Below are 53,230 nucleotides of genomic sequence, written 5' to 3'. Positions count from 1 at the left end.
ATCGAAATGCCTCCCGGCGCAGGTCATCGTCCTCACCACAGGAGATGACGATGAGCAGGCAGCGCAATCTCGAGACCCTTCCCTTCACCGCCGCCAGCCAATGGCTGGCGGGTCTCGCGACATCGCTGCTGGCGCGCTCGCTCAACATGCCGGAACCGCTGCTGTACGTCACGGGCAGCCTCGTCTTTGCACAGGTGTACGCGATCGAGACGAGAGCAGCGCGCTCGCTGCGCCCGGCGCGCCTGCGCCGTCAGCTCCTGGCCTGGTTCCGTTGAACCGCCCCCAACCGAAGGAGACCCGACATGATCACCTCGTCCGCCCTGCTCCGCCGCGCTCTGCTCGCCGATGCCGCCTTCAGCGGCGTTGCCGGGCTCGCGCTCACCTTCGGCGCCTCGCCGCTGGCGGCGCTGCTGCAACTGCCCGACGCGCTGCTGCGCGAGACCGGCCTGTTCCTGGTCGTCTACGCGAGCTTCGTCGGCTGGCTGGGCTGGCGGCCGGTGGCGCCGAGGCCGCTGATCGTCCTGGTCATCGGCGGCAATGCGGCGTGGACGGTCGGCAGCATCGCACTGCTGTTTTCGGGCCTGGTCGCACCGAACGTGCTCGGCGAGATCTTCGTCGCAGTGCAGGCGGTGGGCACCGGCCTATTCGCCGAATTGCAGTATATGGGCTTGCGCCGGAGCGCCGCCGCGGTCACGGCCTGACCGGTGGTGAGCGCCGGGCTTCATGATCGAGCGGCCCGGCGCTCACGGCCAAACCGATATTTGGACATGCGCGGCGAACGCCTCTTCTGCATAATTGGAGATCGACGGGAGATCGTAGCGATGCAGCCTCAGGTGATCGGAACGGAGGGCTACGCCACCGAGGCCGAGGATCTCTTCGTGCGCTACGAGAGCATCCCGTCGGAACAGGTCCATGCCACCGTGCTTCATCTGCTGCCCAACGCGCCCGCGCGCGTGCTCGACATCGGCGCGGGCACGGGCCGCGACGCCGCCTGGTTCGCGGGTCTTGGACATCAGGTGGTGGCCGTCGAGCCGACCGAAGCACTGCGCGTCGGCGCCATGCAACTGCATGCCTCGCCTGCGATCACCTGGATCGACGACAGCCTTCCGGAGCTCGCCGCACTGGCCGCTCGTGGCGAGCAGTTCGACCTGGTCATGCTGACCGCCGTCCTGATGCATCTCGATGAGGCACAGCGGCGACGCGCGCTTCCCAACGTCGCGGTGCGGATTGCTCCCGGCGGACTGCTGATCATGACGTTGCGGCATGGTCCGGTGCCGCCGGGCCGCCGGATGTTCGAGATCGCGGCCGAGACGATCGTTGAGCCCGCGCGGCAGCTCGGGCTGACGCTCAAGCTCAACCGGCATGGCGAGTCGCTCGGCGCGGAGAACCGGGCGGCCGGCGTCACCTGGACGACGCTGGCCTTCGGGAAGCCGTCCTGAGAGATCCGGACACGAGCCGATCGGATCAGGCCGCCTTGGCGCGGCTGGTCTGCGTCTTCGCCGGGGTGGATTTGGTCCTGCCACGATTGCCGGCAGCCGGCCGCCGGGTCTTGGCTTTGCCGCGAGCCGCCTCGCCCGATTGGGCTCTGGCCTTGGGCCGCTGCTTGGCCTTGTCCTTGACGAGCTTCTCGGCCTTTTTCTTCGCCTTCTTCTCGGCCTTGCGCACGTCCTTCGCCTTCACCTGCGCCCGCTCGGCGCGCGCCTCGGCCTTCTTCTTGGCCCGCTTCTTCTCGCAGGCGTCGCATTTGCAGCCGATCGGCTTCAGATAGGCTTTGAAGTAGTCCGTGCCGTAGTCGTAGTTGATCTCCTCGCCGGGCTCGATGTTCTTGATGGCCCGGATGAAGATCTTCTTCTTGCGCGGCTTGACGTCGGACTCGGCGTTCGGCTTGCAGGAATGATTGATGTAGCGGGCGACGTTCTCTCGGATCGAGCCGTCGATGGTCCAGCGCTTGTCGAGCTCGAACAGATATTTGTTCTCGATCGCGTCCTCGTCCGCCTTCTTCGAATCCAAAAGCGGACCGAAATAGCGGATGATCTTGGTACCCTTCTTGATCGGCTGGGTGGCGAACAGACCAAGCCCCGTCTTGGAGCGGCCGATGCGATAGGGTTTGGATTGCGGAATGACAGGCATGAGTGATGAGAAGACATGGACCTCGCGAGGCCGCCGTTCTAGGATAAATTCGCGACGATGTCAGGTGTTTCCCGCCGCCGTTTCGCGCCGTCCCCAGTTTGCAGCGTCCTGCGCAGGGACGAATTCCGGTCATCAGGGGCCCTCGCATGTCCGAATTCCTCCCACATCGCGTCGTGGCGCGACGAATCGGTGTCGCATTGATGCTCTGCACGGCGTGGATCGGACAGGCGGCTGCAGAGACCATCGCCAGCGCCTATACATCGGCCGCCGCCAAGGACTGCCGCACCATCGGCGGCAAGCAGGAGGATGACAGCTCGACTGAGACCTGCCCTGGCAAGGACGGCCTGATTCTGCTCGTCAACGAAGGCGATCTTCGCCAGACCGTGTCTGTGGGGCGCAACGTCCGCGCGGCCGCCAAGGAGCCGGCTGCTCAGACCTGGTTCGGACCGTTCAACTCCGCCGGCAACGCTGTCGAATGGAGGCTGGCTGACGGCAAGCCGTTCGCGATCATCCAGCGCTGGCAGATCGCCGACAACGACGATCAAGGCAGCAAGGGGCCGAAGGACAAGCCGATGCTGGTGGTGACCCGGCTGCCGCCCGGACCGGTGTGCCACGTCGCCTATGTCGACGCTGCCGCCAACTCCAATGCCAACGAACTGACGCGGCAGGCGGCTGACCAGACGGCGCGAGGCTTTGCCTGCGGCAAGGACAGGGTGAAGATCGTCGGCACGCGCGGCCGGGCCGTCGATCTGGCGTTGCCGCCCAATTAGCGCGCCGACTTCCGTCCGGACTTTGCGGTCTTGCGCACGGCGGATGTGCGCCTGCTCGCCGTCTTCGATGCGCCCTTCCCGGTCTTCGATTTCGCCGCCCGCTTGCGGCCACTGGTCTTGGTCTTTGCCGCCTTCCTGGCCGCGACGCGCATATTGTCGACCAGGTTGGGATAGCGCCGCCCGGCCCGACGGGCGCGGGCCTTGGCCGCCGCCTTTTCGGCCGGGGTGAGACGGACGGAGGCCTTGCCGGCGCGCTTGCGCGGATTGGCCTTGCTCCAGGGAGCGCGTGGGGTTCGTGCCATGCGTTGCCAACGCACGATCCCCTACCCGGTTTCCGGTGTGTCGAACTACGCGCCCGGCGGCAGCTTCGGCACGGTGGCCCGGAGCATCGCCTCCAGCAGCGATTCGGCCGTGGTGCCCGGCGGCGAACGGCGCAGAATGTCGGCAAGGCGGCCGTCGAGCAGCAGCATCGTGTAGCCATGCACCAGCGACCAGGCGCGGGCGATCGCCGCCGACTGATCGAGCGACAATTCCTCGTCACCGACCGGGCCTTCGCTGCGCGCGGCGACCGATCCCGCGAGTCCGGCAAACGAGGCTTCCGCGGCCTCGTGCAGCGAAGGGCGCGAATAATCCAGACGCTCGGTGCGGAACATCAGTCCGTACATGCCGGGATTGGCCTGCGCGTAGGCGACATAGGCGCGGGCCCGCGCCATCGCCCGCTCGATCGGCGTGCCGGGCTGCTCGCCGGCCGCTTTCATCGCCGCATTGAACCGCGTGAAGCCGATCGCCGCGAGCTCGCTGACCAGCCCGGTGAGATCGCCGAAATGATGCGTCGGCGCCGCATGCGACACGCCGGCCTCGCGCGCCACCGCGCGCAAGGTGAGTCCGGCCAGCCCGTCGCGCTCCAGCACGCGCTCGGCCGCTTCGAGCAGCGCATCGCGCAGCGCGCCGTGATGATAGGGCGCCGCCGGCTCGCCCGCGCTCACCGCGCGGCGCGACCGCGTCCGGGCCACCGCCGTAGCCGTCCGGTGCCTGCTCAGTCTTGCCTGTTCGATCTTCGTCATGCCTCTCCTTATACAAGCAATTTTGACAGCGTAAAGATTAGCCTTGACCTGCAGGCGCTCGGCCGGTAGCTTTATCTTTACATCGTAAAGATAAAGCCGGATCCAAGGGGAAGGAAGCGCCATGAATGGACAGTCGATGAACGGACCGTTGCACGACACAGCCCGCCAGCGCCTCACGCCGCGCGACAACATCGCGCCGATCCCGTTCGAATGCGACGCGCCGTTCCTGAAAGTCACCGGCGAACTGCCACGTGAGCTGAACGGCACGCTCTATCGCAACGGCCCCAATCCGCAATTCGACTCGCCGGGTTCGCACTGGTTCGTCGGCGACGGCATGCTGCACGCGTTCCATCTGGAGAACGGCCGCGCGTCCTATCGCAACCGCTGGATCCGCACCCCGAAATTCGAGGCCGAGCGCCGCGCGGGGCGTGCGCTGTTCGGCGGCTTCGGCCGCAGGCTGCCGGACGCGCCAGCCGAAGTCACCGATGGCGGCGTTGCCAACACCAACATCATCGCCCATGCCGGCCGCCTGCTCGCGCTCGAGGAGGCGCATCTGCCGACCGAGATCGAGCCGGGCACGCTCGCCACCCGCGGCTATCACGATTTCGGCGGCCGCCTGCGCGGCGCCTTCACCGCGCATCCGAAGACCGATCCGGTCACCGGCGAGTTGCTGTTCTTCGGCTACAACGCCGCCGGTCCGCTGACGCCGGCGCTGTCCTACGGCACGGTCGATGCGGCCGGCAAGCTGACGCGTCTCAATCGTTTCGAGGCGCCCTATGCCAGCATGGTGCACGACTTCATCGTCACGGCCAATCACGTGCTGTTTCCAATCCTGCCGCTCACCGGCAGCATCGAGCGCGCAATGTCCGGCAAGCCGCCTTATGCCTGGGAGCCCGACAAGGGCGCCTATGTCGGTGTGATGAAGCGCAGCGGCGACATCAAGGACATCGTCTGGTTTCGCGGTGACGCCTGCTACGTCTTCCACATCATGAATGCCTGGGAGGACGGCAGCCGGATCATTGCCGACGTCATGCAGTTCGAGGAAGCGCCGCTGTTTCCGCATCCCGACGGACGTCCGACCGATCCGGCCAAGTCGGTCGCGCGGCTGTGCCGCTGGAGCTTCGATCTCGCCGGCAACACCGACCGTTTCACCCAGAGCTATCTCGACGACCTCACCGGTGAATTCCCCCGCATCGACGACCGCCGCGCCGGGCTCAAGAGCGGCCATGGCTGGTACGCCTGCGCCAATCCGGACGGCCCGCTGTTCGGGGCGCTGTCCGGCCTCGCCCATGTCGACGGCGCCGGCACGCGCCAGGCGACGCATCTGCTGCCCGCCGGCGACACCCTGTCCGAGCCGGTATTCGTGCCGCGCAGCCGCGATGCCGCCGAGGGCGACGGCTGGCTGCTGACCGTGGTCTGGCGTGCCGGCTCCAACACCAGCGACCTCGCCGTGTTCAACGCCACCGACATCGGCGGCGGTCCGGTGGCCCTGGTTCATCTCGGCCACCGCGTGCCCGATGGCTTCCACGGCAATTGGGTCGGCGCTGAAAATACAAGCCATTGATAAACCTGAGCTAACCTGCGGTCTCACGAAATTTTGACACTGTCAAGATTTGCTTGACCCGGCAACGTCCAGGCCCTAGTAATCTTGGCAATGTAAAGATTGGCCTGCAAACCCCATGACGATCTTCTTTATCCTCGCGCCCTACGGCGTCTACGCGGCGCTGATGACGGTGGTCTCGGCCACGCTCAGCCTGGCCGTGGCCACGGCGATGTGCCTGGTCGTTGTCGCGGTCGACGTCGTCAAGGGACGCTCGATCAAGATTCTCGGCCTGGGCTCGGCGATCGTGTTCGCAAGCGTAGCCGCCTACCTCGGCCTCATCGATCCGACCCTCAGCGCATCCGCGGTGCGTCTTGCGGTCGACTGCGGCATTTTCGCGCTGTCGCTCGGCTCGATGCTGCTGCGCGCACCGTTCACGCTGCAATATGCGCTCGAGGCCGTACCGCCGGAAACCGCGGCGATTCCGGGCTTCCTGCGCGCCAATTACGTCATCACCGGCGCCTGGACCGTATCGGCGCTGCTGATGATCGTCGGCAACCTGATGACGCTCTACGTGCCGGGCCTGCCCTATTGGACCGGCCTCGCCATCGCCTTTGCCGCCCGCAATAGTGCACTTTATTTCACGCGCTGGTATCCTGACTACCGCCGAACAAAGGACGTGGCAGCGCAGACTGCCGCCGCAATGTCCGGCCAAGATTCGTGACCGGGGTCTGCTGCAGGAGACGTGCGTGAAAATCGTGTTTGCCAAGCTGATTGCCGACTTCCTGTCGGCCGCGGTGTTCTTCATCCTGTACATCGCAACCGATGATGTCGTGCTGGCCACCGCCGCCGCGGTCGCCGTCGCCGTGGTGCAGGTGGTCTGGGCGCGCATCAGGGGCGTGAACCTCAGCTTCATGGCCTATGCCAGCGTCGGCCTCGTCATCGTGCTCGGCGGCGTGACGCTGCTGACCAATGACCCCCGCTTCATGTTCGCCAAGCCCGCGATCGGCCATTTCGCCATCGGGCTGATCATGCTCAAGCGCGGCTGGATGCTGCGCTACGTGCCGCCGATCGTGTCGGAGACCATTCCGGAATACGTCACCATCGCCGGCTATGCCTGGGCGGCGCTGATGTTCGCGCTCGGTCTCGGCACGATCGCGGTCGCCATGACCGGCGACATCAAGCTGTGGGTGCTCTACATCACCGTGGTCGCGGGCGGCGCCAAGGTCGCGGCCTTCGCGCTGCAGTTCATGGCCTTCCGCTTCGTGGTCGCCAACCGCCTCAGGGCGGCGCGGGCCTGATCGCTGCATCCGATCGCCGCAATGGGCTTACGCGCAAAGATGCGCTATAGGGGCGGCCGAACGCATCCTCGAGATCGTTGCCTCGAGGTCCGCAAAATCGCAATGCCAGGAGAACGATCGATGGCTGTGGACGGCAACTGGAATCTGACCTTGAACACGCCCATGGGCGAGCGCAGCGCGACCCTGAGCCTGAAGAGCTCGGGCGCGACGCTGACGGGGACCCAGGCCGCGGAAGGCGATTCCGCCGAGATCTTCGACGGCACCGTCAACGGCGACGACGTCGCCTGGAAGGTCTCCATCACCAGCCCGATGCCGCTGACGCTGGATTTCAAGGGCAAGGTCGCCGGCGACACCATCTCCGGCGAGATGGGCATCGGCTTCATGGGCAGCTTCCCGTTCACCGGCGCGCGGGGCTGAGCGCTATTCTTTTGCGTGGGCGCGTCGCATCGACACTCTCCGCTGTCGTCCCCGCGAAAGCGGGGACCCATACCCGCAGGGAGTGGTTCGAGGCACGCTGGCAATTGGCTTTTCGCCCGTCACGACAGTCGCGGCGCATGGGTCTCGGGTCGGCGCCACGATCGCGCTGTTGCGCGCTCATGGCTTGCCCGGGACGACACCGATTTTCAATCGCAGCAGTCCCGCTTCACATCTCAAACAGCCCGGACAAGCGGACGCAGCCCCGCGGCTGATAACGCCCGAGGGATGGCATCGGCATGTCCCTCTCCAAATGCAGAGGGCGCAGGGAAGGCCAGGCGTCGGCTGACGCCTGCGGCCCGCCTGCGAAAGAAATGCAGGCGGCAGGTACCACAGGTGCAGCCGGAAACGCCCGGCCTTCCCTGCGCGATGGCTTCACGCTTATACGCAGTCTCCCTGGTGCGCCGGCTTGTTGGCCACCATGATCCGCGCGATGCGCTCAGCACCGCACGAACGTGACACCAGCTTCGGGGTGTCAGGACGCTGCGACTTCGCGTCCGCGCCAAGCCGTTCGTCCGCGTATCCGAAGACACGCTGCGGCTCCATCGCGGCCATCGCCTCCCCGCCTCGCGTGTCGTGACGATCGCGCGCAACGCCCCTCCGCAGTGAGGCGGGATGGCGAGAGGAAACCACGATTTCCGAAAAATGGCAAGTGATTTATTTTTTTCGGAAACAAACCGACGGCCTCGCCTCCCCGCCGGAATGACGCGACACGCTCTCCTCCGTCATTCCGGGGCGTGCGAAGCACGAGCCCGGAATCCATCGCGCTGCAATGCGCCCGGCGAAATGGGTTAATGGGTTACGGGCTCGCCGCACTGGGTGATGTCCGTATTTATCCCCTGATGTCCTAGTTTGATTTTGGGAGTGTCCTAAGTTGCCTTATGGTTGCGCCCAAGACGAACCGCAATCGGAGCGCCGAATGTCAGCTTGGAACGACTTTTCCGACCGCGAAAAACTGGCGTGGCTAAGGTCGAGGCTAGCCAAGCTTGAACAGTCTTTGGGTGCCCTTACCCACCACGTTGAGGAGATTGGCAACGCGGTGAAAGAGCTTGAAGCCAAGCAGCAGGGTACGAAGTAGGCCACCTCAGTTGGCGGCCTACTTCATTGTGTCTTGGGCTTCAATAGCTCCAGAATGCCTTCGTATCGCACAAGCATTTCTTTAAGCGTCTTGAGGCCATCGGCATCAACAGTTGCAGCAATCTCTAGCCGCCCATCCTTCAAGAGGACGCTGATGTCTGCATTACTATTCACAGCGTCCGTGACCACAGGCGGTGTTGGCGTGATCGGTTTGGGTGGTGGGGCGGCCACAACACTCACTTCATTCATTGGAATACCCGTCAAACTGCCGTGGACGCGAAGATGGTTACCATCTTCGGAAATCCACATAACCCGAGCCGGGGGATCTAACTGATCGACGCCACCTGATGTCCATTGAACGATATCGCCCAATTTCACCTTCGGAGCTGGCGGGTCATCCACCTTAATGCCCAGATCAAGTTCAGGAATCTTATCATCACCCTTGAGGTTCGCAAAGGCGATATTTTCCTTGTAAATTCCCAATAATGCCCGCGCTGATTGCTCGCTCAGACCGCGGTCCACCTTGAGATGACTTCGCGCCAAAGTATCCGCTGGTGGCTGAGCCCCCCAAGCATTCCATAGCGAGCGCATCATAGGCGGCTTGCGCGCGAAGCCTTGAAGCAACTTATTGCGCGGCTCGTCCCGCTCGTCACGGAAGTAGGCTAGCGCATCCTTGGAGAGTTGAATTTTTCCCGGCTGCGGTGCCAAAAGCAATCCATAAGCTTTCAGCGCCGCGACCGTTTGATGGCCGCCGCTGCTTTTTTCGCTGTATCCCCAAACCGAGAACGCACCAGCGATGGACATTTCGCCGCCGCGCTGGTCGGCGCCGTAAAGCTCGCTCGCCCGACCTATTGCCTTCTCCAAGTTGATAAAGGGGAAGCGCTGCCCCGATTCCACGTCAGCCATAGTGCCCTCCTGTCGGAGAGACATATATCCGACCCTTGCGTTCCGTGCCAGACTGAAATTCAAAACTTAAGGGGAAAAATTTCACACACCCTTGACGGAAGATTTCAGGACATGCAGTATGCGCGGGCTGGAATGGAGACTGACATGTTCAGGAGGGTTTGAGCCCCCGATGCGCTAGCCGAGCTAGGGGGCGGGAGAAAAGGAAGGGCCGCTGCGCTACCCCTGAGAAAGGAACGCAAGCGGCCCTGCAATCGGCTCTAGTTTTCAGGGCTCGTCTAACGGCAGGACAGCCGCCCCTACAAGCGTGGAAATGCCGGTCCGAATCCGGCGCCCTGAGTCACCGAATAAGTGGGACCGCTTTGGTTGCAGCCTCAGCGATCCCTAGCCACCCACCCGAGATTGCGCCCCGGGCCGATGACCAAATCAGAATATACGCTTTGCAGAGCGTGTTTTCCAAAGTCGCCCCAGGCCCAAACGAGGATTGCGCCCTCATGAACGTTCTTTCCCGCGAACAGCAGATCACCATCATTGCCTGCCTCACCGAAGGCCAGAGCATCCGCGCCACTGAACGCCTGACTGGCATTCACCGCGACACCATCATGCGCCTTGGCGAGCGCGTCGGGCGCGGCTGCGCCGAACTGCACGACCGCATCATGGTCGGCATCCGCACCGGCCGGTTGGAACTGGACGAAATTTGGGGCTACGTCGGCAAGAAGCAAAAGCGCGTTGAGCGCCACGAGCTGACCCACAAGGGCGACCAGTACACCTTCGTTGCCCTGGCCTCCTCCGCTAAGGCGATCATCGCCTATCGCACTGGCAAGCGCGACAGCGAGAATACGGACCTATTCGTGCAGGACCTTCGCCAGCGGGTCATCGGGGTTCCCGAGATCAGCACGGACGGCTTCCACCCATACAAAAATGCGATCCGGGACGCCTTCAAAGGCCGAGCCTCGCATGGCGTCATCTTAAAGACCTACAGCGTAGTGAACCTGGCTGTAAAAGAAGCTGCGCGGCGCTACAGCCCTGCCGAGGTAGTAGCGGTAAGCCGCAAGGTAGAGAGTGGCTTTCCGGGTCAATATCTCGACCAGCTACGTTGAGCGCCAGAACCTCACCTTGCGGATGACACAGCGTCGGTTTGCCCGGCTCACGAATGGCTTCTCAAAGAAGCTGGCGAACCACGAAGCTGCCGTGAGCCTGTACGTGGCCCATTACAATCTCTGCCGGGTCCATGAAGCGCTGCGGACCACCCCAGGGATTGCGCTCGGGATCACAGATCGCGTCTGGACGATCGGCGATCTTATCGACGCCGTGTTGCCCTTGGAACCGAACCGTCCGGTGCGGGTGAAACGGAACTTCCGAGTAATTGATGGAGAGAAAGCCTAGACAACAGAACTTATTCCGCTGACAATTCATAGGCTTGGCAAAAATGTCACACGCATTCTCACGATCGGTTAACCCACTGAAATTGCTATTGATTTTTTGGAACAATAGAACTATCTTGTCGTTAGCAGAATTATTCTGAGCGTTTGGAGGTTCCCTATGACCAATCTTGCTGACCTAAAAGTCCACTTTGGCAAGATCGAAGGTCGCCATGTCGCGGCGACTGGACGCTCGCCGTATTTCTACGTAGAGGCGGAGACTCACCAAGAGGCTCTCGAACTGGCGACGCGCGCATTGTCTTTCTACCAGCGTGTAGCAGCGAAGCACGGCGGTCAGATTCCGTCGGCCGCATTTACCGGCTCAATCAACGCGAAAGAATTGGTGGCGGCCTAATGCCCCGCCACTATGTAGATATTTCCGGCATTTCTGACGAAGAACTGGAAATGCTAGGGTATTATCTCGTTGAAGCTGAGGAAGAGTTCGCCCTTTACGACAAGAAGGGCGAACACTTTATTGTGCACAAGCGCGGACAGCGCCGCTTTATCTATGTTGACGATATCAACGATGCGATCATCTTGCGTGGCAAAGCTACAAGACCTGCGCCGCCACGGAATTAATTCAGACGCTAAGACAGGTGTCCTAAGTTCCATCGTCAAGTGTCCTATTTAGGACAGCACCCCGCACTGCGCGCGTCGCCCCGGAGTGACGGCGGTGTGAGGCGGCCGGTGTGCCCCTGCCCTCGCTAGAACCAGATCTGCATCGCCACCTCATGCCCATCGCGCGGCGGCTCGCCCTCCGGCAGGCAGCCGGCACAATCGCGGGCGGCGAGCGCGACCGCGCAGGCGTCGAGCACGTCGTCGGGCTTGGCGCCGGTGCCGCGGCGGGCACGGGTCAGCCAGTCGTCGATCGCTTCGAAGCCCGCGGCAACTAACAAGTCGCGCCGCACCCCCGCGCCCTGCTCCGTCTTCTTTGACGGCAGCGGCGCGCCGTGGAGGCGCAGGAACACCAGCTCCGGATGGACCTCGCGGATGTCGAGCCCGCGATGCGCGCGCACAAACATATCCACCTCCATGATCTTGCGGCCGAGATGCCAGAGCTGGCGGGAGGCGCGTGGCTGTCCGCGCCGGGACGCCTCTGCATTGGCGTGGTCCGGGTCGGTGAATTCCTCCCATAGCCAGCGCCGCGCGCCGGTGAAAACGCGGGAACGGTGCGGCGCGAGAGCTTCACGCGCAAGCCTGTCGCACGCGCGCCCGCCGTCATCGGTCATGCCGATCGGAATGTCGATGGCGGCGCGGACGAACGGGTCCGCCAGAGCCGTCGAGATCTCCGCCGGAAAGCTGATTGCGCGCTCGTCACCGTCGATCGCGACCGCTACCCATCCCCGTCGGAAGCCATCGAGCCCAATGAACATCGCCCCAGCCGCAGCGGATGCGCCCGTCAGGCCGGGCGCCGCGGCACGATCGCGATCGGATTGAAGGTATAGACCGCCTCATTGTGCTGATTGTAGGCCGTCCATCTGATCCGCACGATGCCTTGGGGCTTGCTCTGCGAGGGCACGAGATCGACGACCTCGCCCTCGAGATGAAGCGTGTCGCCCGGCCGCACCGGCTTCAGCCAGCGCAGCTCGTCGACGCCGGCGCCGAACAGCGGATGCGGGCCAAACGGACGCGCTTCCGCCGCCAACCGCATCGCGATCGCGGCGGTGTGCCATCCGGAGGCGGCCAACCCCTTCAGGATCGTCTTCTCCGCCGCCTCCTCGTCGAGGTGAAACGGCTGCGGATCGAACTCGGCGGCGAAGCGCTTGATGTCCTCGCGCGACACCGTCGCCTCGCCGCTCTTGAACCTCATCCCGACCTGGAGGTCATCGAACCATTCGACCATCACATCCTCGAATCGCGCGGGGCGGCTGCGATGATGACCTCAGCCGAGGTTCAGCTCCTTGAAGAAGTCGTTGCCCTTGTCGTCGATGATGATGAAGGCCGGGAAGTCCACCACCTCGATGCGCCAGATCGCTTCCATGCCGAGTTCGGGGTATTCGACGACCTCGACCTTCTTGATGCAGTGCTCGGCGAGGTTCGCCGCCGCGCCGCCGATCGAGCCGAGGTAGAAGCCGCCATGCTTCTTGCAGGCCTCGCGCACGGCCGGCGCACGGTTGCCCTTGGCGACCATCACCATCGAGCCGCCGGCGGCCTGGAACTGATCGACGAAGGAATCCATGCGGCCCGCGGTGGTCGGGCCGAACGCGCCGGAGGCGTAGCCGTCCGGGGTCTTGGCGGGGCCGGCGTAGTAGACCGGATGGTTCTTGAAGTAGTCCGGCAGCGGCTCGCCGCGGTCGAGACGCTCGCGCAGCTTGGCATGCGCGGCATCGCGCGCGACGATCATGGTGCCGGTCAGCGACAGCCGGGTCTTGATCGGGTTTTTCGACAGAGTGGCAAGGATGTCCTTCATCGGCTGGTTCAAGTCGATTTTCACGACCTCGCCGCCAAGCGCCTGCTCGACCTCCGGCAGATACTGCGCCGGATGATGCTCGAGCTCCTCGAGATAGACGCCGTCCTTGGTGATCTTGCCGAGCACCTGGCGGTCGGCCGAGCACGACACGCCGAGACCGATCGGCAACGACGCGCCGTGGCGCGGCATGCGGATGACGCGGACGTCATGGCAAAAGTACTTGCCGCCGAACTGCGCGCCGACGCCGAGCGACTGCGTCATCTTGTGGATTTCCTGCTCCATCTCGAGATCGCGGAAGGCATTGCCATCCGGGGAGCCCTGGGTCGGCAGCGCGTCGAGATAACGCGCAGACGCCAGCTTCACCGTCTTCATGCACAGCTCGGCCGAGGTGCCGCCGATCACGATGGCGAGGTGATAAGGCGGGCACGCCGCGGTGCCCAGCGTCAGGATCTTTTCCTTGAGGAACGCCAGCAGCCGGTCCTTGGTGAGCACCGAGGGCGTCGCCTGGAACAGAAAACTCTTGTTGGCCGAGCCGCCGCCCTTGGCCATGAACATGAACTTGTAGGCGTCCTCGCCCTCGGCATAGATCTCGGTCTGCGCCGGCATGTTGTTGGCGGTGTTCTTCTCCTCGTACATCGACAGCGGAGCGACTTGTGAGTAGCGCAGGTTCCGGCGCAGATAGGCGTCGCGCGCGCCTTGCGACAGCGCCGCCTCGTCGTCGCCATCGGTGATGACGTTGCAGCCCTTCTTGCCCATGATGATCGCGGTGCCGGTATCCTGGCACATCGGCAGCACGCCGCCGGCGGAGATGTTGGCGTTCTTCAGGAAGTCGAGCGCGACGAACTTGTCGTTCGGGCTGGCCTCCGGATCCTCCAGGATGCTGCGCAGCTGCTTCAGATGGCCGGGGCGCAGAAAGTGGTTGATCTCGCCGAACGCGGCTTCCGACAAGGTCCGCAGCGCCTCCCGCGACACCACCAGCATGTCGCGGCCCAAGACCTTCTCGACCCGCACGCCGTCGGTGGTGATCTTCTTGTAGGGCGTGGTGTCCGGCCCGAGCGGAAACAGCGGCGTGTGCTTGTAGGGCGGGACGGGCTTGGACTGGTCGGGGAAGGCGGTCGGCGCGTTCATGGCGAGCTCGTGGGGTTCTAAAGATGGCCGCCCAAAGCGGTCTTGACAGGTCTGATACGCTACCCGTCGGAAGCCTTGCAAGACATGTCTCGGCACAGCGGCAGAGGGGTACGATCATGGCAAGTTTTGTCCTGATTCCAGGAGGTTGGCACGGCGGCTGGATGTACGCTGCGCTCTCGGCCAGGCTCCAGCAGGCCGGCCATGACGCCTATGCGGTGACCTTGAGTGGATTGGAGCAGACACCGGCCCGCGCCGCCCATGCCGTCAATCTCGACACCCATATCGCTGACGTCATTGATCTGCTGACGATCGAGGACCTGTCCGAGGTCATCCTGTGCGCGCACAGCTATGGCGGCATGGTCGCGACCGGCGTCGCCGACCGCGTGCCGGAAAGGCTCGCCGCACTGATCTATCTCGATGCCTTCGCACCCGAGAACGGCCAGTCATGGTGGGATCTCGCCGGTGATGCGTATCGCCAGTTCGTGATCGAACGTGCCGGGCATGACGGGCTGACGGCGCTGCCGCGCGAAGGCTCCGATCCGCGCCGCCGGCCGCATCCGCTCGGGACCTTCATCCAGGCCCTGAAGCTCCACAGTCCGGCGCCGGCGGCTCTGCAGCGCACCTTCGTCTACGCCAGCGGATGGAGCGCGACGCCGTTCACCGCGCAATATGAGCGGCTGCGCAACGATCCCGCGTGGCGCGTGCACGCATTTGCGTGCGGGCACGATGTCGTGCAGCACGCACCCGACGAGACGTTCGACCTGCTGATCGAGACGGCCCGCGAGGTCGCCGCAACATGACGCCGCGACCGGCGCAATGTCGTACGGCGAGATTGATTGCGATCCGTCGCCGAATTATGTAACCTTAGATTGTTGACCTATTCATTTTCCTCCTGGAGGCGTCATGAAACGAGGTCTCTTCGTTGCCATCACAATTGCTCTTGCCCTGATCACCATGGCCCCCGGCAGCGCCGGCGCGGTCGGTCCCGGTCGTGCGTGCGGCGGATTTGCCGGCATCCCTTGCAATGCCGGTCTTTATTGCGAATTCCCGGCCGGCCAGTGTGGCCGGTTCGACATGATGGGTGTCTGCCGCCGAAAGCCGACGTTCTGCAATCGCATCTACATGCCGGTGTGCGGCTGCAACTTCCAGACCTACGGCAACGACTGCGAGCGCCGCGCCGCCGGCGTATCGCTGTCGCATCCGGGCCGCTGCTGGTTCTGACGAAGCGATCGCGCCACTGCCGCCGGCAGGTGACCGCGGCCCGTCAACACGCGGTCACGTCGGCCGACGATCTTGTGCGGCCGCGGCGCATCGCGCTTGCATGACCTCCGCGCGCAGGCTTCAATGGCGCGGGGGTATTTGGAATGCAGTCATCGCTTTGCTCATTTGGCCGCTTGGCCGGTTTTGTTTTTCTCGTTGTGTTGAGCAGCGCGCTGCTGCCGCAGGCCGCGCGGGCGGATCGCTGCGACGACCTCGCCAAGGAATTGAAGAACGGCATCGACGGCATCAAGATCGGCCAGACCGCGGCCGGCACCGTCTATCTCGCCCATCCCAAGGCGCGCGAGATCACGCTCGGCTGCTCATCGAAGAACGTCAGCAATCAATTGTTCGGAAAATCCGAGCGCAAGCCGACGCCGGCCTTCATCGAGCTGATGGCGAGCGCGGCGGCGATCGTGTTCACCTTGCCGAAGGACGACATGCAGCGCGGCGTCACACGCTGTTACCGCCGGCTCGGGATCTTCCGCGGCGACGACGTCGCCAGCCGCTACCGCCGGCTCGACATGCGCTGCGCCCGAACCAAGACCGAGTCCTCGATCACGATCAGCCGCAGCAAGGACCAATAGGCCGGGGGTGACGCAACAGCCTTGCGGTTTCTGCGCCGGCGGCAGCGACCCGTTCACTATTCGCCGCGCCACCGACAGTTGCAGACAATTCGAACGATCTGATTGACGAAGTTTTCGTGAGCGATGGCCACGCTTGTCGCAACACCAAGCGAGGAGCTGGACAATGTCCGTTTCGAGCGTTTCGTCGTCATCGCCGCCGCCCTCACCGCCGCCGATCTCGACCGAGACGACCAAGCCGCAGACCCAAGACACGCAGGCGCGGAACCAGACGCAGCAGAGCCAGGCCGTCAATCCCGCCAAGACCGGCGACGAGGCGGCCGCGGAGAAGCAGGCCTCGCGTCCGCCGCTGCCGCCCGGCCAGGGCACCCGCGTCGACATTCTCGCCTGACGATCCCACACCCCCAGGCCAACTTCGTATAGCGGCGGCGCCTCAGGCGCCTGCCGCTATACGTGTGATGGCATCGCCGATACGACTCCACCCCTGTCCCATGATGTCGAACTGAAACTTGTTGCCCGGGAAGACGAAGCCGTCATGGACCATCCGCAGATGCGTGCCGCCCTCGGCCGGCGTCAACGTCCAGGTCACGACGCTGTCGAGCCGTAAGCCGTGGGCCGGATTGGAGTCCGAACCGCCCTTCCAGGAATAGCTCAGCAGATGCGGCGGCTCACAGGCGAGCACCTCGCAATGAACGACGCCATCCCAGTCGCCCACCGGCTCGGTGCGGAAGGTGAAGCGATGACCGGTGGCCGCGACGAAGTCGTTCGGCATCAACCATTTCGCGATCAGGTCGCTCGTGGTCAGCGTGCGCCAGATCTTGTCGGGCGAATGGGGCAGATGCTTCTCCACCACGATCGCATGCGCCTCACCCATCACTCGGTCTCCTTCAACAGTGCCTCGAGGCCGGCAATGCGCTCATGCCAGAATGCGCGGTAATGACCGAGCCAGTCGACCAGCGGCGCCAGCCCTTTTGGCGCGACGCTGTAATAGTTGTGGCGGCCGTCGCGCCGTTCGCTGACCAGCCCGGCGTCGCGCAGCGCCTTGAGATGCTGTGAGATCGCCGGCTGCGATACCCGCGAGCCCTGCACCAGGCCGGTGGCCGCCACCTCCCCCTCGCGCGCGATGCGCTCGAACACGGCCCGCCGCGTCGGGTCGGCAAGCGTCTTCATGACGGATGTCAACTGGGCTTCGACGGTCATAAGGAATGTATAAGCCAATACTTATACATTGTCAACGGGTGGCGCCGCGGAGCCTCGCCTCACGCATCCAGCGCCTTGTAGTGGCGGAAGATGCCGTCCTCGTTGAAGGCGATGCGGCGCTCGCTGCCGAGATAGGCTGATATGTTGGGCCTGCTGGCGACGCGGTCATGCAGCGCGATGAGGCTCGGGATGTTGCGCTCGAACGCCATCATGCGCTTCGGGAACGCGTAGCGCAGGCCGGCGACGATCTGGAACAGCGACAGGTCCACATAAGTGAGCCGGCGCCCGGTGACGTAGGCGCCACCGCTTTTCGATAGGAGCTGCTCGAAATAGCCGAGGAATTTCGGCACCCGCTCGCTCCAGAACTCGGCGGTGCGCTTCCTGGCCGGCGCGCGCTGGTCCTCGTAGTACAGCGTCGGCCCCAGCGGATGATGCGTGTCATGGATCTCGACCACGAAGTCGGTCACGGTGAGCTGCAGCTGATGCACCCAGAGCTGGCCGGCTTCGGCCTTCGGCGCGAGCCCATGACGGCTGCCGAGGAACAGCAGGATGTTGGCGGTCTGGCCGATGACGCGGCGGCCCGCTCTCAGGAAGGGCGGAGCGAAGGGCGGCGTGTCGCTGACCGCCTCCATCATCGCCGTCATCGTAGCGATGCCGTCCTCGCGCGCGACGTCGCGATAGGCGGCGCCCGCCTCCTCCAGCGCGAGACGCACATATTCGCCGCGGCCCTGGATCATGGGCCAGTAGTAGAGCTCGTAACGCATCGGCCATCCTCGCAGTGATGCGCCCACACGTTCGGCTCGGACGACGTAACGGACGCGGTGTTCGTTCGCCGCGAAGCAGTATAGCAGCCTGCCACCGCCGGTGCTCGTCCGATCGACCGGGAACAGCCGCCATCGGGCTCGCGCGGGGGGGAATTGTTGACAAGCAAAAGCGCCGCGGATTGCTCCGCGGCGCCTGATGAGGATCTCAAGTCAGGCTCAGCTGACCTGCTGGATTCCCGACAGCTGCCAATCGGCGCCGGCGTGGCGTAGGAAGGTCCAGATCTCCGTGACCTCCTGCGGCTGGTCGGAGCCCTCGACCACGCGACCCGAGGCGCGCTCGATGGTCTTGTCGGCCAAGGTGAAGCGCATCGCGACCGTGGCATAGTCGGCGCCATTCTCGCGCCAGGCTTCGGCGAGGTCACCCTGCAGCAGCTTCACGGCGCTGACCTTGTTGACCACCCCGCGGGCCTGGTTCTGCTCGAGATCGCGCTCGAAATACGAGGCCATCTCGGGCGTCGACAGCAGCCGCAGGCGGCCGACATCCTCGTTCGACCAGGCGGACTGGATCTCGCCGAGCAGCCGCTCGAACGCCTCGTAGTCGGCCGGCAGGATCTGCAGCGGCGGCGTGTTGCTGCCACCGCCGAAGCCGCCGAAACCACCAAGGCCGCTGAGGCCCGACCGCAAGCTCGGCTGGCCGTCGGTGGGCGTCGGCGCCGGGCCGGCGGCATAGGCCGGCTGGTTGCGGCGCTGCCACCAGGCCATCCCCATGCGCACCAGGAACACCACCAGCAGGACCTGGAGGATCAGGCCGATGATCGAAGCGAAGCCGCCGAGCCCGGAGAACAGCCCGCCGCCGAACAGCATGCCGAACAGGCCGGCGCCGAGGAAGCCGGCAGCGAGGCCGCCCAGCAGGCCGCCCGCGCGGCCGCCGAACAGCCCGCCACGCGCGGGCGCAGCCGTGTTGAAGCCGCCGGGCTGGCCCGGCTGGGTGATGGTGCGGTTGAACTGCGACGCCGATCCCGGCGCGGTCGCGGTCGGAGGCGGCGCGGAGAAGGTGCGCGTGCCGCGGGAGCCCGAGCTGGAGCCGCCGCCGATCCGGGCGTCGGCCGCCGAGACGGCGAGCACCGTCGGCAGCGCCAGTGAAAGGGCCACGGCCATCGCCTTGAGGAGGCCGCTTTTGCGCTGCATGAAGCTCATCTGTGTTTCCCATAACTCCCCGGAATGGGGATGCCTGTAAGATGGGCACAACCCGCGAAAAGGGAAGGCGGCACGAGGCCGCGCGGCTGCGGCGCGGGGTCGCGGGATGAACGCGCCCGGCCGGCTTGCCAAGGAATTTGCCAAGGAACTCCGGTAACCTATTGCGGCGCCATGGTTTCCTTGACCGCCGCCACGAGCTGGCTGAGCGTGAAGGGCTTTGGCAGGAACGCGAACTGCTGGTTCTCCGGCAGGCTCTTCTCGAACGCATCCTCGGCATAGCCCGAGACGAAGATGATCTTGATCTCCGGATTGCGCTCGCGCATCGCTTTGAGCAGCGTCGGCCCGTCCATCTCCGGCATCACGACGTCGGACACCACGAGATCGAGCACGCCGTCGCACTCGTCCAGCGCCTCCATCGCCTCGACGCCGTTCGACGCCTCGATGACGCTGTAGCCGCGCGAGCGCAGGCCGCGCGCGTTCAGCGCCCGCAGGCCCTCCTCGTCCTCGACCAGCAGGATGGTGCCCTGCCCGGTCAGGTCCGCGCGCGGCTTCGACGCTTCCGCGACGGCCGGCTCCTTGGCGGCGCCGTTGGCCGCGTGCGGTTCGGCCTGGACCTCCGGCACGACGATGTGCCGCGGCAAGAAGATCTGGAACGAAGTCCCCTTGCCGACCTCGCTGTCGACGTAGATGAAGCCGCCGGTCTGCTTGATGATGCCGTAGACGGTCGACAGTCCGAGACCGGTGCCCTTGCCGACCTCCTTGGTCGAGAAGAACGGCTCGAAGATCTTCTCGCGGATCTCGGCCGGAATGCCGGTTCCGGTGTCACTGATCTCGATGCGGACGTAGTCGGCCACCGGCATGCCCTTGTAGGCGGCCTGCGCGACCTCGTCGGCCGAGACGTTGGCGGTGCGCACCGACAGCTTGCCGCCATCGGGCATCGCATCGCGGGCGTTGACCGCGAGATTCACGACCACCTGCTCGAACTGCGAGACGTCGACCTTGACCGGCCAAAGGTCGCGGCCGTGAACCAGGTCGAGCTTGACCTTCTCGCCGATCAGCCGACGCAACAGCATCGTCAGGTCGGACAGTGCGTCGCCGAGATCAAGCACCTGGGGCCGCAGGGTCTGGCGGCGCGAGAACGCGAGCAGCTGCCGCACCAGCGTCGCGGCGCGGGTCGCGTTCTGCTTGATCTGCATGATGTCCTGGAACGACGGGTCGGTCGGCTTGTGCGCGTTCAGCAGGAAGTCGTTGGCCATCATGATGGCCGAGAGCACGTTGTTGAAGTCGTGGGCGATGCCGCCGGCGAGCTGGCCGACCATCTCCATCTTCTGCGACTGGTTGATCTGGTTCTCCAGCGCGCGGCGCTCGGTGGTCTCGAGCAGATAGACGATCGCGGCCTCGGTCTCGCGCTCGTCCTCGTCGACGGCGGTGACGAAGAACTGGCCGAAGCGCTCCTTTGCGCCCTCCAGCATCACCTCGACCGGCGGAATGTCCGCCTGCCCTTCCGAGGCCTGGTTGATCGCGGCGATCAGCAGGTGCCGGTCGCGCTGGCTGACGGTGCGGAAGATCGATTTCGCCGCGGCCACGTCGCCGCTGACGCTCTGCGCCAGCTTGGCGTAACGCGCATTGGCCCTGACCACGGCGCCGCCGCGGTCGACGGTGGCGATTGCCATCGGCGTATGGTCGAAGAAGCGCATGAAGCGCACCTCGGCGGCGCGCTCCGGATCGGAGCGCTCGTCGCGGGCGCGGCTGATGACCAGGGTGCGCGAGGCGCCCGGCTTGCCGTCGGCGCCGAAGGCGAGCTTGTGGTAGAGCCGCGCCGGCATGGTCTTGCCGCCGCGCATCTTCAGGTCGATGTCGAACACCTCGGTGCGGACCTCGCCGGGCACCGCCACGATCGAGGTCAGCAGCGACGCGCCGTCGCCGGAGACGACGTCGGCGAGCTTCAGGCCGCCCGAGCCGATCTCGGCGAGATCGTAGTCGAGCCAGTTGGCGAGCGTGGCATTGACGTAGACGAGGCTGCCTTCCGGATTGACCGAGAAGAAGCCGCACGGCGCATGGTCGAGATATTCGATCGCATGCTGCAGCTCCTGGAACACGTCCTCCTGGCGCTCGCGATCCCGCGTGATGTCGGCGATCGACCACACCGCGTAGCGGGCATGGCGCTTGGTCTGGCCGAGCGGGCGCACGCGCATCCGCAGCCAGCGCCCCTGCGCGCCTTCGGCCGCGGTGATGCGCACCTCCTCCTGCTGCCGCTTGCCCTCGCGCGCCGCCTTGAGCAGGCGGAACACCGCTTCGGAGACATCGGGATTGCCGATGAAGACACGCTCGACGGGACGCGCCTCCTGCGCGGTCGCCGCTCCCGTCATGTTGAGATAGGCGGCGTTGGCGTAGACGACATGGCCGCGCGGATCGGTCACTGCGAGGCCGTCGAAGGCGTGATCGGCGATCGCGCCCAACACCGGATCGTCGGTCGCCTTGTCGGCGAAGCGGACGATGCCGGCGGCGAACGCGAACAGATTGAACAGGCCGACGGTGGCGAGCAGCGACAGCAGGCCGAGAATATAGGGCTGCGCCTGGGCGCGGCCGATCGTCATCAACGCGATCGCGACCGCGACGAGACCGAACGCCACCAGCAGGATCAGCAGAATGCTGCCGCTGCGGCGCGGCCGCTCCGGCAGGCCCACCTGATCCTGTAACCCATCGTTGTCGGAATCGGCGCTCATGGCTCGGGGACGCGACCTGTCGGCTGGGAGCCCCAGCCCGTTCGCGCGGCTCCCCCTTCCACCTGCCTGAATCGACGGGTCAAGCGCAAGCCCGTCAAGCCGATATTCCATGATTTATCCGTATTTTGCGGTCCGTCCATGGACCGAATCGGTTGTCATCGCGGGCGCCCCGAGAGGTTGCGCCGCAGCCCCATCACGTAGCCGATGATCTCAGCGACGGCATGATAATGTTCCACCGGGATCTCCTCGTCGATCTCGACGGTGGCATAGAGCGCGCGCGCCAGCGGCACGTTCTCGACGATCGGGATGTCGTGCGCCTTGGCGACCTCCCGGATCTTGAAGGCGATGTTGTCGACGCCCTTGGCGACGCAGACCGGCGCCGACATGCCGCGCTCGTAGGACAGCGCGACCGAGTAGTGGGTCGGGTTGGTGATGATCACGGAGGCCTTGGGAACCGCGGCCATCATGCGCTTCTTCATGCGCTGCTGGCGGATCTGCCGGATGCGTCCCTTGACGTGCGGGTCGCCTTCCGACTGCTTGAACTCCTCCTTCATCTCCTGCACCGACATCTTCTGGCGCTCGTACCATTGCCGATACTGGAACAGGTAGTCGCCGATCGCGACCAGGGCGAGCAGCGCGACCACCGAGCCCATCAGATGCGTCGTCAGCGAGATCGTGACGCCGAGCAGCTCGCTGACGTCCATATGCAGCAGCGATTCGAGGCGCAGCCGCTCCGGCCACAGGATCATGACCATGACCGTGCCAAGCAGCACGAGCTTGAAGAGGCCCTTGGCGAAATTGGCCGCAGCCTGCTTGCCGAACAGGCGCTTGGCGCCGGCCAGGGGCGAGATCTTGCTCAGGCTCGGCTTCATCGGCTCGCCGGACCAGACCAGGCGATGCTGCATCATGTTGCCGGCGATCGCCGCCAGCATCACCATCAGGATCGGCACGCCGATCGCCGCGATCACGGCGAACGACAGGCTGCGCGCCAGCGCCAGCAGGCCGGCGCCGTCGGTGTGGATCATCCAGGAATTGGCGATCAGGTTGCGCATCGGCACCAGCACCGCGGTGCCGATCGAGCCCGAGAAGGTCGACATCACCAAGGTCGCGGAGGCGATCACGAACCAGGTGTTGAGCTCCTGGCTCTTGACGACGTCGCCGCGTTCGAGCGCCTGGTCCAGCCGTTTTTGCGTCGGGTCTTCTGTTTTGTCTTCGGAATCGGCCTCATCGGACATCGATCGGCCCCCTCACCGCGGCATCATCTCGTGCATGACGCCTTCGAAATAGCCGAGAAACGTTCCCATCATCGCGGTCAGGACCAGCGCGAAGATCAGGAAGCCGATCAGGATCGAGAGCGGCGCGCCGACGAAATAGACCTGCATCTGCGGCATCAGCCGCGCCAAGACGCCGAGCCCGATGTTGAAGACCAGGCCGAACACCAGGAACGGCGCCGATAATTGCAGACCGATCTTGAACGCCGCGGCAAACGCCTTGGTCGCCAGCGAGGCGACGTCGCCGCTCGGGATCAATTCGCCCGGCGCGAAGATCTTGTAGCTGTCGCTGAGTGCGGCGATCACCAGATGATGGCTGTCGGTCGAGAACAGCAGGGTCACGCCGAGCATGGTGAGGAAGTTGCCGATCAGGACGCCCTGCTGTCCCTGCGTCGGATCCACCGCGGTGACGAAGCCGAGTCCCATCTGCTGCGCGATCACGGAGCCCGCGACCTGCAGCGCCGACAGCGTCACCCGCGCCGTCGCGCCGAGCACGATGCCGATCAGGATCTCGTGCACCATCATCACCAAGAGCGGCGACAACGCCTGCAGGTCGACCTGATAGGCCTGACGATGCAGCGGCAGCACGATCATCGTGAGCAGCAGCGCGGTCGCGAGCTTGATGCGGACGGGGATGTTGACCTCGCCGAGGCCCGGCAACAGCATCACCATGGCGCCGACGCGCGCGAAGGCCAGCATGAACACGGCGGCCAACGCCGGAAGGAAGGATATATCGATGCGCATCGTCCGCCGTCACGGCCCTTTCGACCGCATGCTGGTGCGGCACGACGGTCTTTGAAGAGACAGCCTCCGACGAGGCAACCTGCGAAGAGGCAGCCTGCGAAGAGCTTGCCCGAAAGGCTGCCCGCGCGCGCCTGAAAGCAGCAGCGCCCCCCACACTGCTCCTTACGACCGCTCGCAGCGCCCTCACGCAGGCCTGCCCTGCCGCCCCGGACATTGCCTCATCCGCCGATGATTCGCGACGAGATCCGCATCATGTGCGAATGCAGCGCATCGGCCATGAACGGCAGCGCCAGCAGCAGCGTCACGAAGATCGCGATGATCTTCGGCACGAACACCAGCGTCTGCTCCTGGATCTGCGTCAGCGCCTGGAACAGCGAGACGACCACGCCAACCACGAGGCCGACCACCATCAGCGGCGACGACACCAGCACGATGGTCCAGATCGCATCGCGCGCCACATCGAGCGTTTCAGCTCCCGTCATGTCCTGTCGTTCCTCACTGTCGATCGGCTCCGGTCCGGCACCCGCCTCATCGCGCGCGGTCGCGGCAGACGGCAAATCCCCTGGGCGCATCAGGCACGTGGCGGCCTGAAGCGTTACGAGCTGCGCCTAGATCGTCATCTTCATCACGTCTTCATAGGCCTGGATCACGCGGTCGCGCACCGACACCAGCGTCGACACCGCGACGTCGGTTTCGGCGACCGCCGTGACGACATCCATGACGTTTGCCTTGCCCGCGGCCATCGCGACCGCCTGACTGTCGGACTTGCGTCCGGCCTCCATCACGCTGCCGATCGCGTCCTTCAGCACCGCGCTGAATGACGGACCACCCTTGTCGGCGCCGTTGCCGCTACCGAGCACGTCGCGCACGCGCCCAAGGCTGCCGAAGGCACCGCTCGAGCCGCCGGTGTCGAGCACGCGCGCGGAATTCGCGTAGGCATTCGCTGCGGAGATTGGGGAGGCCATGACTTTCGTTCCTGTCCTAGGTCTTCAGAATGTCGAGCGTGCGCTGGATCATGCGGCGCGTGGCGCCGATGATGTTCAAATTCGCCTCGTAGGACCGCTGCGCATCACGCATGTCGGTCATCTCGATGAGCGGATTGACGTTGGGGTACTTGACATTGCCGGACGCGTCCGCGGCCGGGTTACTGGGGTCGTATTTGACGCGGAACGACGATTGATCGGGCACCACCTTGCCGAGTGCCACCACCTTGGCGTCGAGCGCACGATCGAGTGCCGAGGTGAATGTCGGGACCTTGCGGCGATACGGATCGCCGCCCGCCTTGGCAGCGGTCGAATCGGCATTGGCGATGTTCTCGGAAATGACGCGCATACGTCCCGCCTGCGCACGCAGGCCGGAGGTCGCGATGCTCATCGAGCGGAGGAAATCGCTGGAGTCGTTTGCCATGCTTGTCGGTCTCTGTCCTTAACCCGAGCTCAGCCCTTGCCGATCGCCGTCTTCAACAGATGCAGGCTCTTGCCGTACAACGAGGTCGCCGCGGCGTAGTCCATCTGGTTGGCGGAGACCTTCAGCATCTCCTCTTCGAGGCTCACCGCGTTGCCGGCGGGCCTCGTCTGAAATCCGACCTTGCGGTTCTGGTCGAAGCTCGCGCTCTCGCCCGACGACGGGGCGATGTGCGCGGTGCTGGTCCGGGTCAGCGACAGCGGCGCAAAGCCGCCGACCGCCTGGCCGGTTGAATCGAACTTCGGCTCAACCAGATCCTTCGGCTTGAAGTTTGGCGTATCCGAATTGGACACGTTCTCGGACAGCACGCGCTGGCGCTCCTGATGCCATTGCATCTTGGTCCGCAACGCCGACAACACGGGGAGATCGTTGATGGACATGGCGCTGCTCGGTTGTGTCCGACTACCGGACGGTTTGGGTAGGTAGAAATTGCCGTGCATATGGTTAACAGGGAGTTAAGAAAGGGTGCGATGCCCACCGGGACTATCCCGGTGTCTTGACGAATTCTTAGGAAACTGCCGGGGTCCCAGCCGACCGATGCATCATTCCGGGACGGCGCGGCTCGCCAAGAAGTCGTTTTGGCCCGGCCGATTCATGGGTTATTAAGAGGCGGAGCGGCAGTTCCTGCCGTCATGCGTTAACAGGTTGGTTCCGGTTCTGAAGCTCCGTTCGCTGCCGGCGATGCGTTGGACAGACGAAAGACTTCGAAAGGACGCGGTATTTGCCGGGGACAGAGATGCAGGCACTGACGTTCTTTTTTGCATTCGTGGCGGTGCTGGCGCTGATCGGCCTCGCCGCTTGGCTGGTCCGTCGATTCGCGGGCAATCGTCTCGGGACCAACCCGAATCGCGGCCGCATGCCCCGGCTTGCCGTGATCGATGCCGCCGCCGTCGATGGCCGCCGCCGTCTCGTGCTCGTGCGCCGTGATAATATAGAGCATCTTCTGATGATCGGCGGGCCGACCGACATCGTGGTCGAATCCAATATCGTGCGGGCCATGCCGGCGCGCGAGCAATTGCCGCAGCGGCCGGGCATCAGTGCCGAGCCGCCGGCGGCGCGCATCGCGCCGCTGCCGGATGCGCCGTCCTGGGCCGACAACGAGCCGAAGACCGAGGCCGCCGAGCATGCCGAGTTGCAGATGTCGGAGCCGCCGCAGCGCCCGATGCGGCCGTCGTTCATCGATGAGGTTCGCCGCACGGCGCCGACTGCCGCAGAGCGGCGTGAGCCGGCACCGGCATTTCCGCCGGAACCACCGCTCCCTCCGCGCCGTCCCGATCCCCGCCAGGACCTCCGGGCGGACGTCCGTGGAGAACCGCGCGGCGGAGACGAAGCCCGCCTGGAGCCGCGCCCCGAGCGGGTGGCCCGCGGTGAACCAGTGATGCCGCGCCCGTTGCGCCCCGCCGAGCCGCAGCGTCAGGCCGAGGCGCAGCGCCCTTCCGAGGGGCCCCGGCTGCCACCGGTGCGGAGCGCTGAGCGCGCAGCCGAGCGCGTCGAGCGCGCGGCGGCGCCGCCGCTGCCGCCGGCGGCCCAGATGCCGCCGCCCCCGCCCCCGGCTGCCCCGCCGCCCGCAGCGGCCGATTCGAGCGCCGAAGCCAATCTGGCCGAGATGGCGCAACGGCTCGAGGCCGCGCTGCGGCGTCCATCAGCCGATCCGTCGGCTGCTCCGGCCTCGGGTCCCCCGGCGCTCCGGGCGGCCGCGCGCAACGAGCCGCCTGCGGCGCAAGCCGCGCCGGTCAAGACCAGCTTCGAGAATCTGGAGGACGAGATGGCCTCGCTGCTCGGACGTCCGAAGTCGTCTCAGTGAGATCGCTGCTTCCCCCGCGTAGAGTTGTCTTCACCGCTGTTCTGACTGCCGCCGGTTTACTGGCGGGACGTGCTGCTGCGCAGGACATCAGCATCAATCTCGGCGCCGGCGGTGGCGGCGTCACCGAACGCGCGGTCCAACTGATCGCGCTGCTCACGGTGTTGTCGATCGCGCCGTCGATCCTGATCATGATGACGTCGTTCACGCGCATCGTGGTCGTGCTGTCGCTGCTGCGCACGGCGATGGGCACAGCGACCGCGCCGCCCAACTCGGTCATCATCGCGCTCGCGATGTTCCTCACGGCGTTCGTGATGGGCCCGGTGCTGCAGAAATCCTATGATGACGGCATCCGGCCCCTGGTGGAGAACCAGATCGGCGTCGAGGACGCGCTGCAGCGCGCCTCGGTGCCGCTGCGCGGCTTCATGCAGAAGAACGTGCGCGAAAAGGACCTGAAGCTGTTCATGGACCTCTCCGGCGAGCCGCCGCCGGCGACGCCCGACGACCTGTCGCTGCGCATCCTGGTGCCGGCTTTCATGATCTCCGAGCTCAAGCGCGCCTTCGAGATCGGTTTCCTGCTGTTCCTGCCCTTCCTGATCATCGACCTCGTGGTCGCGTCGGTCTTGATGTCGATGGGCATGATGATGCTGCCGCCGGTCGTGGTGTCGCTGCCGTTCAAGCTGATCTTCTTCGTGCTGGTCGACGGCTGGTCGCTGGTGGCCGGCAGCCTGGTGCAGAGCTACGGCGGGTAGGTTTCACCTCTCGGTGTGAGCGAAAGCCAGTCGGTCGTGACTTTCCATTGACACGTGCCCTCGATCAGTTCGCCCGGATTGGGCTTGCGACGGGGCGCGATGTGGGGGAGCCGCGCAACTCGATGCGAGCTCGCTGTATGATGTGCCAGCCACCGCTCGAACCAAGCGCGGCCATGATCGCCGCCACAATGAGATCCGGCCATGCCGTGCCGGTGCCGAACACACCGGCTGCGGCCGCGAGTACGGCGACGTTGCCGATCGCATCGTTCCGGGAGCAGATCCAGACCGACCTCATATTCGCGTCGCCGATCCGGAAGCGGTAGAGCATGAGGGCCACGCCCGCATTGGCGACAAGGGCGAGCATGCCGACGATCCCCATCGCCTTCGCCTCCGGGAGGGTGCCGGTCATTGCGTGCCAGACAGTGGAGGCAAGGACAAGGACGCCAAGCAGGACGAGCGACCAGCCCTTCAGAAGGGCGGCGCGCGCTCGCCAGCTCAGCGCCAGTCCCGCCACTCCGAGGCTGATCGCATAGTTGGCCGTATCACCGAGGAAGTCGATCGCGTCCGCCTGCAGCGAGGCCGACCCGGCCGCCACGCCTGCTGCGATCTCCGTCAAAAACATGGCTGCGTTGATAGCCAGCGCAATCCAGAGCGCACGACGCCAGCGGGGGCTGTCCAGTTCCCTCGGAGGGGAAGAGGAACAGCAGTCGTCATGACAACCAGGCATATCGTCGCCTCTTACAAGATGATGCGACGTCCTATATGGACCCTGTAGCCACTATAGGGTCAAGCCATGTCACGACTGACCATCGGCGACCTCGCGAAGCGGACCGGCACCAAAGTCGAAACGATCCGCTATTATGAGCGGATCGGTCTGCTACCTCTTCCGGCGAGAACCGAGGGCAATTACCGAGCCTATGACAACGACCAACTGGGGCGACTGAGCTTCATCCGGCGTGCCCGCGACTTGGGCTTCTCCATCGACCAGGTCCGTGACCTGCTGGACCTCGCCGATCAGCGAGACCGCTCGTGCGACGCGGTCGACGTCATCGCCGGCCAACACCTGGCAGAGATCGAACGCAAGATCGCGGACCTCGTGGCGCTGCGCGACGAGCTTGCCGATGTCATCGGGCGCTGCAAGCACGGCACCGTTGCCGACTGCCGCATCATCGAAGCGCTTGCGCCGCATCGCTCTGACTGAACGAACGAGACAATGGCGTCGCAAGGCAGTCTCGACCTTTCGTCTGGACGCGCGTCGGGCGGATTGCGGACAGCATCGCGATGAGCTCGGCTTCGGCCTTGGTCGGCTCATCTGGTGGCTCTCCGGCTCTGCGTGCGGCGTTGAGATCAACGGCCGGCGATCGCCTGCTTGACGCCCTGGATGCGCGGCAAGGCGCCGGTCGCTTCCGACGGGGCCTTCGCGGCATCCTTGCCGCCGTCCGGTCCCTTGCCGGTGGCATCCGGGAAGCGCGCCCGCATGTCGCGGAGGAAGCCGTCGAGCGTGTCGACACTCGCTGCCATCTTCGCGATCTGCGCGAATTCGGCGCTGGAGCCGCTCGCCGGCTTGCTGGCGACGTCGAACGCGATCTTGTCCGCCTCGCCGGTCATCAGCGGCGCATATTTCTCGCGGAAGCGGGCGAGGCCGATGGCGTCGTCGGCGAGCGCATAGCCGACCACGGCGCGCAGGATGTCGCCGCGCTCCGCCGGATTGAGCGGGCGGAAATCGCGCCAGCGATCGCCGTAGTAGAGCTCGATCTGCTCGGACGCCTCGCGCCAGCGCCGCGACGCCCAGTAGATGTCGGAGCGCAGCCGGATCGCCTCGCGGCCGCCGATGTTGCTGATGATGTCCAGCCCGAGGTCGTAACGACCGATGTCACTGTTGGCGCGCGCCTCCAAGAGCAGCCGCTGCTGGCGCAGCTCGCCCGCGAGATCGGCGATGCGGGTGGTGCGCAGCGCCTCGATGGCGCGGTCCGGCTTGCGGTTGGTGAGGTAGACCATGGCGAGACGCGCGGCGACCTGGGCGCGCGCCGCACCTTCGAGGCGGTGGTCGACTTGGTATTGCAAAAGCTCGGCGGCCTGGTCGAGCAGATCGATGCCGACCAGGCGGTCGGCGAGCTTGCGGATCATCTCGTCGCCGCGGCGGCCGATCGGAGTCAGCTCGCGAAACCCGTAGAAGATGCTGAGCGCATCGACCGGCGGAAGCTCGTCGGCCTTGCCGCTCAGGAACAACTGCGAGAACAGGCGGGAGGCTGCATCCTGGGCCTGCCGCGCCAAGTCGGAGTTGGGCATCAGGCGGGTGGCCTGGCGCGCGGCCTCGAGCGAGTCCGCGTAGCGCCCGGCCTCCTCGTAGAGCTGCGCCATCATCTGCAACGTCTGCACCTCGATGGCGTCGCCGCGCCAGATCGCCTGCAAGGTCTCAAGCTCCTTCAACGCGTCGGGCGGCTTGATCTCGCCGCGCTTCTGCAGAAGCTTGATCTCGAGCAGCTTGGCCTCCGCGGCCGCCATGCGGTCGTCGGAATTGACGGCGAAGCGATAGTCGTCGAGCGCGTCCTTCTCCTGCGCCATCGCCTCGGCGAGTCGGCCGCGCAGCACGGCGATGTCGGGCTTCATGTCCGCGGGCACGCCGATCACGTCGAGCTCGGCGCGCCGCTTCGCGGCGCCAGCGAAATCCTTGATCTCGAGCGCCGACTTCATCGCGTCAGCGATCACGACGCGCTGCAGATCGAGCGGCAGCGAGGCGATGGCGAACTCGACGTTCTTCAGCTTCTCGCGCGCGTCCGCGAACTTGCCCTGCCGGGCGAAGGCGAGGCCCTTCCACATCTGGGAGTCGAAATTGTTCCCGATCGACGGCGTGGCGAGATCCTTGAGCCCCTGGTCCGGCCGGCCCATCAGGATGCTCGCCACCGCATGGATCATCAGCATGGCGGTCTCGTCGGTGCGCGGGTCGGCGTCGGAGATCATCAGATTGGTGACACCGCGCGCCTCCGGGTACATCGCTCGCGCCATGTAGAAGCGCGCCAGCGCCAGCCGCGCCTGCGCCCGCCGCTCCGGCTCGGCGTTGGCCGCGGCCTTGATCAGGAGATCCTCGCGCGGCACGAACGGCTGGGTCTGGTTCTGCTGCCATTCGTCGATGTCGAACATCGGCCTGACAGCGGTCGGCGCCCGCTCCGGCGAGAAGCCGATCGACGACAGCGTCAGCCCGCCCGGCCGGCCCAGGATCACCTTGTCGGGCGCGATCTCGACGGCGACGTCATCCGAATTCGGACGAACCGCGATGCCGTGGATGGAATCGAGCAGCGACAGATCGACGAAATCCTGGCGCTTGATGAAGCCGCGGATCGGCGGCGGCGCCGTCACGACCAGCAGCGTGTCGCCGGCATCCGGGTCGGTCACCCGGTGCAGCATGCCGGCTCCGGGATTGGCGAGCGGCACCATCACATTGGCAAGCGCGGGATCGGTGACGTTGCGCATCACCATCAGCGGCTGCTGATTGGCCTGGCCCTTGTCGGCGAAAGACAGCATCCAGCTGCGCCCGCCGTCATCGCTGCCGAGCGAATGCATCTGCGGGCGGTTGAGCCGGATCCGGATGGCCTGCCCGTTATCGAGCGACATCCTGTTGACCTCGCCGATGATGGCGCCGCCCTTGGCGCGGATGGGCTCGACGTCGACGGGCTTGGTCGAATCGAACACCATCCATACCGTATCGCCGCGGCGGAACAGCGCCGCCGGCGTGACCTGGCCGAAGCCGAAGGTGAGCCGCAGGCCCTCACTGTCGCGCAGGGCCTCCAGGGTGGCGGCTCCATTGGCTGCCTTCTCGGCCGGCTTGGTTTCGGCAGGCTTGGTTTCGGCAGACTTGGTCTCGGCAGACTTGGTCTCGACGGGCTTGGCGGCTTCGGCTTTGCCGGCCTCCGGCTTCATCGCCTCGGGCTTCGCGGGTTCGGATTTGGCGGCTTCGGATTTGACGGCTTCAGGCGCAGCAGCTTCAGGCTTGGGGGCCTCGGGCGCGGCTTCGGCCTTCGCGGCGGCGGGCGCGGCAACAGCCGCTGCCGACGGCGCCGGTTGGGCTGCGGGCTCGGTGGCCGGCGCCGCGACCGCAGGCGCCGGCTTGGTCTCCGCCTTCATCTCCTTGGCGATGGTGTCGGAGGTCGGCGGCACGATCTCGGGCTGCGCAGCCTGCTTCGGCTTGTCGCCATTGGGCTTGCTGCCGTTGGGCTTCTCGGCCGCGGCCGCCTTGGCGCCCGGCAGCGTGTCCGAGGAGACTGCGGAGACCTTCTTGTCCGGCTGCTGATAGGCGACGTCGATGTTGTAGTTCTTCTCCTCGCGGAAGGCGCGAACGTCGACCTCGCCGACCAGGCCGAGCTCGACGACGGTCCTGCTGCCGTCGATGCGCTGGTTGATCGCGGCGACGTTCGGCGGCGCGACGAGCTTGGCGTCGGCGAGATCGAAGGACAGCGGCGCGGTGAAGAACAGCGACAGCTTCTGGTCGTTGAGCACCGAGGAGATGCCGACACCGTCGGGGATCTCGAACACGAAGCGCACGAAGGTCGGCTGCACCAGCGCGCGGACGCGGATCGGCGGCCGCTTCTTCGATTCCGCCTCGGCGCGCTGCAGCCGCAGCGCCTTCTCGGCGGCGCGCGCGCGCTCGGCGAGCTCGCGCACGACCTCGGCCGGCAGCGGCGGCGGCGGGCCGGTCCAGCTGTCGGGCAACAGATCGATGAAGACGCGTTCGCCCGCGGTCATGGTGTTGACGCGGACCTTGCGCGACAGCGACAGCCGCAGCGCCGAGCCGTCGGGGTCGCCGCGGGCCGATGAGATATAGTCAGGCGCCGCATCCACCCAGCGGTCGATCGGAACGGTGGCGGCGCGATCGAACCTGATCAGCAGAATCGAGCCGGCGGTGGTGACGTCGGCGCTGACGTCCTCGGCGAATTTCAGCACCAGCCGCGCATAGCCGTCCTGGGCCGACAGGCTCGCCTCGCCGGGCACCGGCGCAGCGCCCGCCGCGACCGTGGACAGCACCAGGCCGATGACGATGGCCGACAGCAGGGCAAGGCCGGCGCGCGCCCGTGCGCGGGCCGTCGACCGCAATCCAATGGGAGTCGTGCGCGCCATGGTCACAAGCTTCCGGTTCGACATCCGCAACTTGACGGATACGCCTGCCCCGCCACGCCGGAAATCTAGGTGCCGGCGTTTAAGGGCGCATTAAACATGCGGCTCAATTGCTCTTCACAGGCACGATCTTGCCCTCGATCTTCGGCAGCTCGGCGCTGGTCTCGGGCCTGTCGGCGCCGGCCCGGCGCGCCAGCTCGACGGTGAGCCGCTCGGCGGCCTCCGGCGTCATCAGACCGAGAATGTCCGACATCTTGCGCGGGGCGATCTGCGAGGCGATCTCGATCAGCACCGACATCTCGAGCCGGTCGAACACCTTGGCGGCATCCTTCGGCTTCATGCCCTCGTACATCGTGACGATGCTCTTGAAGCGGGCGTTGTCGGCCTCGGTCTTGGCGGCCTGCGCGCCGGAGATGCGGCCCTCGATCGCCTTCATCTCCTCGGTCTTGGACTGGATGCGCTGCTCGGCGGCGCGCAGCAGGCTCTCGCGGATGTCGATCTCGCGCGCGCGCGCGTCGAGCTCCTGGCGACGCGACTGCAGCCGCTCGAGGATCGCCTTCTCCGCCGGCGACACCTGCTGCTGGTTCTCCTCGGGCTTGATCACCACGCCCTCGGGCTTGGTGTCGGGAGCGGCGGGCTTGGGCGCCTCCTCCTTCTTCTCCTTCGGCGCGCCGTGCGTGGAGCCGGTGACGATGTCGTTGTCCTCGCGGCCGGGATAGCCCAGGTTCTCCTGGGCCCAGGACCGCTTGGTCGGGTGAGGGTCATAGTCGAAAACGTAGCCGCCATCGATCACGAGGCCGGCCACCTTCAGGACCGCAAGGCAGGCCACCGCGATCAGGACGACGGGAATGACGCGGATGTTACGAAACGCATTCATGCGGCAAGGCCACCAGTCCTTCGACGTTCGGAGAATGCCTGGGCCGCGGCGGCAACCGCCTTGGCACTGGAGACGCGCACCGGCTCGGTCGTGATCGCCGGCACCGGCGCAGGCGCAGGGGCCGGCTCCGGCGCGGCTTCAGGCGAGGTGATGGGTCGCGCGGCGCTGGCGATGCGCGACAGCCGGCGCACCACGCCGTCGCTCTCGGCGAGCTGCTTGCGCAACTGGTCGGACATCTGCGTCGCGGCGGCGAGCTGATTGCCGAGATTGTCGTTGACGTCGCGCACCGCGAGCTTGAGGCCGCCGATCGCCCGCTCGGCGATCTCGGTCGCGGTGATCAGCTCCGCGATCACGGCCTTGAGCGAATGCTCGTCCGCCTTCAGCCGCTTGAGCCTGGAATTCAGCAGCATGCAATAGCCGATGGTCAGCACGAGAAGGACCGCCACCAGGCTTTCGATGATCAATCCGAGGGAGTGGTTCATTGGGCCTCCATCAACTTGTTCTGGCCTTCTGCGCCTTCGAACATCGCAAGCGTCGTATTCGGCTTGCGCAAATTCTTGGTGACACGGATCGCGACGCGGTCGCCGACCCGCCCCATCCGCCCCTCCGTCAGCATGGTGCTGCCGCAGCGGACCGCGACCAGCGCATCGGGACGGATGTCGAGCGGCAGGGTGTCGCCGACCTTCAGCTTCATGAGCTGCTTCAGCGGCACGTCGGCCTCGTAGAGCACGGCGTCGACGGCGATCTCGGCCTTGGCGATCTCGGTGGCGAAGTGGCCTTCCCAGACGGGATCGCGGCCGAACTTCTCACCCATGAACATCTGCAACAGCACCGGCCGGATCGGCTCGATCGTCGCGTAAGGCAGCAGCAGCTCGATGTTGCCGCCGCGGTCTTCCATGTCGATCCGCAGCTTCACCAGGATCGCGGCATTGGCGGGCCGGCTGATCGCGGCGAAACGCGGATTGGTCTCGAGCCGGTCGATGGTGAAGCGCACCGGCGACAGCGGCCGGAACGCCTGCTCGGCATCGCTCAGCACCACCTCGATCAGGCGCTTGACCAGGTTGGTCTCGATCGTCGTGTAGGGGCGACCCTCGACGCGGAGCTGGGTGTTGCCGCGGCGGCCGCCGAGCAGCACGTCGATGATCGAATAGATCAGGGTCGAGTCGACGGTGGCGAGCCCGAAATTCTCCCACTCCTCCGCCTTGAACACGCTGAGCACGGCGGGCAGCGGGATCGAGTTCATGTAGTCGCCGAAGCGCACCGAGGTGATGCGATCGAGCGAGACCTCGACGTTGTCGGAGGTGAAGTTGCGCAAGGACGTCGTCATCAGCCGCACCAGGCGGTCGAAGACGATTTCGAGCATCGGCAGACGCTCGTAGGAGACCATCGCCGAATCGATGATCGCGCGAATGCCGGAATGGTCGTCGAGACTGACCTCGCCGGCGGTGAAGCCGAGGAGATTGTCGATCTCCTCCTGCGACAGCACCCGCTCGCCGCCGTTCTTGGTGGCGCCGAAATCGCGGCTGCCGTCCTCGACCATCGCGGCCCATTGCAGGGCCATCGATTCGGTGAGTTCATTGGCTGCTGCGGCTTCCGCGGCCTCTGTGGGATCCTCCGAGTCGAGCGAGGCTTCCCATTGCGCGGCTATCGCATCCTGGTCGACTTGATCGTTGCCCGCCATGATCGTTGAGCTTCTTTGCCTTACTGGACCACGATTTCCTTGAACAACACCGCGTTGACCTGGTTGGGCGCCAGCGCGACGTTGACCCGCTTGGTGAGCTCCTCCTTGAGCCGGAACAGGCCCGCCGAGCCGTTGAGGTCGCTCGGCCGGAGCTCGCGCAAGTACGTCTGGAAGATGTCGGTGACGCGCGGCAGCGTCGGCTTGATCGACTCGACCTGCTTCTCCTCCTTCACCTCGAGCACGATCTTCACTTTCAGATATTGGACGCGGTCACCGGGATTGCCGACCAGGTTGACGAGAAGGTCCGGCACCTCGACGAAGGCCGGCGGCTTCGGCGGCGGCGCCGCCTCGGCGTGATGCTCGTCGTTCTTGTGGCTGAAGAAGAAGAAATAGGCCGCACCACCGACGCCGAGCAGCGCCAGCGCGCCGACGACCATGATGATCAGCTTGAGCTTGCTCTTCGGCGAGCCTGCTTGCTCCTCGCCTTCGCCTGCTCCGGCGTCGTTCTCGGCCATAGCTTTCGGATCCTTCCGGAAAATCGAGCCGATGCCGCCAGAAAGCTTAATGACGCGAAACCAACGCTCCCAGCGCATCTGCGCTTTGTTGAGTGAACGCTACGGTAACAATGGTTAACGGAAGCTTTCTTTTGCCGAGGCGGTGGGAAAATCTTGCCGGGCAATTATGGTTAGCGAGACGTTATTGCCGGGCGTTTCGGACGCCATCGAAACTCTAATTCATTGATAAGAATACGATTTTCATAGTGGCACGGCTTTCGCTGTACCCCTTGCGAACCCGCCGGCTTGGGAGAGCTGAACGGTTCGTTGAAGACCCGGTCGAGACCGCCTTGGGAGAGGTGCCGCGAACGGGATTCGTTAAGAGGGGAGATCGACCGGTGGAGAACGCGCTTCTCATCGGATTGTCGCGACAGATGGTGCTGGAGCGGCAACTCGACGTCGTTGCCAACAACGTCGCCAACGTCAACACCAACGGCTTCAAGGCCGATCAGCAGCTGTTCGAGGAGTATCTCTCCTCCGGCGCGCATGAAGACAATTTTCCGGGCGCCGCCCGCAGGGTGTCCTATGTCCAGGACCGCGGCACCTATCGCGACTTCTCGCAGGGCTCGATGCAGCGCACCGGCAACGCGCTCGACGTCGCCGTCACGGGCGACGGCTTCCTGACGGTGCAGACCGCGGCCGGCGAGCGCTACACCCGCGACGGCAATCTGCACATGAACAATCTCGGCCAGCTCGTCACCGCCGCCGGTGACCTCGTGCTCGGCACCGGCGGTCCGATCGTGTTTCAGCCGACCGACCACGACATCAACATCTCGCCCGACGGCACCGTGACGGTGGTCGAGGGCGTCAACCGCACCGACTCGATCCGCGGCAAGCTGCGCATTGTCAACTTCGCCGATCCGCAGGCCGCGCAGAAGCAGGGCAACAACCTCTACGCCGCCGCCGGCGGCGCCATCCCGCAGCAGGACACCAAGTCGACCGTGCAGCAGGGCTACATCGAGAAGTCGAACGTCAGCGCGGTCGGCGAGATGAGCAAGATGGTCGAAGTGATGCGCGCCTACACCCAGGTCGCCAACATGCTCCAGGTCCAGAGCGACCTGCGCAAGAACGCGATCGAGAAACTCGCCGACGTTCCGGCCTGACAGATCTTGAAGGAGACGTGACATGCAGGCGCTTCACACCGCTGCGACCGGAATGGCGGCACAGGAACTCAACGTTCAGGTGATCTCCAACAACATCGCCAACCTGCGCACCACCGGCTTCAAGAAGCAGACGGTGGCGTTCCAGGACCTGATCTACGAGCACATGCGCCGCGTCGGCGCGCAGTCGTCGGACCAGGGCACGATCCTGCCCGTCGGCATCGACATCGGCGGCGGCGTCAAGACCGTCGGCACGCCGCGCTCGATGACGCAGGGCACTCTGTCGCAGACCGGCAACGATCTCGACCTCGCGATCTCTGGCGAGGGCTTCTTCAAGGTGCTGATGCCCGACGGCACCTTCCAGTACACCCGCGACGGCACCTTCCAGATGGACAATCAGGGCCGCATCGTTACCGCCCAGGGCAACCCGGTGCAGCCGACCATCACGATCCCGCAGAACGCCTCGGGCATCACCGTCAACGCCCAGGGCCAGGTCTCTGTGACGCTGCCGGGCTCGACCACCTCGAACATCATCGGCCAGCTCCAGGTCACCCGCTTCATCAACAAGGCCGGCCTGCAGCCGGTCGGCAACAACCAGTTCACCGACACCCCCTCCTCCGGGCCGCCGCAGGACGGCGTCGCCAACCAGGACGGTCTCGGCAGCATCACCCAGGGCAGCCTGGAGCAGGCCAATGTCGACGTCGTCAGCGAGATGAGCGAGCTGATCGCCGCGCAGCGCGCCTACGAGATGAACGCCAAGGTCATCTCGGCCGCGGACCAGATGCTGCAGTCGACCACTGCGCTGTTCCGCTGAGGTTCGAAGGGAGATCACCGTCATGACCCGTACCGTCCGTCCCTTCGTTCTTGCGGCCGCCCTGCTCGCCTCGACTGCGCTATCGGCGCTGGCCGGCGAGGCCGACGACCAGATCAAGGCGCCCGTGCTGCGCTCCACCGTGAACGTCACCGGCGACATCGTTCGCGTCGGCGACCTGATCGACAATGCGGGCGTCGCGGCCAACATCGCCGTCTACCGCGCGCCCGACCTCGGCACGACCGGCGTGCTGCCGGCCGCGCAGGTGATCGCGACCCTGCGCACCCACCAGGTGATCGGCGTCGAGGTCCGCGACATCAAGGAGGTCGCGGTCACGCGGCTGGCGCGCGCCGTCGACGCCAAGGAGATCAGCACGACGGTGGCCCAGGCGCTCGATCACCGCAACGGACTTGGCGATGCCGCCAACCTCAGCATCAGCTTCGACCAGCCGGTGCAGGACCTCAAATTCGAGGCCTCGACGTCGGGCACGCTGGCGCCGACCAGCGTCCGGTTCGACCCGCGCAGCGGCCGCTTCGACATCACCTTGGAGCTCGGCCATGCCAACGGCGCGAGCCCGACCAAGCTGCGCTACACCGGCACGGCGATCGAAACCGTCGAGGCCGTGGTGCTGACCCGCAACATCGACCGCAACGAGATGATCCGCTCAGGCGACCTGCAGACCGAGCGGCGGCCGCGCGCCGAGCTCGGCGGCGGCGACCCCGCCACGCGCGAGCTCGCAGTAGGCATGCAGATGCGCCGCCCGGCGCGCGCGGGCCAGGCGCTGAGGACCACTGACCTCGCCAAGCCCGACCTCGTGCAGCGCGACCAGGCGGTCACGCTGATCTTCCAGACCGCCGGCATCTATCTCACCACGCGCGGCAAGGCGCTGGAGTCGGGCACCGAAGGCGACGTCGTCAGCGTGCTCAATCTGCAGTCCAAGCGCACCGTGACGGGCCGCGTCTCGGGTCGCGGCCAGGTCTCCGTCGACATCGCCGTCGCCAAGCCGGCGCAGACCTCCGAAGCCGACATCGCCGCACCCGTCGCCGTCGCCAGCCGCCTTCCCACCTCCGCCACCCCGAAAGCCGAGTAAGTTTCATGTCGAAGTTCAAGTTTGATGATCGGGGCGTCTCGAGCCTGCGCCGGGTCGCGCTGATCTCGGTTTCCTTCGCGGTGCTGTCGATCGCCGGCGGATGCTCCTCGATCGACCGTCTCAGCCAGATTGGCGAGCGGCCGAAGCTGACGGAGATCGACAATCCGACCACGCAGCCGGGCTACAAGCCGGTGCAGATGCCGATGCCGAAGCCCGAAACCGTGTCCTACGCGCCGAACTCGCTGTGGCGCAACGGCTCGCGCGCCTTCTTCAAGGACCAGCGCGCCCGTCAGGTCGGCGACCTCCTGACCGTCACGGTCAGCATCTCCGACAAGGCCAATTTCGCCAACGAGACCCAGCGCAGCCGCACCAACAAGGAGGATTCGGGCATCACCGACTTCATCGGCGCGAAGACGCTCGGCGTGCAGGCGCAGAAGGTGCTGCCCGGCCGCATCCTGACTGCCGACGGCACCTCGTCCTCGGACGGCAAGGGCACGATCCAGCGGTCGGAGTCCTTGACCACCAGCGTCGCCGCGGTCGTGACGCAGGTGCTGCCGAACGGCAACCTCGTCGTCGAAGGCAAGCAGGAGATCCGGGTCAACTACGAGATCCGCGAGCTGATCGTGGCCGGCATCGTGCGGCCCGAGGACATCCAGAGCGACAACACCATCGACTCCACCAAGATCGCCCAGGCCCGCATCTCCTACGGCGGCCGCGGCCAGATCTCCGACGTCCAGCAGCCGCGCTACGGCCAGCAGGTGATGGATATCCTGCTGCCGTTCTGAGGCAAACCTCAGCATCAATGACCGGGCGGAGCCCGCCCGGTCGCTCAGGAAGCCGCCCATGCGATGACCTCGCAAGGCGCAAATCGAAACGAGGACCAGGACACACGACCGAAATCCCTCCCAGCGCGGGAGGGTCGGACAAGGGATGGCCGAGCGCGATATGGGTCACGGCGCATGACCCCCGCAGCCGCCGCCCTTCTCTGAAAACGAGCTCCCACATTGCCCAATGCGAACCTAGGCGCGGCGGGTGATGTATACGCGGCCTCCGGTAGCTCCCCTGCCGGAGGCCGCGTTCGTTTTGGCTGTCACACCCGAGCTGACGGACCCCAGCTCAAGACGTTCCGGCCCTACCTCGGCTCACCCGAACGTCGCCTCGACCACACCGAGGCCGTCCAGCTCCATCCTTACCCGGTCGCCGGCCTTGAGCCAGATCGTCTTGACCAGGCTGCCGGTCAGGACGAGCTGCCCGGCCTCGAGCCCGTCACCACTGGCGGCGAGATGATTGGCAAGCCAGGCCAGCGCATGGACAGGATGTCCCAGCACATCCGCGCCAGTGCCCTCGCCGACCAAGGTGCCGTTGACGATGGCACGGCCCTGCACCGCGGCCAAGTCCGCTACGGCAGCGCGTGGGAGCGCAGGGCCGAGGACACAGCCGGCAGCAAAGAAATCGTCGGCGACGAGCGTCGGCGCGCCCAGCGTCTGCCATTGCACATAACGGTCGTCGACGATCTCGATCGCCGCGTGACAGTCGCCGATCGCCTCGACGACACGATCCATGGTGAACGGCGCGTCCAACGGCAGCAGGTCGTGCTTGAGCCGCACGGCGATCTCGCATTCGACGCCCACGCGGACGAAGTCGGCCGTGCGCAGTTCGACACCTGTCTGGTGAATACCGGACGCGAACACTCCGCCGGAACAGGGATGCGGAATGCCAAGATAGTCCTGCATCACCTTGCTGGTGCAGCCGATCTTGTAGCCGGCGAAGTCACCGGCCTGTTCGGCGAGCAGCCAATGGACTTCGCGCTGGATCTCATAGCCGGCAGCTTCATCCTTCGGCTGAAGCTGAGGCGGCAGAGCCCCCAAGGGCGCCCGTTGCTTGCGGGCATCTACGATCAGTCGCGCAGCGGAAAGTATCTCGTCTGCTCCCATGGCCCTTCAACTCCCTTGGCCCGCGGTCCGAACCGGCATCGCAGGATCTATGGTGAACGGATTGTTTATAAACGAGTTTTGGGCTCCCATCTCAGCTTCATCAACAATTTGAGACGGCGCGGCCGCAGCGCAAGCGGCTCGTTCAACCGATTTCACGTTTCACGATGCCGAGTTCGAGCAGACTTTCCGCAGTGGCGACGATCGCGTCCTCGTTGGAGCGCGAACTCCAGCCGCGCAGACGCCGCGCCTTGTCGACGCCCGCCTCGCTTGGACTTCGGGCGAGGCCATGTCGGGACCAGCCGCGCAGCGTTTCGCGCACCGGCGCTCAGCCCGCCTCCGTTGCGGCCACCGAACTCTCGCCAGGCGTCTTGAGCCAGGGCAGCTCGAACTGGCAGGTCAGCCCGCTCTCGGCAAACGTCCGCTGCAGATGCCTGACCGTGCGGGTCAGCAGCCGGCTGCCGAAGCCGACCACTGGCGGCTCCGTTGCCGGCGGGCCACCGCTTTCCTGCCAGCGAACATGCAGCGCGTCCTGCGCCAACGACCAGCTGACATCGACGTGGCCGTCGGGCGTGGTGAGCGCGCCATATTTGCTGGCGTTGCAGGCCATCTCGTGGATGACGAGAGCCAGCTGCGTCGTCAGCTCGACCGGAACCAGGATGGCGGGGCCGCTGGTGGCGAGTTGATCCGGTGTGCTGGCGAACGGCGCGACCTGACTCCTGATGAGGGCGGCGAGATCGGCGCCCTGCCAGTCGTTCTCGGCAAGGCTCGTGTGCGCCGTCGCCAGCGCATGCAGGCGTGACGTGAAATCGCGGACCTTGGCGTCGTGCCGCGGCAGCAGCTGATGCGCCAGCGATTGCACCACGGCAAGGCTGTTCTTGACGCGATGGGCCAGCTCATGCACGAGCAGTTCGCGCTTGCGGTCGGCTTCCTTCGCGGCCGTGACGTCGATGTTGACGCCGATCATGTACGGATCGCCGCCGCCCTCGCCACCCAACATGCGGGCGCGCGCCTCGATCCAGCGGATCGAGCCGTCGGGCAGCGGCACCCGCCATTCCGAATCGAGCTCCCCGGTTGTCAGCGCCTGCTTGTTGTCCCGGTCGGCACGCGCCTGGTCCTCGGGATGCACCAGCGCCAGCCAGGCGTCATAGGTCCCGGGGAACGTGCCCGGCGCAAGTCCATAGAGCTCTTCGATCTCATCGGACCAGTGGCTGGCGCCGGATCTGCCGTCCCAGGTAAAGGTGCCAAGCCGTCCGTATTTCGCGGCGAGTTTGAGCTGCCCGGCCGTGCGCGACGCATCGTCCCTGGCTTGGGCGAGCATCCCGAAATTCTCCTGGATGACGCGTGCACTCTCCGCCTGCGCCTTTTCGGCCGCAGCTAGTCGGGCGTTGAGCGCCCGGACCTCCGGGGGATCGGAGGGCGCGGCCTCGCCGGGGATGGCGCGCTTGACGGCGATGCTTTCGAGCGGCCGGGCGATGCTTCGGCCGATGCCGGCCGCCAGCAGCAGCGCCAGGGCACAGATCGTCGTCGCCGCGATGGTTGCGGTCTGCACCGTCGAGGAGATCGCCTGGGCGAAAGCCGCCTGCTTGATGCCGACCCCGACAGTCCAGTCGCTCAGTTGGGGACGCGCATTGGCGTTGATGATCCGATCACCCTCGATCGACGGAAACTCCGCGATCCCCTCAGCCTTGGCAGTCGCCCGCCATCCGGCCGACGCCGGCTGCCCGGTCGAGGTGGCGTTCTTCGGGATGCGCGAAATGTAGCGGCCCTGGCCGTCCATGATGCCGACCAGCCAGTCGGCCGGCAGCTGCTGCTGGGCCAGCAGCCGGGTGTAGTTCGCGGCTGGCATGGCAATCGAAAGGCAGCGGAACGGCTTGCCGTCCTTGAAGACGGGGACATCAACGGTCGCCACCCACGCGCCGGAATTGGGACCGGTGAAGATGTCGGAGATCGACGGCCTTCCGGACTGAAAAGCGCGCTCCTGCGAGCCCCAGCCTTCGGGCGCGCGCTCGCCGAGCGGCTTGCCCGGCGTCGCCCCGGTGTTGAGCAGGATGCGGCCGCTCGCGTCCGACACGATGATCCAGCCTTCGCCGCTGACCGCACCGACGCGGCGCGCCTCCGCCTCGAAGTTGCTGAGATCGGCGGCACTGAGATCCGGAGACTTGCCCAGCACCTCGGCGAGCGCGATGTAGCGCCGCAATTCGGCGTCGACGGCACCGGAGATCGTCTGCGCGGCATAGGACAGGCCGCGCCGGATCGAGGCGTCGGCGGATTGCGCCATCGATACGATGACATAGGCGATCAGCCCGACGCAGGGCAGGAACAGAATGCCGGCCAGGAGAAGGAGGCGCCCCTTGATGCTCAAGGCGCCATAGGAACGCTCCATCGTTGCCAGCGCGCCCCTGGCTATGTCCGGCTCGCCCATGATTCCCCGCGGCGTTCCGAGATGGAACCGCCGATAATTCAGCAGACGCGAAAAAGTTCCGGACGCTTGGAAAACCAACAGCGCGCGCGGTCGTGCCGGCATTGCCGGCCCGCAGACCGCTCAGGTGACGAGACACTCGACCTCGCGCACACCGGCGCCGTCTCAGCAACAGACGCTGCGGCCGCACCCGGCAAGCGGCCGCAATCCCCGCTCGTTCAGGTCAATGTCGCGACCTACTCGTCGCGATAGACCTTTTCACGCTTCTCGTGGCGTTCCTGCGCCTCCACCGACAGCGTCGCAATGGGACGGGCCTCGAGCCGCTTCAGCGAAATCGGCTCGCCGGTCTCCTCGCAATAGCCGTAGGTGTTGTCCTCGATGCGCTGGAGCGCCGCGTCGATCTTGGAGATCAGCTTGCGCTGGCGGTCACGGGCGCGAAGCTCGATCGCCCGATCGGTCTCCGACGACGCGCGGTCGGCGAGGTCCGGATGGTTCACGTTCTCCTCCTGCAGAGCCTGCAGGGTGAGCTTCGATTCGCGCAGGATCTCCTCCTTCCATGCCAGCAGCTTGGCGCGGAAATAGTCGCGCTGGCGTTCGTTCATGAAAGGCTCTTTTTCGGAAGGTTTGTAGTTCTTCAACTTTTCCAAGGTCAGCCCATCTGTACGTGCTGGCGCCGGTTTCGGCACCGGCGGACGGAATACGCCCGTTCGCGGCCGCGTTATATAGCGGCCTCATGTGACAGACAATATTTCCATCGGCACGGGCGCCCCGCCGTTCGGGCCGTTGCACAGGCAAATTCGGCCCCAGCCGGCGGGACGCCGTGGACGGCCTCAGTAACCGACCGTGAAACGGGCCCGCCGGTGGGCTGGACGCTCGATTTCGTCGGCCATCGCGACCGCGAAGTCCTCGAAGGTGACGAAGCTCTTGCCGTCGGCATCGACCAGCAGCTGATCCGTTCCGAGCCGGAACTTGCCCGTCCGGGGGCCGAAATCGATCATCGCAGAGGGCGACAGGAAGGTCCAATCGAGCTCCTTCTCCTGGCGCAGGCGGTCGAGGAACGCGGCGCCCTTCTCCGCTTCGGCCTTGTAGGCGGCCGGAAAGCCGGGCGTCGTCACCAGCCGCACACCCGGCGCGACCTCGAGCGAGCCGGCGCCGCCGACCACGAGGTAACGCGATACGCCGGAGTCCTTGGCCGCCCCGATCAGGGTCTCGACATCGCTGGCCGAGAAATGGATCGCGCTGATCGCGACGTCATGGCCGGCCCAGAGTTTCGCCAGCGCGGCGCGGTCGTTGGCGTCCCCCCGCACCGCCGTGACGTTGGCGTGCTTCTCGATCTTGTCCGGGTTGCGGGCAATGCCGGTGACCTGGTGGCCGCGGCTGGCCAACTCGGCGGTGATGCGGGACCCGGCACGGCCGGAGGCGCCGGCGACGGCGATCTTCATGGGGAAACTCCTATGTTCGAGATCACGAGGTCGGATCCGAGGTCTGGACGAAGCCGCCTTGGTATCCGATAGTGACTAGATAACGGAATGAATGCTGGTGTTAAGAGCGCACTTTAAGATCACCTGGTCACGCCGGAGTAACCGATGAGAGCCGCGAACGTCTATTCGGCCGACTGCCCAACGCGACAGATCCTGGACCGCGTCGGCGATAAATGGGCCGTGCTGATCCTGATCCTGCTGCGCAACGAACCCTTGCGCTTCAATCAGTTGCGGCGGTCGATCGAAGGGATTTCGCAGAAGATGCTGTCCCAGGTGCTGAAGAGCCTGGAGCGCGACGGCCTGGTGCGGCGGCGCGCGATCGCGACCGTCCCGGTCACCGTCGAATATTCGATCACGCCGCTCGGGCTGACGCTCGCCGCCGCGGTCGATCCGCTGCGCGACTGGGCCGAGCGTCATCTCAAGGAGGTCACCGCCGCGCAGCGGCGCTACGACGCGCAACAGCCGTCGAAGGCGGCTTGAACGCGCGAAGCGTCTCAGCTCCGCCCGGCCTTGGCGAGCTCGACCTCGACGCGCAGTTCGATCTCGGAGAGGATCGCATCCAGTCCCGGGTCGCCCGAGGTCTGCTTCAGGTCGGCCGCGGCATCGCGAAGCCGCAGCGCCATCGCAGTGTCGAGCTTGCCGGACAGCAGCGTCAGCTTGAGATCATCGAGCACGTCGAGCGCGCGCTTGCCGCGCTGGACCGAGCGCTTGCGGCGCTCCGCCGGCTCCTCCTCGATGCCCTGCAGCGCCAGCAGCGCATCGATGTTCGCCGTCTGCTTCGGCGCGAGGGTCGCGCGCGTGTCCTGCGTGGTGCCGACGTCAGGCAGCTTGAAGCCGCTGGACGAGGTCTTCCGCGTGGAGCTGGTCGACGAGCCCAGGGTCGTGCCGTTCGGTCCGTAGATGCGCATCGATGGCTCCCGCAAGCTTCGCGTGTCGAGCGGGAGATTGGCTCCGCCGTGGTTAACGGTGCGTAAACGGCCCGGCAAATTCTGCCGGGGCGGCAGCTTCGTTCCCCCGGAGTAACCCTGGACCGCGACAAAGCTTCGAGTCGATTTCACACTCTTTCAATGAGTTAGCCCGGAGCATCGCTGTGGCACGGCCCTCGCATAGTTAATGCCGATCATGCGGTCATGGGAGTGGCCGAGTGATCACTTGAAGAGTTCGAGGGGAGCATAGGATGCGACGCGTCCGAACTACGCGCCTGTTTCAGGTCGCCTGCGCCGCGGTGCTGGCGCTGGCATCTACCATTATGTCTGCGAATGCGACCTCGCGGATCAAGGATCTCGCCAATATCGAGGGCGTGCGCCAGAACCAGCTGATCGGCTACGGCCTCGTGGTCGGCCTCAACGGCACCGGCGATACGCTGAACAACATCCCGTTCACCAAGCAGTCGCTGCAGGCGATGCTCGAGCGCATGGGCGTCAACATCCGCGGCGCCACCATCCGCACCGGCAACGTCGCCGCTGTCATGGTCACCGGAAACCTGCCGCCATTCGCCACGCAAGGCACGCGCATGGACGTGACGGTCTCCGCGCTCGGCGACGCCAAGAACCTGCAGGGCGGCACCCTGCTCGTCACCCCGCTGCTCGGCGCCGACGGCAACGTCTATGCGGTGGCGCAGGGCTCGCTCGCGATCTCCGGTTTCCAGGCCGAGGGCGAGGCCGCCAAGATCGTGCGCGGCGTGCCGACGGTCGGCCGCATCGCCAACGGCGCCATCATCGAGCGCGAGATCGAGTTCGCGCTGAACCGGCTGCCGAACGTGCGGCTTGCGCTGCGCAACGCCGACTTCACCACCGCCAAGCGCATCGCGGCCGCGGTCAATGATTTCCTCGGCGTCAAGACTGCCGAGCCGATCGATCCGTCGACGGTGCAGCTGAGCATCCCGCCGGAGTTCAAGGGCAACGTCGTCGCCTTGCTGACCGAGATCGAGCAGTTGCAGGTCGACCCGGATCTCGCCGCCAAGATCGTCATCGACGAGCGCTCCGGCATCATCGTGATGGGTCGCGACGTGCGTGTGGCGACCGTCGCCGTGGCCCAGGGCAACCTCACCGTCACGATCTCCGAAAGTCCGCAGGTCAGCCAGCCCAATCCGCTGTCGCGCGGCCGCACCGTGGTCACGCCGCGCACCAGCGTCGGCGTCACCGAGGAAGGCAAGAAGTTCGCGGTCGTCAGGGACGGCGTGTCATTGCAGCAACTGGTCGACGGCCTCAACGGCCTCGGCATCGGCCCCCGCGACCTGATCAGCATCCTGCAGGCCATCAAGGCGGCCGGCGCGATCGAAGCCGACATCGAGGTGATGTGATGGCGACGTCCTTCATCGACTCCTATCATGGCCGCGTCGCTCTCAGCATGCCGACGGCCGCGGCCGTCACCGCGCCGCGCACCGATCTCGATCTCGCGGCGGCTCTGACCAAGGTCTCGCCCAAGGCACAGGCCAGGGCCAAGGCGACGGCAACCGACTTCGAAGCCATGTTCCTCAACAGCATGTTCTCGCAGATGACCAGCGGCGTGAAGGGCGAAGGTCCGTTCGGCGACACGCCGGGCACCGGCGTCTGGCGCTCGATGCTGACGGAGCAATATTCCAAGAACTTCGCCAAGGCCGGCGGCGTCGGCATCTCAAACGACGTCTTCCGCACTCTCATCCTGCAACAGGCCGGCAGCAGCTCCGGCGCCAACGGCAAAGCGTAGATGTTCGCGTGACGAGCGCGTGGGCGGCAAACGCTCACGCCGAAGGGAGTTATGAAATGACCGCACAGGGACAAGCGAAGAAGACGACCTACACGGCCGCCACCAGCGCCGCAGAGGCACGCGCGCTCGCCGACGAGATGGTGAGCGTCATGAGCGAGCTGATCGCGGTCATCGAGCAGGAGACCGAACTGGTCCGCGCCGGCAAGCTGCGCGAAGGCATGGCGTTCGGCCCCAAGAAGACCGAGCTGTCCCGCCACTACGTCACGACCGTGGGCCGCCTCAAGGCGAGCCAGAATTTCATGAAGCAGACCGCGCCGGAGCTGCTCGCCACCCTGCATCGCCACCACGACACCTTTCGCGCCATGCTGCAGGTGAACCTGACCGTGCTGGCGACGGCGCACGCGATCTCGGAAAAGATCGTGCGCGGCGTCAATGCCGAGGTTCAGCGCAAGAACATCCCCAGCACCTATACCGCCGGCGGCCGCCGCGCCGCCCCGGGCGCACGGCACCTCACCCCGCTCGCCGTCAGCCGAACGCTCTGAGCCTCACCGCCAGCCCCCATCTGCATCGCAGCGCCGCGCCGCGCCGCCTCGAGGGCCGCGCGGCCGCCGCCGTTTAACGCTCGGATAAGCTTAAAAGGCCGGCGCGAATCACAACGCGGTGTTCATCCTATTTCCTAACATAACGTTGATTGGTCATCGGCATAGTTGCAAGCGGGATGGGTTGGGAATTGACTCGATGGCCATGAGGAGGCTGCCATGAGTTCCGATTTCAGCGTAAGACCGGTAGGGACGCCTGCGTCCGTTCCGATAATTCCGCCGTCGAGCCAGGCGGTGGTGAGCGCTGTTCCGACGGACCTTCCTCCCAGCCAGACCGTGACCGCGGCCGAGCCCGGCGTCCCCGTGCGCAACGACATCCCGGTCAACATCGCAAACGATCTGTCCGTATCACGCCAAGCCTATTACGATCGCGCCGCTGCCGCTCTGGTGTTCCAGGTGGTCAACCGCAAGACCGACCAGGTCGTGACCCAATATCCAGATGAGGCCGTGCTGCGCCGCCGGGCCTACTTCAACACGCTCGACCTGCAGAAGGATATGCAGAGGGCGGACGTGCCGCGCGTCGTGGCGACCGATCGCACTGCCTGAGCCCCCGCGGAACCGGGCCGCTTCATTCCGCCGCCCGCACGCCGCCCCACCGGGCGGCATTGCCGTATCGAGCCGCGCAGCTTTGGCGGATCAACGGCTCCGTATCGCGTAGGCGGTGTCGAGATAGGTCCGGCCCGAGGCGGCGTCGGCAACCACGTTCTTGATCTGGGCCTTGCCGTTGCCGGTCGGCGTGAACTTCGTATCGCCGATCCTGAACGCATGAGACCGGGAACGACTTCCCGTTGGCATGTCTTCCGCTCCAGCCGCCCGATATAGAGCGTCGGATAGACGGCCACGTATCTGCTGTTGCTTCGCGCCGTACTGCGCAGGTTCGACTTGTAGGACGCAGACAGGATGCTGGCGATATCGGTCACGACGACGCGCCTCCCGCCCTGCCCCCGACGGTCAGCTCCGCCCGGACAACCCCGCGGCGATGTGGCAGTTGATGTCGATCAGCGACTTGAGCTTCGCCGGATCCGGGTCCATCTGCATCTCGATCGTCTGCTTCATCACGAACACGCCGATATTTGCGATGTTCTGGCGGATGTCGAGCGGATTCGGATTGTCGTCCGCCTCCATCGCGCTCATGAAGATCGTCCACAAGCGACGATTGAAGAGCAGAGCCTTGTACATGTTGCGATCAGGGCCGTTCCAATTGGCCTGGACTTCCTGCAGCTGCCGTGCCGCTTTCAAAAGAGCCTGAGCTTCGATCTCCCGTGGTGATGCCGTCGTCTGCGACGTGCGGGCATAGGCTTGAGCGGCATATGACATCAACTACTCCGGACTGACGCAGGGACACGACCAAACTGCTCAGGTTTTGTACTTTGTGTGCCTTTAAAATATGGTTAGCGGCCGTTAGCGGAATTTGTTTCGTAGCGTCACGGAGCACCGGAAATCGCTTTGTTTGGTGCACCTCTTAATTTCTTGCGAACGCGGTGATTCAAAATGTCCGGACGAAGCTCGTACGTTGTTCATCCCGCCCGAGCGGCGCGAACTACACGAACAACGGCGTTCTCACAGAGCTGACTCACTGCCCCGACATCGAACGGAGACCAGTGCCGGCACGCTCGGCATAGCCTAACGCAGAAGCGGCGGGCATGGCCCGCCGCTTCGATGAGATATTATTCCGGTACGTTCGCGCGTCAGCGCAGCAGCTGCAGCACGCTCGCCTGCGACTGATTGGCCAGCGCGAGCGCGGAGACCGCGATCGACTGGCGCGTCGACAGCGCCTGGCTGTTGGCCGCCTCCTCGTTGGTGTCGGCCAAGGTCAAGTTCGACGAGCCGGTCTGCAGCACGTTGATCAGGTTCTTGTTGAAGTCCTGACGGATCTGCACGATCGAGAGGTTCGAACCGAGCGACGACGCTTCAGAGCGGATCGCGGTCGATGCACTGTTCAAGGTCGTGAGCACCTTGTTGGCCGAGTTGCTGTCGAGGAAGTCGCTTCCGACCACCAGCGCCGACAGGCCGAGACCGGTGCTGTTGAAGGTCACGCCGGTGATGTTCAGCGTGGACCGTCCGGTCTCGTTGAACACCAACTTGAGCGTGTCGCCGTTGAGCAGGTTGATGCCGTTGAACGAGGCGTCTTGCGCCGTGGTGTTGATCTGCGCCAGGACGTTGTTGTACTGCGCGATCAGGCCGGCACGCGTCGTCTGAGAGTTGGTGTCGGCCACCGGGGTCGAGGCCGTCACGCCGTTGAAGGCCATGCTGGCCGCGGTCGAAGAGCCGGCGACCGCGCCGATCGTCGACGATGCCGCTTCGTTGGTGGTGAGGATCGTAAGCTGGCCCGTCGTGCTCAGGCTGGCCTGCAGGTTGTTGGCCGCGAGCGCCGTATTGAGCTGTGCCAGCGTCGAGATCTGCGAAGCACCTGTGCCGAACGTTATGTTCGTTGCGACGCCGCCCCCTGTCGAGGCAATTGTCAGCGTCTGTCCTGTCAAGGCTGGCGGATTTCGTGTGGTCGTGCCGGCGGTCAATCCGAGCTTGGCCAGGGCCGTGCCCGATACTGTCAGATCCTGCGCCGTGCCTGTCGCCAGCTGGATCTTGCCCGCTGCCACCGTGGACGGCGTTGCGGTGGCTCCGGTTACCGAATCGATGGCAGCCAGGAGGTTGCTGACGGTGTCGCCGACGCCGATATTGGTACCGGCCGAGACCGAGCCGGCCACGAAGGTGAACACGACACCGTTGACCACGAGCGTATCGCCGGTGGTGACGCTGCTCGCCAGGTCGTTCGAGGTCGAGCTCGCCGTACCCGACAGCCTGGTGGATCCGGTGATCGCAACGGCCGAGCTGAGGTTGTCGTTGTTGACCGTGCTGCCGGTCACGAAATTGTTTGAGGAGCTGCCGAGCAGGTTGTTCGCCGTCGCCCCTGAGATGACCGCGGAGGTCACGCTCGACTTGGTGGTGTATCCCGTCGGCGCCTGAAGCACTTGGCTTGCGATCGATTTGGCGCTGTCGACAAGCTTCTGAAGTGAGGTGAGACCGGTATTCGCAGCCTGGAGAACCTGGACACCGTTGCCGATGCTGTCGAGCAGATTCGCAATGTCGCTCGCGCGGTTGTTGAGCGATTGCGAGGTGAAGAATTCGGTGGGGTTATCGAGCGCCGTGTTGACCTTGTTGCCGGTGGCCAGGTTGTTTTGAGTCGTGGCCAGCAGCGATGCGGTGTTTTGCAGCGCCAGCAGGTTTTGGCGAACCGAAGCCGAGAGAACGATACCGGACATGTGTGTGAAACCTTCCTAGTTATTCACCAGGGGGTTCTAGTCCACCCACTTTTAAAACATGGTTAATGGCACTTTAAATTTCTTGCTTAACGACTGGTTGCGATCCTTGGCTCCACTCGCGTCCGGTTCCAGACCAGTATTGATACGGGCCGGACGGCCAAACCAGGCGAAAAAAAGCGGCGGGGTTTCCCCCGCCGCCCTGGTCGTCGAGATGCGATGCTTGTGGATCAGCGCAGCAGCTGCAGCACGCTCGCCTGCGACTGGTTGGCGAGCGACAGCGCGGACACCGCGATCGACTGGCGGGTCGACAGCGCCTGGCTGTTGGCCGCTTCCTCGTTGGTGTCGGCCAGCGTCAGGTTCGACGAGCCGGTCTGCAGCACGTTGATCAGGTTCTTGTTGAAGTCCTGACGGATCTGCACCACCGACAGGTTCGAACCCAGCGTGGAGGCTTCCGACCGCAGCGTCGAGCTCGCCGAGTTCAACAGGGTGATCACCTTGTTCGCCGAGTTGTTGTCGAGGAAGTCGGTGCCCGAGGTGAGGTTCGACAGGCCAAGACCGCCAGTGTTGAAGGTCACACCGGTGATCGAGAGCGTCGACTTGCCGTTCTCGTTGAAGGTCAGCTTCAGCGTATCGCCGTTCAGCAGGTTGACACCGTTGAACGAGGCGTCGGCCGCGGTCGTGTTGATCTGCGCCAGCACGTTGTTGTACTGCGAGACCAGGCTCGCGCGCTGCGTCTGCGCGGTCGCATCCGCCACCGGAGCCGCCGCCGTCAGACCGTTGAAGGCCTGGCTGGATGCAGCCGACGTACCGCCGATCGCGCCGATCGTGGCCGAAGCCGCGTCGTTGGTCGTGGTGATCGAGATCTTGCCGGTGGTATCGATCGAGGCTTGCAGGTTGTTCGCCGCGAGCTTGGTGTTGAGATCGTTCAGCGACTTGACCTGCCCTGTCCCTAGACCGAACGTGACACTCGTCGCCGTGCCACCTCCTGTGGCGCCGATCGTCAAGGTCTGACCTGACAAGCCGTCGCCGACAGCAGTCAGCCCGAGCTTGCCCAAGGTGCCGGTGCTGCCCGAGAGCGTCAATCCCGCCGCCGGCGGCGTCAAGGTGATCGCACCCGCCGTGATCGACGCGGTGACGCCGGTCTGGGTCTGGATCGCCGACAGCAGGTTGCTGACGCTGTCGCCGATGCCGATGTTGGTGCCCGTCGAGGACGTGCCGGTGATGAAGGTGAAGGTGGTGCCGTTGACGACCAGCGTCTCACCGGAGGTGATGCCGGAGGCGAGGTTGTTCGACGCGGTGCCCGCCGTGCCCGACAGCTTGGTCGAGCCGGTGATCGCCACCGCGCTCGAGGTATTGTCGTTGTTCACGACCGAGCCGGTCACAGCCGTCGAGCTGGAGCCGAGCAGGTCTGTGGCGGTCGCGCCGGTCAGAGCCGCCGAGGTCACGCTCGACTTGGTGGAGTAGCCCACCGCGCTCTGCAGAACCTGGTTGGCGATCGACTTGGCGCTGTCGACGAGCTTCTGCAGCGAGGTGATGCCGGTGTTGGCGGCCTGCAGCACCTGCACGCCGTTGCCGATGCCGTCGAGCAGATTGGAGATGTCGGAAGCGCGGTTGTCGAGACCCTGGGCGGTGAAGAAGTTGGTCGGATT

General features: G+C 65.4%; 63 protein-coding genes. 29 read left to right on the top strand and 34 right to left on the bottom strand.

The annotated features are described in order from the left end of the window. The first annotated feature begins 50 nt into the window (after window positions 1-50). The 3 genes from QW861_RS29290 to QW861_RS29280 all read left to right on the top strand — a co-directional run bounded on the left by QW861_RS29290 (window position 51) and on the right by QW861_RS29280 (window position 1,439). Window positions 51-275, top strand: a complete 225-nt coding sequence (locus tag QW861_RS29290) for a hypothetical protein (RefSeq protein ID WP_315716053.1) — start codon at window positions 51-53, stop codon at window positions 273-275. Window positions 276-302: 27 nt separating this feature from the next. Next, window positions 303-701 carry a hypothetical protein gene (locus tag QW861_RS29285; RefSeq protein ID WP_315753115.1) on the top strand — a complete coding sequence of 133 codons (399 nt, stop codon included), beginning with the start codon at window positions 303-305 and terminating at the stop codon, window positions 699-701. Between the two features lie 120 nt (window positions 702-821). Further along, on the top strand, window positions 822-1,439 hold the full coding sequence (locus QW861_RS29280) for a class I SAM-dependent methyltransferase (protein WP_315753116.1): 618 nt from the start codon (window positions 822-824) through the stop codon (window positions 1,437-1,439). 25 nt (window positions 1,440-1,464) lie between these two features. Here QW861_RS29280 and QW861_RS29275 read toward each other — a convergent pair whose 3' ends face one another. Then, entirely contained in the window at window positions 1,465-2,130 is a 666-nt protein-coding gene (locus QW861_RS29275) for an SET domain-containing protein (RefSeq protein WP_315753117.1), read from the bottom strand. Window positions 2,131-2,276: 146 nt separating this feature from the next. Here QW861_RS29275 and QW861_RS29270 point away from each other — a divergent pair, with 146 nt between their 5' ends. Beyond that, window positions 2,277-2,900: a hypothetical protein gene (locus QW861_RS29270; RefSeq protein WP_316193825.1), complete on the top strand. Its 624-nt coding sequence runs from the start codon at window positions 2,277-2,279 to the stop codon at window positions 2,898-2,900. On the opposite strand, the gene QW861_RS29265 is transcribed toward QW861_RS29270, so the two are convergent. Further along, complete coding sequence (locus QW861_RS29265) at window positions 2,897-3,202, bottom strand: hypothetical protein (protein ID WP_315768187.1); 306 nt, start codon at window positions 3,200-3,202, stop codon at window positions 2,897-2,899. The two genes, QW861_RS29270 and QW861_RS29265, sit on opposite strands and share 4 nt — an antisense overlap. 45 nt (window positions 3,203-3,247) lie before the next feature. Next, window positions 3,248-3,964, bottom strand: coding sequence for a TetR/AcrR family transcriptional regulator (locus QW861_RS29260; RefSeq protein WP_315716048.1), 717 nt, complete (start codon window positions 3,962-3,964; stop codon window positions 3,248-3,250). 136 nt (window positions 3,965-4,100) lie between these two features. On the opposite strand from QW861_RS29260, the gene QW861_RS29255 reads away from it, so the two are divergent. The 5 genes from QW861_RS29255 to QW861_RS29235 all read left to right on the top strand — a co-directional run bounded on the left by QW861_RS29255 (window position 4,101) and on the right by QW861_RS29235 (window position 8,357). Continuing rightward, window positions 4,101-5,528 carry a carotenoid oxygenase family protein gene (locus QW861_RS29255; protein WP_316193824.1) on the top strand — a complete coding sequence of 476 codons (1,428 nt, stop codon included), beginning with the start codon at window positions 4,101-4,103 and terminating at the stop codon, window positions 5,526-5,528. 115 nt (window positions 5,529-5,643) lie between these two features. After that, complete coding sequence (locus QW861_RS29250; RefSeq protein ID WP_316193823.1) at window positions 5,644-6,228, top strand: hypothetical protein; 585 nt, start codon at window positions 5,644-5,646, stop codon at window positions 6,226-6,228. Between the two features lie 25 nt (window positions 6,229-6,253). Continuing rightward, the gene (locus QW861_RS29245; RefSeq protein ID WP_315753122.1) at window positions 6,254-6,805 is read left to right on the top strand and encodes a septation protein IspZ; all 552 of its coding nucleotides are present in this window, start codon (window positions 6,254-6,256) and stop codon (window positions 6,803-6,805) included. A gap of 120 nt (window positions 6,806-6,925) precedes the next feature. Beyond that, window positions 6,926-7,222: a hypothetical protein gene (locus tag QW861_RS29240; protein ID WP_315753123.1), complete on the top strand. Its 297-nt coding sequence runs from the start codon at window positions 6,926-6,928 to the stop codon at window positions 7,220-7,222. A 976-nt stretch (window positions 7,223-8,198) separates the two neighbouring features. Then, the gene (locus QW861_RS29235) at window positions 8,199-8,357 is read left to right on the top strand and encodes a hypothetical protein (RefSeq protein ID WP_316193822.1); all 159 of its coding nucleotides are present in this window, start codon (window positions 8,199-8,201) and stop codon (window positions 8,355-8,357) included. Window positions 8,358-8,380: 23 nt separating this feature from the next. Here the strand turns inward: QW861_RS29235 and QW861_RS29230 are convergent, their stop codons facing one another. Continuing rightward, a complete protein-coding gene (locus QW861_RS29230) occupies window positions 8,381-9,262 on the bottom strand; it encodes a hypothetical protein (protein ID WP_316193821.1) in 882 nt (293 codons plus the stop codon). A 491-nt stretch (window positions 9,263-9,753) separates the two neighbouring features. On the opposite strand from QW861_RS29230, the gene QW861_RS29225 reads away from it, so the two are divergent. The 4 genes from QW861_RS29225 to QW861_RS29210 all read left to right on the top strand — a co-directional run bounded on the left by QW861_RS29225 (window position 9,754) and on the right by QW861_RS29210 (window position 11,259). After that, a complete protein-coding gene (locus QW861_RS29225; protein ID WP_316193820.1) occupies window positions 9,754-10,359 on the top strand; it encodes a hypothetical protein in 606 nt (201 codons plus the stop codon). Then, window positions 10,322-10,645 (top strand): hypothetical protein, encoded by a 324-nt coding sequence (locus QW861_RS29220; protein WP_316193819.1) that lies wholly within the window; start codon window positions 10,322-10,324, stop codon window positions 10,643-10,645. Before QW861_RS29225 ends, QW861_RS29220 begins: the two co-directional genes overlap by 38 nt. A 156-nt stretch (window positions 10,646-10,801) precedes the next feature. Then, window positions 10,802-11,035 carry a hypothetical protein gene (locus QW861_RS29215; protein WP_316193818.1) on the top strand — a complete coding sequence of 78 codons (234 nt, stop codon included), beginning with the start codon at window positions 10,802-10,804 and terminating at the stop codon, window positions 11,033-11,035. Continuing rightward, window positions 11,035-11,259 carry a hypothetical protein gene (locus QW861_RS29210; protein ID WP_316193817.1) on the top strand — a complete coding sequence of 75 codons (225 nt, stop codon included), beginning with the start codon at window positions 11,035-11,037 and terminating at the stop codon, window positions 11,257-11,259. The genes QW861_RS29215 and QW861_RS29210 overlap by 1 nt, the downstream gene beginning before the upstream one ends. A 125-nt stretch (window positions 11,260-11,384) precedes the next feature. On the opposite strand, the gene QW861_RS29205 is transcribed toward QW861_RS29210, so the two are convergent. From QW861_RS29205 to QW861_RS29195, 3 genes are read right to left on the bottom strand one after another with little or no spacing between them, the layout of a single operon-like run. Beyond that, complete coding sequence (locus tag QW861_RS29205) at window positions 11,385-12,053, bottom strand: DUF429 domain-containing protein (protein ID WP_316193816.1); 669 nt, start codon at window positions 12,051-12,053, stop codon at window positions 11,385-11,387. A gap of 26 nt (window positions 12,054-12,079) precedes the next feature. Then, the gene (locus tag QW861_RS29200) at window positions 12,080-12,523 is read right to left on the bottom strand and encodes a MaoC family dehydratase (protein WP_316184631.1); all 444 of its coding nucleotides are present in this window, start codon (window positions 12,521-12,523) and stop codon (window positions 12,080-12,082) included. A 39-nt stretch (window positions 12,524-12,562) separates the two neighbouring features. Further along, window positions 12,563-14,218: a fumarate hydratase gene (locus QW861_RS29195; RefSeq protein ID WP_316193815.1), complete on the bottom strand. Its 1,656-nt coding sequence runs from the start codon at window positions 14,216-14,218 to the stop codon at window positions 12,563-12,565. A 116-nt stretch (window positions 14,219-14,334) separates the two neighbouring features. Between QW861_RS29195 and QW861_RS29190 the strand changes: the two genes are divergently transcribed. The 4 genes from QW861_RS29190 to QW861_RS29175 all read left to right on the top strand — a co-directional run bounded on the left by QW861_RS29190 (window position 14,335) and on the right by QW861_RS29175 (window position 16,450). Continuing rightward, window positions 14,335-15,018, top strand: a complete 684-nt coding sequence (locus tag QW861_RS29190) for an alpha/beta hydrolase (protein WP_316193814.1) — start codon at window positions 14,335-14,337, stop codon at window positions 15,016-15,018. 103 nt (window positions 15,019-15,121) lie between these two features. Next, window positions 15,122-15,439 (top strand): hypothetical protein, encoded by a 318-nt coding sequence (locus QW861_RS29185; protein ID WP_315753128.1) that lies wholly within the window; start codon window positions 15,122-15,124, stop codon window positions 15,437-15,439. 143 nt (window positions 15,440-15,582) lie between these two features. Beyond that, on the top strand, window positions 15,583-16,062 hold the full coding sequence (locus QW861_RS29180) for a hypothetical protein (protein ID WP_316193813.1): 480 nt from the start codon (window positions 15,583-15,585) through the stop codon (window positions 16,060-16,062). A 163-nt stretch (window positions 16,063-16,225) separates the two neighbouring features. Further along, complete coding sequence (locus tag QW861_RS29175) at window positions 16,226-16,450, top strand: hypothetical protein (protein ID WP_315716033.1); 225 nt, start codon at window positions 16,226-16,228, stop codon at window positions 16,448-16,450. A gap of 42 nt (window positions 16,451-16,492) precedes the next feature. On the opposite strand, the gene QW861_RS29170 is transcribed toward QW861_RS29175, so the two are convergent. The 11 genes from QW861_RS29170 to flgB form a co-directional block, all read right to left on the bottom strand. Further along, a complete protein-coding gene (locus QW861_RS29170; protein ID WP_316193812.1) occupies window positions 16,493-16,933 on the bottom strand; it encodes an SRPBCC domain-containing protein in 441 nt (146 codons plus the stop codon). After that, window positions 16,933-17,259: a metalloregulator ArsR/SmtB family transcription factor gene (locus QW861_RS29165; RefSeq protein WP_316167101.1), complete on the bottom strand. Its 327-nt coding sequence runs from the start codon at window positions 17,257-17,259 to the stop codon at window positions 16,933-16,935. Before QW861_RS29165 ends, QW861_RS29170 begins: the two co-directional genes overlap by 1 nt. A 59-nt stretch (window positions 17,260-17,318) precedes the next feature. Further along, a complete protein-coding gene (locus QW861_RS29160; RefSeq protein WP_315753131.1) occupies window positions 17,319-18,023 on the bottom strand; it encodes a glutathione S-transferase in 705 nt (234 codons plus the stop codon). Window positions 18,024-18,239: 216 nt separating this feature from the next. Next, window positions 18,240-19,211, bottom strand: coding sequence for a Tim44 domain-containing protein (locus QW861_RS29155; RefSeq protein ID WP_315753151.1), 972 nt, complete (start codon window positions 19,209-19,211; stop codon window positions 18,240-18,242). A gap of 167 nt (window positions 19,212-19,378) precedes the next feature. Next, the gene (gene cckA / locus QW861_RS29150) at window positions 19,379-21,946 is read right to left on the bottom strand and encodes a cell cycle histidine kinase CckA (RefSeq protein ID WP_315753132.1); all 2,568 of its coding nucleotides are present in this window, start codon (window positions 21,944-21,946) and stop codon (window positions 19,379-19,381) included. 155 nt (window positions 21,947-22,101) lie between these two features. After that, a complete protein-coding gene (flhB, locus tag QW861_RS29145) occupies window positions 22,102-23,181 on the bottom strand; it encodes a flagellar biosynthesis protein FlhB (RefSeq protein ID WP_315753133.1) in 1,080 nt (359 codons plus the stop codon). Window positions 23,182-23,193: 12 nt separating this feature from the next. Next, window positions 23,194-23,961 (bottom strand): flagellar biosynthetic protein FliR, encoded by a 768-nt coding sequence (fliR, locus tag QW861_RS29140; RefSeq protein ID WP_316193811.1) that lies wholly within the window; start codon window positions 23,959-23,961, stop codon window positions 23,194-23,196. Window positions 23,962-24,179: 218 nt separating this feature from the next. Then, window positions 24,180-24,443, bottom strand: coding sequence for a flagellar biosynthesis protein FliQ (gene fliQ / locus QW861_RS29135; RefSeq protein ID WP_008965881.1), 264 nt, complete (start codon window positions 24,441-24,443; stop codon window positions 24,180-24,182). Window positions 24,444-24,569: 126 nt separating this feature from the next. After that, a complete protein-coding gene (gene fliE, locus QW861_RS29130) occupies window positions 24,570-24,926 on the bottom strand; it encodes a flagellar hook-basal body complex protein FliE (protein ID WP_315716024.1) in 357 nt (118 codons plus the stop codon). Between the two features lie 16 nt (window positions 24,927-24,942). Then, window positions 24,943-25,368, bottom strand: coding sequence for a flagellar basal body rod protein FlgC (gene flgC, locus QW861_RS29125; RefSeq protein ID WP_315716023.1), 426 nt, complete (start codon window positions 25,366-25,368; stop codon window positions 24,943-24,945). Between the two features lie 29 nt (window positions 25,369-25,397). Continuing rightward, complete coding sequence (gene flgB, locus QW861_RS29120) at window positions 25,398-25,805, bottom strand: flagellar basal body rod protein FlgB (RefSeq protein ID WP_315716022.1); 408 nt, start codon at window positions 25,803-25,805, stop codon at window positions 25,398-25,400. Between the two features lie 356 nt (window positions 25,806-26,161). Between flgB and QW861_RS29115 the strand changes: the two genes are divergently transcribed. Together QW861_RS29115 and fliP are read left to right on the top strand one after the other, a co-directional pair. After that, entirely contained in the window at window positions 26,162-27,229 is a 1,068-nt protein-coding gene (locus tag QW861_RS29115; protein WP_316171183.1) for a flagellar biosynthetic protein FliO, read from the top strand. Continuing rightward, window positions 27,226-27,978, top strand: coding sequence for a flagellar type III secretion system pore protein FliP (gene fliP, locus QW861_RS29110; protein WP_315716020.1), 753 nt, complete (start codon window positions 27,226-27,228; stop codon window positions 27,976-27,978). The genes QW861_RS29115 and fliP overlap by 4 nt, the downstream gene beginning before the upstream one ends. Window positions 27,979-28,042: 64 nt before the next feature. Here the strand turns inward: fliP and QW861_RS29105 are convergent, their stop codons facing one another. Further along, the gene (locus QW861_RS29105) at window positions 28,043-28,705 is read right to left on the bottom strand and encodes a cation transporter (protein ID WP_315768207.1); all 663 of its coding nucleotides are present in this window, start codon (window positions 28,703-28,705) and stop codon (window positions 28,043-28,045) included. A 66-nt stretch (window positions 28,706-28,771) separates the two neighbouring features. Between QW861_RS29105 and QW861_RS29100 the strand changes: the two genes are divergently transcribed. After that, window positions 28,772-29,179 carry a helix-turn-helix domain-containing protein gene (locus tag QW861_RS29100; RefSeq protein ID WP_315716019.1) on the top strand — a complete coding sequence of 136 codons (408 nt, stop codon included), beginning with the start codon at window positions 28,772-28,774 and terminating at the stop codon, window positions 29,177-29,179. A gap of 146 nt (window positions 29,180-29,325) precedes the next feature. On the opposite strand, the gene QW861_RS29095 is transcribed toward QW861_RS29100, so the two are convergent. The 5 genes from QW861_RS29095 to fliL form a co-directional block, all read right to left on the bottom strand. Then, a complete protein-coding gene (locus QW861_RS29095; protein ID WP_316193810.1) occupies window positions 29,326-33,090 on the bottom strand; it encodes a tetratricopeptide repeat protein in 3,765 nt (1,254 codons plus the stop codon). A gap of 103 nt (window positions 33,091-33,193) precedes the next feature. Next, window positions 33,194-33,964, bottom strand: coding sequence for a flagellar protein FlbB (locus QW861_RS29090; RefSeq protein WP_315716017.1), 771 nt, complete (start codon window positions 33,962-33,964; stop codon window positions 33,194-33,196). Then, window positions 33,961-34,446: a DUF6468 domain-containing protein gene (locus QW861_RS29085; protein ID WP_315753139.1), complete on the bottom strand. Its 486-nt coding sequence runs from the start codon at window positions 34,444-34,446 to the stop codon at window positions 33,961-33,963. Before QW861_RS29085 ends, QW861_RS29090 begins: the two co-directional genes overlap by 4 nt. Further along, window positions 34,443-35,645 carry a flagellar motor switch protein FliM gene (gene fliM / locus QW861_RS29080; RefSeq protein WP_315716015.1) on the bottom strand — a complete coding sequence of 401 codons (1,203 nt, stop codon included), beginning with the start codon at window positions 35,643-35,645 and terminating at the stop codon, window positions 34,443-34,445. The genes QW861_RS29085 and fliM overlap by 4 nt, the downstream gene beginning before the upstream one ends. 20 nt (window positions 35,646-35,665) lie before the next feature. Beyond that, the gene (gene fliL / locus QW861_RS29075) at window positions 35,666-36,160 is read right to left on the bottom strand and encodes a flagellar basal body-associated protein FliL (protein ID WP_315716014.1); all 495 of its coding nucleotides are present in this window, start codon (window positions 36,158-36,160) and stop codon (window positions 35,666-35,668) included. Window positions 36,161-36,537: 377 nt separating this feature from the next. On the opposite strand from fliL, the gene flgF reads away from it, so the two are divergent. The 4 genes from flgF to flgH are packed head-to-tail and all read left to right on the top strand — an operon-like array spanning window position 36,538 to window position 39,985. Continuing rightward, the gene (gene flgF / locus QW861_RS29070; protein WP_315753140.1) at window positions 36,538-37,302 is read left to right on the top strand and encodes a flagellar basal-body rod protein FlgF; all 765 of its coding nucleotides are present in this window, start codon (window positions 36,538-36,540) and stop codon (window positions 37,300-37,302) included. Between the two features lie 22 nt (window positions 37,303-37,324). After that, complete coding sequence (gene flgG / locus QW861_RS29065; RefSeq protein WP_315716012.1) at window positions 37,325-38,113, top strand: flagellar basal-body rod protein FlgG; 789 nt, start codon at window positions 37,325-37,327, stop codon at window positions 38,111-38,113. Window positions 38,114-38,135: 22 nt separating this feature from the next. Next, complete coding sequence (gene flgA, locus QW861_RS29060) at window positions 38,136-39,200, top strand: flagellar basal body P-ring formation chaperone FlgA (RefSeq protein WP_315753141.1); 1,065 nt, start codon at window positions 38,136-38,138, stop codon at window positions 39,198-39,200. Between the two features lie 5 nt (window positions 39,201-39,205). Next, entirely contained in the window at window positions 39,206-39,985 is a 780-nt protein-coding gene (gene flgH / locus QW861_RS29055) for a flagellar basal body L-ring protein FlgH (RefSeq protein WP_315716010.1), read from the top strand. 357 nt (window positions 39,986-40,342) lie between these two features. On the opposite strand, the gene QW861_RS29050 is transcribed toward flgH, so the two are convergent. From QW861_RS29050 to QW861_RS29030, 5 genes are all read right to left on the bottom strand, one after another. After that, window positions 40,343-41,134: a 2-keto-4-pentenoate hydratase gene (locus QW861_RS29050; RefSeq protein ID WP_315753142.1), complete on the bottom strand. Its 792-nt coding sequence runs from the start codon at window positions 41,132-41,134 to the stop codon at window positions 40,343-40,345. Window positions 41,135-41,276: 142 nt separating this feature from the next. Beyond that, window positions 41,277-41,453: a hypothetical protein gene (locus QW861_RS34075; RefSeq protein WP_409998674.1), complete on the bottom strand. Its 177-nt coding sequence runs from the start codon at window positions 41,451-41,453 to the stop codon at window positions 41,277-41,279. Window positions 41,454-41,459: 6 nt separating this feature from the next. Beyond that, window positions 41,460-43,556, bottom strand: a complete 2,097-nt coding sequence (locus tag QW861_RS29040) for a sensor histidine kinase (protein WP_315753143.1) — start codon at window positions 43,554-43,556, stop codon at window positions 41,460-41,462. A 233-nt stretch (window positions 43,557-43,789) separates the two neighbouring features. Beyond that, window positions 43,790-44,155, bottom strand: a complete 366-nt coding sequence (gene dksA / locus QW861_RS29035) for an RNA polymerase-binding protein DksA (RefSeq protein WP_170323279.1) — start codon at window positions 44,153-44,155, stop codon at window positions 43,790-43,792. 228 nt (window positions 44,156-44,383) lie between these two features. Next, on the bottom strand, window positions 44,384-44,995 hold the full coding sequence (locus tag QW861_RS29030; RefSeq protein ID WP_315716007.1) for an NAD(P)-dependent oxidoreductase: 612 nt from the start codon (window positions 44,993-44,995) through the stop codon (window positions 44,384-44,386). 144 nt (window positions 44,996-45,139) lie between these two features. Here QW861_RS29030 and QW861_RS29025 point away from each other — a divergent pair, with 144 nt between their 5' ends. After that, on the top strand, window positions 45,140-45,514 hold the full coding sequence (locus tag QW861_RS29025; RefSeq protein WP_315716006.1) for a helix-turn-helix domain-containing protein: 375 nt from the start codon (window positions 45,140-45,142) through the stop codon (window positions 45,512-45,514). 14 nt (window positions 45,515-45,528) lie between these two features. On the opposite strand, the gene QW861_RS29020 is transcribed toward QW861_RS29025, so the two are convergent. Then, window positions 45,529-45,942, bottom strand: coding sequence for a flagellar assembly protein FliX (locus QW861_RS29020; RefSeq protein ID WP_315738785.1), 414 nt, complete (start codon window positions 45,940-45,942; stop codon window positions 45,529-45,531). Between the two features lie 269 nt (window positions 45,943-46,211). On the opposite strand from QW861_RS29020, the gene QW861_RS29015 reads away from it, so the two are divergent. The 4 genes from QW861_RS29015 (at window position 46,212) to QW861_RS29000 (ending at window position 48,867) form a co-directional block, all read left to right on the top strand. After that, a complete protein-coding gene (locus tag QW861_RS29015) occupies window positions 46,212-47,336 on the top strand; it encodes a flagellar basal body P-ring protein FlgI (protein ID WP_315716004.1) in 1,125 nt (374 codons plus the stop codon). Next, a complete protein-coding gene (gene flgJ / locus QW861_RS29010; RefSeq protein WP_315716003.1) occupies window positions 47,336-47,722 on the top strand; it encodes a flagellar assembly peptidoglycan hydrolase FlgJ in 387 nt (128 codons plus the stop codon). Before QW861_RS29015 ends, flgJ begins: the two co-directional genes overlap by 1 nt. A gap of 56 nt (window positions 47,723-47,778) precedes the next feature. Continuing rightward, window positions 47,779-48,264: a hypothetical protein gene (locus tag QW861_RS29005; RefSeq protein WP_315716002.1), complete on the top strand. Its 486-nt coding sequence runs from the start codon at window positions 47,779-47,781 to the stop codon at window positions 48,262-48,264. 216 nt (window positions 48,265-48,480) lie between these two features. Then, window positions 48,481-48,867 (top strand): hypothetical protein, encoded by a 387-nt coding sequence (locus QW861_RS29000; protein WP_315716001.1) that lies wholly within the window; start codon window positions 48,481-48,483, stop codon window positions 48,865-48,867. Window positions 48,868-48,957: 90 nt separating this feature from the next. Here QW861_RS29000 and QW861_RS28995 read toward each other — a convergent pair whose 3' ends face one another. The 4 genes from QW861_RS28995 to QW861_RS28980 all read right to left on the bottom strand — a co-directional run. Beyond that, window positions 48,958-49,116: a hypothetical protein gene (locus QW861_RS28995; protein WP_315753144.1), complete on the bottom strand. Its 159-nt coding sequence runs from the start codon at window positions 49,114-49,116 to the stop codon at window positions 48,958-48,960. 156 nt (window positions 49,117-49,272) lie between these two features. Continuing rightward, window positions 49,273-49,638: a flagellar biosynthesis regulator FlaF gene (gene flaF / locus QW861_RS28990; RefSeq protein ID WP_315715999.1), complete on the bottom strand. Its 366-nt coding sequence runs from the start codon at window positions 49,636-49,638 to the stop codon at window positions 49,273-49,275. A gap of 371 nt (window positions 49,639-50,009) precedes the next feature. Next, window positions 50,010-51,581 carry a flagellin gene (locus QW861_RS28985; RefSeq protein ID WP_315715998.1) on the bottom strand — a complete coding sequence of 524 codons (1,572 nt, stop codon included), beginning with the start codon at window positions 51,579-51,581 and terminating at the stop codon, window positions 50,010-50,012. A gap of 227 nt (window positions 51,582-51,808) precedes the next feature. Beyond that, on the bottom strand, window positions 51,809-53,230 hold a 1,422-nt coding region (locus tag QW861_RS28980; RefSeq protein WP_315753145.1), incomplete at its 5' end, for a flagellin.

This window comes from Bradyrhizobium sp. SZCCHNRI1029 (assembly GCF_032487555.1).
GTDB lineage: Bacteria > Pseudomonadota > Alphaproteobacteria > Rhizobiales > Xanthobacteraceae > Bradyrhizobium.
This window is presented reverse-complemented; position numbering and strand designations above follow the sequence as displayed.

Excerpts from the sequence above, each read along its gene's own strand:
- QW861_RS29170 (WP_316193812.1), bottom strand. The coding sequence starts at position 16,933 with ATGGGTGAGGCGCATGCGATCGTGGTGGAGAAGCATCTGCCCCATTCG.
- QW861_RS29085 (WP_315753139.1), bottom strand. The coding sequence starts at position 34,446 with ATGAACCACTCCCTCGGATTGATCATCGAAAGCCTGGTGGCGGTCCTT.
- QW861_RS29260 (WP_315716048.1), bottom strand. The coding sequence starts at position 3,964 with ATGACGAAGATCGAACAGGCAAGACTGAGCAGGCACCGGACGGCTACG.
- QW861_RS29270 (WP_316193825.1), top strand. The coding sequence starts at position 2,277 with ATGTCCGAATTCCTCCCACATCGCGTCGTGGCGCGACGAATCGGTGTC.
- QW861_RS29265 (WP_315768187.1), bottom strand. The coding sequence starts at position 3,202 with ATGGCACGAACCCCACGCGCTCCCTGGAGCAAGGCCAATCCGCGCAAG.
- flgB (WP_315716022.1), bottom strand. The coding sequence starts at position 25,805 with ATGTCCATCAACGATCTCCCCGTGTTGTCGGCGTTGCGGACCAAGATG.
- QW861_RS29185 (WP_315753128.1), top strand. The coding sequence starts at position 15,122 with ATGAAACGAGGTCTCTTCGTTGCCATCACAATTGCTCTTGCCCTGATC.
- flhB (WP_315753133.1), bottom strand. The coding sequence starts at position 23,181 with ATGTCCGATGAGGCCGATTCCGAAGACAAAACAGAAGACCCGACGCAA.
- QW861_RS29155 (WP_315753151.1), bottom strand. The coding sequence starts at position 19,211 with ATGCAGCGCAAAAGCGGCCTCCTCAAGGCGATGGCCGTGGCCCTTTCA.
- QW861_RS29225 (WP_316193820.1), top strand. The coding sequence starts at position 9,754 with ATGAACGTTCTTTCCCGCGAACAGCAGATCACCATCATTGCCTGCCTC.
- QW861_RS29030 (WP_315716007.1), bottom strand. The coding sequence starts at position 44,995 with ATGAAGATCGCCGTCGCCGGCGCCTCCGGCCGTGCCGGGTCCCGCATC.
- flgH (WP_315716010.1), top strand. The coding sequence starts at position 39,206 with ATGTCGAAGTTCAAGTTTGATGATCGGGGCGTCTCGAGCCTGCGCCGG.
- QW861_RS29165 (WP_316167101.1), bottom strand. The coding sequence starts at position 17,259 with ATGACCGTCGAAGCCCAGTTGACATCCGTCATGAAGACGCTTGCCGAC.
- QW861_RS29285 (WP_315753115.1), top strand. The coding sequence starts at position 303 with ATGATCACCTCGTCCGCCCTGCTCCGCCGCGCTCTGCTCGCCGATGCC.
- QW861_RS29095 (WP_316193810.1), bottom strand. The coding sequence starts at position 33,090 with ATGGCGCGCACGACTCCCATTGGATTGCGGTCGACGGCCCGCGCACGG.
- QW861_RS28985 (WP_315715998.1), bottom strand. The coding sequence starts at position 51,581 with ATGTCCGGTATCGTTCTCTCGGCTTCGGTTCGCCAAAACCTGCTGGCG.
- QW861_RS29015 (WP_315716004.1), top strand. The coding sequence starts at position 46,212 with ATGCGACGCGTCCGAACTACGCGCCTGTTTCAGGTCGCCTGCGCCGCG.
- fliE (WP_315716024.1), bottom strand. The coding sequence starts at position 24,926 with ATGGCCTCCCCAATCTCCGCAGCGAATGCCTACGCGAATTCCGCGCGC.
- QW861_RS29020 (WP_315738785.1), bottom strand. The coding sequence starts at position 45,942 with ATGCGCATCTACGGACCGAACGGCACGACCCTGGGCTCGTCGACCAGC.
- flgC (WP_315716023.1), bottom strand. The coding sequence starts at position 25,368 with ATGGCAAACGACTCCAGCGATTTCCTCCGCTCGATGAGCATCGCGACC.
- QW861_RS29195 (WP_316193815.1), bottom strand. The coding sequence starts at position 14,218 with ATGAACGCGCCGACCGCCTTCCCCGACCAGTCCAAGCCCGTCCCGCCC.
- dksA (WP_170323279.1), bottom strand. The coding sequence starts at position 44,155 with ATGAACGAACGCCAGCGCGACTATTTCCGCGCCAAGCTGCTGGCATGG.
- QW861_RS29025 (WP_315716006.1), top strand. The coding sequence starts at position 45,140 with ATGAGAGCCGCGAACGTCTATTCGGCCGACTGCCCAACGCGACAGATC.
- QW861_RS29200 (WP_316184631.1), bottom strand. The coding sequence starts at position 12,523 with ATGGTCGAATGGTTCGATGACCTCCAGGTCGGGATGAGGTTCAAGAGC.
- QW861_RS29050 (WP_315753142.1), bottom strand. The coding sequence starts at position 41,134 with ATGGGAGCAGACGAGATACTTTCCGCTGCGCGACTGATCGTAGATGCC.
- fliR (WP_316193811.1), bottom strand. The coding sequence starts at position 23,961 with ATGCGCATCGATATATCCTTCCTTCCGGCGTTGGCCGCCGTGTTCATG.
- QW861_RS29215 (WP_316193818.1), top strand. The coding sequence starts at position 10,802 with ATGACCAATCTTGCTGACCTAAAAGTCCACTTTGGCAAGATCGAAGGT.
- QW861_RS29100 (WP_315716019.1), top strand. The coding sequence starts at position 28,772 with ATGTCACGACTGACCATCGGCGACCTCGCGAAGCGGACCGGCACCAAA.
- QW861_RS29180 (WP_316193813.1), top strand. The coding sequence starts at position 15,583 with ATGCAGTCATCGCTTTGCTCATTTGGCCGCTTGGCCGGTTTTGTTTTT.
- QW861_RS29000 (WP_315716001.1), top strand. The coding sequence starts at position 48,481 with ATGAGTTCCGATTTCAGCGTAAGACCGGTAGGGACGCCTGCGTCCGTT.
- flgJ (WP_315716003.1), top strand. The coding sequence starts at position 47,336 with ATGGCGACGTCCTTCATCGACTCCTATCATGGCCGCGTCGCTCTCAGC.
- fliM (WP_315716015.1), bottom strand. The coding sequence starts at position 35,645 with ATGGCGGGCAACGATCAAGTCGACCAGGATGCGATAGCCGCGCAATGG.
- QW861_RS28995 (WP_315753144.1), bottom strand. The coding sequence starts at position 49,116 with ATGCCAACGGGAAGTCGTTCCCGGTCTCATGCGTTCAGGATCGGCGAT.
- QW861_RS29115 (WP_316171183.1), top strand. The coding sequence starts at position 26,162 with ATGCAGGCACTGACGTTCTTTTTTGCATTCGTGGCGGTGCTGGCGCTG.
- QW861_RS29190 (WP_316193814.1), top strand. The coding sequence starts at position 14,335 with ATGGCAAGTTTTGTCCTGATTCCAGGAGGTTGGCACGGCGGCTGGATG.
- QW861_RS29040 (WP_315753143.1), bottom strand. The coding sequence starts at position 43,556 with ATGGGCGAGCCGGACATAGCCAGGGGCGCGCTGGCAACGATGGAGCGT.
- flgA (WP_315753141.1), top strand. The coding sequence starts at position 38,136 with ATGACCCGTACCGTCCGTCCCTTCGTTCTTGCGGCCGCCCTGCTCGCC.
- QW861_RS29275 (WP_315753117.1), bottom strand. The coding sequence starts at position 2,130 with ATGCCTGTCATTCCGCAATCCAAACCCTATCGCATCGGCCGCTCCAAG.
- QW861_RS29205 (WP_316193816.1), bottom strand. The coding sequence starts at position 12,053 with ATGTTCATTGGGCTCGATGGCTTCCGACGGGGATGGGTAGCGGTCGCG.
- cckA (WP_315753132.1), bottom strand. The coding sequence starts at position 21,946 with ATGAGCGCCGATTCCGACAACGATGGGTTACAGGATCAGGTGGGCCTG.
- QW861_RS29105 (WP_315768207.1), bottom strand. The coding sequence starts at position 28,705 with ATGCCTGGTTGTCATGACGACTGCTGTTCCTCTTCCCCTCCGAGGGAA.
- QW861_RS29090 (WP_315716017.1), bottom strand. The coding sequence starts at position 33,964 with ATGAATGCGTTTCGTAACATCCGCGTCATTCCCGTCGTCCTGATCGCG.
- flaF (WP_315715999.1), bottom strand. The coding sequence starts at position 49,638 with ATGTCATATGCCGCTCAAGCCTATGCCCGCACGTCGCAGACGACGGCA.
- QW861_RS29175 (WP_315716033.1), top strand. The coding sequence starts at position 16,226 with ATGTCCGTTTCGAGCGTTTCGTCGTCATCGCCGCCGCCCTCACCGCCG.
- QW861_RS29160 (WP_315753131.1), bottom strand. The coding sequence starts at position 18,023 with ATGCGTTACGAGCTCTACTACTGGCCCATGATCCAGGGCCGCGGCGAA.
- QW861_RS29290 (WP_315716053.1), top strand. The coding sequence starts at position 51 with ATGAGCAGGCAGCGCAATCTCGAGACCCTTCCCTTCACCGCCGCCAGC.
- fliL (WP_315716014.1), bottom strand. The coding sequence starts at position 36,160 with ATGGCCGAGAACGACGCCGGAGCAGGCGAAGGCGAGGAGCAAGCAGGC.
- QW861_RS29235 (WP_316193822.1), top strand. The coding sequence starts at position 8,199 with ATGTCAGCTTGGAACGACTTTTCCGACCGCGAAAAACTGGCGTGGCTA.
- QW861_RS29280 (WP_315753116.1), top strand. The coding sequence starts at position 822 with ATGCAGCCTCAGGTGATCGGAACGGAGGGCTACGCCACCGAGGCCGAG.
- QW861_RS29005 (WP_315716002.1), top strand. The coding sequence starts at position 47,779 with ATGACCGCACAGGGACAAGCGAAGAAGACGACCTACACGGCCGCCACC.
- fliQ (WP_008965881.1), bottom strand. The coding sequence starts at position 24,443 with ATGACGGGAGCTGAAACGCTCGATGTGGCGCGCGATGCGATCTGGACC.
- QW861_RS29210 (WP_316193817.1), top strand. The coding sequence starts at position 11,035 with ATGCCCCGCCACTATGTAGATATTTCCGGCATTTCTGACGAAGAACTG.
- QW861_RS29230 (WP_316193821.1), bottom strand. The coding sequence starts at position 9,262 with ATGGCTGACGTGGAATCGGGGCAGCGCTTCCCCTTTATCAACTTGGAG.
- QW861_RS29250 (WP_316193823.1), top strand. The coding sequence starts at position 5,644 with ATGACGATCTTCTTTATCCTCGCGCCCTACGGCGTCTACGCGGCGCTG.
- QW861_RS29255 (WP_316193824.1), top strand. The coding sequence starts at position 4,101 with ATGAACGGACCGTTGCACGACACAGCCCGCCAGCGCCTCACGCCGCGC.
- QW861_RS29240 (WP_315753123.1), top strand. The coding sequence starts at position 6,926 with ATGGCTGTGGACGGCAACTGGAATCTGACCTTGAACACGCCCATGGGC.
- flgG (WP_315716012.1), top strand. The coding sequence starts at position 37,325 with ATGCAGGCGCTTCACACCGCTGCGACCGGAATGGCGGCACAGGAACTC.